This window comes from Arthrobacter sp. P1_H7 (assembly GCF_056405215.1).
In genome coordinates this window covers 170502-227697 of record NZ_JBFUCO010000016.1, presented here as the reverse complement: position 1 = coordinate 227697, position 57196 = coordinate 170502, and the positions used below count along the sequence as shown (strand labels likewise).

52 protein-coding genes and 1 pseudogene (1 of these 53 running past the window's edge) are annotated in these 57196 nt (G+C 67.0%); 22 read left to right on the top strand and 31 right to left on the bottom strand.

Annotated elements, in window-relative coordinates; all coding sequences use genetic code 11:
• Nucleotides 1-98 precede the first annotated feature (98 nt).
• Nucleotides 99-824 (bottom strand): 3-oxoacyl-ACP reductase FabG, encoded by a 726-nt coding sequence (fabG, locus tag AC1DXI_RS16375; protein WP_476939482.1) that lies wholly within the window; start codon nucleotides 822-824, stop codon nucleotides 99-101.
• 150 nt (nucleotides 825-974) lie between these two features.
• Between fabG and AC1DXI_RS16370 the strand changes: the two genes are divergently transcribed.
• Genes AC1DXI_RS16370 through AC1DXI_RS16355 form a run of 4 tightly spaced genes read left to right on the top strand, consistent with a single transcriptional unit; the run spans nucleotide 975 to nucleotide 3076 of the window.
• Nucleotides 975-1424, top strand: coding sequence for a DUF3099 domain-containing protein (locus AC1DXI_RS16370; RefSeq protein WP_476939481.1), 450 nt, complete (start codon nucleotides 975-977; stop codon nucleotides 1422-1424).
• Nucleotides 1421-1714, top strand: coding sequence for a hypothetical protein (locus AC1DXI_RS16365; RefSeq protein ID WP_476939480.1), 294 nt, complete (start codon nucleotides 1421-1423; stop codon nucleotides 1712-1714). Before AC1DXI_RS16370 ends, AC1DXI_RS16365 begins: the two co-directional genes overlap by 4 nt.
• Nucleotides 1715-2593 (top strand): SURF1 family cytochrome oxidase biogenesis protein, encoded by an 879-nt coding sequence (locus AC1DXI_RS16360; protein ID WP_476939479.1) that lies wholly within the window; start codon nucleotides 1715-1717, stop codon nucleotides 2591-2593. It begins immediately after the preceding gene.
• A gap of 3 nt (nucleotides 2594-2596) precedes the next feature.
• Entirely contained in the window at nucleotides 2597-3076 is a 480-nt protein-coding gene (locus AC1DXI_RS16355) for a YbaK/EbsC family protein (protein WP_476939478.1), read from the top strand.
• 70 nt (nucleotides 3077-3146) lie between these two features.
• Here AC1DXI_RS16355 and AC1DXI_RS16350 read toward each other — a convergent pair whose 3' ends face one another.
• Complete coding sequence (locus AC1DXI_RS16350) at nucleotides 3147-4745, bottom strand: ABC-F family ATP-binding cassette domain-containing protein (RefSeq protein ID WP_026538746.1); 1599 nt, start codon at nucleotides 4743-4745, stop codon at nucleotides 3147-3149.
• 314 nt (nucleotides 4746-5059) lie between these two features.
• Between AC1DXI_RS16350 and AC1DXI_RS16345 the strand changes: the two genes are divergently transcribed.
• The 3 genes from AC1DXI_RS16345 to AC1DXI_RS16335 are packed head-to-tail and all read left to right on the top strand — an operon-like array spanning nucleotide 5060 to nucleotide 7082.
• Nucleotides 5060-5707, top strand: a complete 648-nt coding sequence (locus tag AC1DXI_RS16345; RefSeq protein ID WP_476939477.1) for a biotin transporter BioY — start codon at nucleotides 5060-5062, stop codon at nucleotides 5705-5707.
• Nucleotides 5704-6453, top strand: coding sequence for an energy-coupling factor ABC transporter ATP-binding protein (locus AC1DXI_RS16340; protein WP_476939476.1), 750 nt, complete (start codon nucleotides 5704-5706; stop codon nucleotides 6451-6453). Before AC1DXI_RS16345 ends, AC1DXI_RS16340 begins: the two co-directional genes overlap by 4 nt.
• Entirely contained in the window at nucleotides 6450-7082 is a 633-nt protein-coding gene (locus AC1DXI_RS16335) for an energy-coupling factor transporter transmembrane component T family protein (protein WP_476939475.1), read from the top strand. The genes AC1DXI_RS16340 and AC1DXI_RS16335 overlap by 4 nt, the downstream gene beginning before the upstream one ends.
• Nucleotides 7083-7448: 366 nt before the next feature.
• Here AC1DXI_RS16335 and AC1DXI_RS16330 read toward each other — a convergent pair whose 3' ends face one another.
• A complete protein-coding gene (locus AC1DXI_RS16330) occupies nucleotides 7449-8636 on the bottom strand; it encodes a thiolase family protein (RefSeq protein ID WP_476939513.1) in 1188 nt (395 codons plus the stop codon).
• Nucleotides 8637-8685: 49 nt separating this feature from the next.
• Entirely contained in the window at nucleotides 8686-10086 is a 1401-nt protein-coding gene (locus tag AC1DXI_RS16325) for a class I adenylate-forming enzyme family protein (RefSeq protein ID WP_476939474.1), read from the bottom strand.
• A 58-nt stretch (nucleotides 10087-10144) separates the two neighbouring features.
• On the opposite strand from AC1DXI_RS16325, the gene ypfJ reads away from it, so the two are divergent.
• The gene (gene ypfJ / locus AC1DXI_RS16320; RefSeq protein WP_370121622.1) at nucleotides 10145-11032 is read left to right on the top strand and encodes a KPN_02809 family neutral zinc metallopeptidase; all 888 of its coding nucleotides are present in this window, start codon (nucleotides 10145-10147) and stop codon (nucleotides 11030-11032) included.
• Nucleotides 11033-11061: 29 nt separating this feature from the next.
• Here ypfJ and AC1DXI_RS16315 read toward each other — a convergent pair whose 3' ends face one another.
• The 7 genes from AC1DXI_RS16315 to AC1DXI_RS16285 form a co-directional block, all read right to left on the bottom strand.
• A complete protein-coding gene (locus AC1DXI_RS16315; RefSeq protein WP_476939473.1) occupies nucleotides 11062-11658 on the bottom strand; it encodes a hypothetical protein in 597 nt (198 codons plus the stop codon).
• A 92-nt stretch (nucleotides 11659-11750) separates the two neighbouring features.
• Complete coding sequence (locus AC1DXI_RS16310; protein WP_018772973.1) at nucleotides 11751-12083, bottom strand: metal-sulfur cluster assembly factor; 333 nt, start codon at nucleotides 12081-12083, stop codon at nucleotides 11751-11753.
• A 13-nt stretch (nucleotides 12084-12096) separates the two neighbouring features.
• Entirely contained in the window at nucleotides 12097-12894 is a 798-nt protein-coding gene (sufC, locus tag AC1DXI_RS16305; protein ID WP_026537381.1) for a Fe-S cluster assembly ATPase SufC, read from the bottom strand.
• An 88-nt stretch (nucleotides 12895-12982) separates the two neighbouring features.
• Nucleotides 12983-13342, bottom strand: a complete 360-nt coding sequence (locus tag AC1DXI_RS16300) for a non-heme iron oxygenase ferredoxin subunit (protein WP_026537380.1) — start codon at nucleotides 13340-13342, stop codon at nucleotides 12983-12985.
• 31 nt (nucleotides 13343-13373) lie between these two features.
• Nucleotides 13374-14660, bottom strand: a complete 1287-nt coding sequence (gene sufD / locus AC1DXI_RS16295; RefSeq protein ID WP_476939472.1) for a Fe-S cluster assembly protein SufD — start codon at nucleotides 14658-14660, stop codon at nucleotides 13374-13376.
• Nucleotides 14660-16123: a Fe-S cluster assembly protein SufB gene (sufB, locus tag AC1DXI_RS16290; RefSeq protein ID WP_018772977.1), complete on the bottom strand. Its 1464-nt coding sequence runs from the start codon at nucleotides 16121-16123 to the stop codon at nucleotides 14660-14662. The genes sufD and sufB overlap by 1 nt, the downstream gene beginning before the upstream one ends.
• Nucleotides 16123-17007, bottom strand: a complete 885-nt coding sequence (locus AC1DXI_RS16285) for a helix-turn-helix transcriptional regulator (RefSeq protein WP_476939471.1) — start codon at nucleotides 17005-17007, stop codon at nucleotides 16123-16125. The genes sufB and AC1DXI_RS16285 overlap by 1 nt, the downstream gene beginning before the upstream one ends.
• Nucleotides 17008-17113: 106 nt before the next feature.
• On the opposite strand from AC1DXI_RS16285, the gene AC1DXI_RS16280 reads away from it, so the two are divergent.
• From AC1DXI_RS16280 to AC1DXI_RS16260, 5 genes are all read left to right on the top strand, one after another.
• Nucleotides 17114-18082, top strand: a complete 969-nt coding sequence (locus AC1DXI_RS16280) for an ABC transporter ATP-binding protein (RefSeq protein ID WP_476939470.1) — start codon at nucleotides 17114-17116, stop codon at nucleotides 18080-18082.
• Nucleotides 18079-18891 (top strand): ABC transporter permease, encoded by an 813-nt coding sequence (locus AC1DXI_RS16275; protein ID WP_476939469.1) that lies wholly within the window; start codon nucleotides 18079-18081, stop codon nucleotides 18889-18891. Before AC1DXI_RS16280 ends, AC1DXI_RS16275 begins: the two co-directional genes overlap by 4 nt.
• Nucleotides 18892-18898: 7 nt before the next feature.
• Nucleotides 18899-19843 carry a COX15/CtaA family protein gene (locus AC1DXI_RS16270; protein ID WP_476939468.1) on the top strand — a complete coding sequence of 315 codons (945 nt, stop codon included), beginning with the start codon at nucleotides 18899-18901 and terminating at the stop codon, nucleotides 19841-19843.
• 298 nt (nucleotides 19844-20141) lie between these two features.
• Nucleotides 20142-20645, top strand: coding sequence for a hypothetical protein (locus AC1DXI_RS16265; RefSeq protein ID WP_476939467.1), 504 nt, complete (start codon nucleotides 20142-20144; stop codon nucleotides 20643-20645).
• 279 nt (nucleotides 20646-20924) lie between these two features.
• Nucleotides 20925-22058 carry an acyltransferase family protein gene (locus AC1DXI_RS16260; protein ID WP_476939466.1) on the top strand — a complete coding sequence of 378 codons (1134 nt, stop codon included), beginning with the start codon at nucleotides 20925-20927 and terminating at the stop codon, nucleotides 22056-22058.
• A gap of 14 nt (nucleotides 22059-22072) precedes the next feature.
• Here AC1DXI_RS16260 and AC1DXI_RS16255 read toward each other — a convergent pair.
• A pseudogene (locus tag AC1DXI_RS16255) lies at nucleotides 22073-22353 on the bottom strand (threonine/serine dehydratase); the annotation flags it as partial.
• Between the two features lie 415 nt (nucleotides 22354-22768).
• Between AC1DXI_RS16255 and AC1DXI_RS16250 the strand changes: the two are divergent.
• The gene (locus tag AC1DXI_RS16250) at nucleotides 22769-25543 is read left to right on the top strand and encodes an AfsR/SARP family transcriptional regulator (RefSeq protein WP_476939465.1); all 2775 of its coding nucleotides are present in this window, start codon (nucleotides 22769-22771) and stop codon (nucleotides 25541-25543) included.
• A gap of 181 nt (nucleotides 25544-25724) precedes the next feature.
• Here the strand turns inward: AC1DXI_RS16250 and AC1DXI_RS16245 are convergent, their stop codons facing one another.
• On the bottom strand, nucleotides 25725-25922 hold the full coding sequence (locus AC1DXI_RS16245) for a hypothetical protein (protein WP_476939464.1): 198 nt from the start codon (nucleotides 25920-25922) through the stop codon (nucleotides 25725-25727).
• On the opposite strand from AC1DXI_RS16245, the gene AC1DXI_RS16240 reads away from it, so the two are divergent.
• Nucleotides 25921-26502, top strand: a complete 582-nt coding sequence (locus AC1DXI_RS16240; protein ID WP_476939463.1) for a hypothetical protein — start codon at nucleotides 25921-25923, stop codon at nucleotides 26500-26502. The two genes, AC1DXI_RS16245 and AC1DXI_RS16240, sit on opposite strands and share 2 nt — an antisense overlap.
• A gap of 468 nt (nucleotides 26503-26970) precedes the next feature.
• On the opposite strand, the gene AC1DXI_RS16235 is transcribed toward AC1DXI_RS16240, so the two are convergent.
• Nucleotides 26971-27933, bottom strand: a complete 963-nt coding sequence (locus AC1DXI_RS16235) for a heme o synthase (RefSeq protein WP_026266346.1) — start codon at nucleotides 27931-27933, stop codon at nucleotides 26971-26973.
• A gap of 496 nt (nucleotides 27934-28429) precedes the next feature.
• On the opposite strand from AC1DXI_RS16235, the gene tkt reads away from it, so the two are divergent.
• The 6 genes from tkt (at nucleotide 28430) to pgl (ending at nucleotide 36685) form a co-directional block, all read left to right on the top strand.
• Nucleotides 28430-30547, top strand: a complete 2118-nt coding sequence (gene tkt / locus AC1DXI_RS16230) for a transketolase (protein ID WP_476939462.1) — start codon at nucleotides 28430-28432, stop codon at nucleotides 30545-30547.
• A gap of 63 nt (nucleotides 30548-30610) precedes the next feature.
• Nucleotides 30611-31726, top strand: coding sequence for a transaldolase (gene tal / locus AC1DXI_RS16225; protein ID WP_476939461.1), 1116 nt, complete (start codon nucleotides 30611-30613; stop codon nucleotides 31724-31726).
• 6 nt (nucleotides 31727-31732) lie between these two features.
• Nucleotides 31733-33367 carry a glucose-6-phosphate isomerase gene (locus tag AC1DXI_RS16220; RefSeq protein ID WP_476939460.1) on the top strand — a complete coding sequence of 545 codons (1635 nt, stop codon included), beginning with the start codon at nucleotides 31733-31735 and terminating at the stop codon, nucleotides 33365-33367.
• Between the two features lie 15 nt (nucleotides 33368-33382).
• The gene (gene zwf / locus AC1DXI_RS16215; RefSeq protein WP_476939459.1) at nucleotides 33383-34945 is read left to right on the top strand and encodes a glucose-6-phosphate dehydrogenase; all 1563 of its coding nucleotides are present in this window, start codon (nucleotides 33383-33385) and stop codon (nucleotides 34943-34945) included.
• On the top strand, nucleotides 34942-35883 hold the full coding sequence (locus AC1DXI_RS16210; protein ID WP_028275501.1) for a glucose-6-phosphate dehydrogenase assembly protein OpcA: 942 nt from the start codon (nucleotides 34942-34944) through the stop codon (nucleotides 35881-35883). The genes zwf and AC1DXI_RS16210 overlap by 4 nt, the downstream gene beginning before the upstream one ends.
• A complete protein-coding gene (gene pgl / locus AC1DXI_RS16205) occupies nucleotides 35873-36685 on the top strand; it encodes a 6-phosphogluconolactonase (RefSeq protein ID WP_476939458.1) in 813 nt (270 codons plus the stop codon). The genes AC1DXI_RS16210 and pgl overlap by 11 nt, the downstream gene beginning before the upstream one ends.
• Here pgl and AC1DXI_RS16200 read toward each other — a convergent pair.
• From AC1DXI_RS16200 to AC1DXI_RS16120, 17 genes are all read right to left on the bottom strand, one after another.
• Nucleotides 36644-37039: an RNA polymerase-binding protein RbpA gene (locus tag AC1DXI_RS16200; RefSeq protein WP_079549567.1), complete on the bottom strand. Its 396-nt coding sequence runs from the start codon at nucleotides 37037-37039 to the stop codon at nucleotides 36644-36646. The genes pgl and AC1DXI_RS16200 overlap by 42 nt on opposite strands.
• Before the next feature lie 119 nt (nucleotides 37040-37158).
• Nucleotides 37159-37416, bottom strand: coding sequence for a preprotein translocase subunit SecG (secG, locus tag AC1DXI_RS16195; protein WP_018772994.1), 258 nt, complete (start codon nucleotides 37414-37416; stop codon nucleotides 37159-37161).
• 48 nt (nucleotides 37417-37464) lie between these two features.
• Complete coding sequence (gene tpiA / locus AC1DXI_RS16190) at nucleotides 37465-38280, bottom strand: triose-phosphate isomerase (protein ID WP_018772995.1); 816 nt, start codon at nucleotides 38278-38280, stop codon at nucleotides 37465-37467.
• A gap of 107 nt (nucleotides 38281-38387) precedes the next feature.
• On the bottom strand, nucleotides 38388-39614 hold the full coding sequence (locus AC1DXI_RS16185) for a phosphoglycerate kinase (RefSeq protein WP_476939457.1): 1227 nt from the start codon (nucleotides 39612-39614) through the stop codon (nucleotides 38388-38390).
• Nucleotides 39615-39624: 10 nt separating this feature from the next.
• Nucleotides 39625-40635 carry a type I glyceraldehyde-3-phosphate dehydrogenase gene (gene gap / locus AC1DXI_RS16180; RefSeq protein ID WP_018772997.1) on the bottom strand — a complete coding sequence of 337 codons (1011 nt, stop codon included), beginning with the start codon at nucleotides 40633-40635 and terminating at the stop codon, nucleotides 39625-39627.
• A gap of 287 nt (nucleotides 40636-40922) precedes the next feature.
• A complete protein-coding gene (locus AC1DXI_RS16175) occupies nucleotides 40923-41546 on the bottom strand; it encodes a superoxide dismutase (RefSeq protein ID WP_018772998.1) in 624 nt (207 codons plus the stop codon).
• Between the two features lie 167 nt (nucleotides 41547-41713).
• A complete protein-coding gene (gene whiA, locus AC1DXI_RS16170; RefSeq protein WP_018772999.1) occupies nucleotides 41714-42694 on the bottom strand; it encodes a DNA-binding protein WhiA in 981 nt (326 codons plus the stop codon).
• Nucleotides 42695-42704: 10 nt separating this feature from the next.
• Nucleotides 42705-43724, bottom strand: coding sequence for a gluconeogenesis factor YvcK family protein (locus AC1DXI_RS16165; RefSeq protein WP_018773000.1), 1020 nt, complete (start codon nucleotides 43722-43724; stop codon nucleotides 42705-42707).
• Complete coding sequence (gene rapZ, locus AC1DXI_RS16160) at nucleotides 43724-44647, bottom strand: RNase adapter RapZ (protein ID WP_018773001.1); 924 nt, start codon at nucleotides 44645-44647, stop codon at nucleotides 43724-43726. The genes AC1DXI_RS16165 and rapZ overlap by 1 nt, the downstream gene beginning before the upstream one ends.
• A 121-nt stretch (nucleotides 44648-44768) precedes the next feature.
• Nucleotides 44769-46778: an excinuclease ABC subunit UvrC gene (gene uvrC, locus AC1DXI_RS16155; protein ID WP_476939456.1), complete on the bottom strand. Its 2010-nt coding sequence runs from the start codon at nucleotides 46776-46778 to the stop codon at nucleotides 44769-44771.
• Nucleotides 46779-46889: 111 nt separating this feature from the next.
• Complete coding sequence (locus tag AC1DXI_RS16150) at nucleotides 46890-47558, bottom strand: lysophospholipid acyltransferase family protein (RefSeq protein WP_476939455.1); 669 nt, start codon at nucleotides 47556-47558, stop codon at nucleotides 46890-46892.
• Entirely contained in the window at nucleotides 47545-48306 is a 762-nt protein-coding gene (locus AC1DXI_RS16145) for an HAD hydrolase-like protein (RefSeq protein ID WP_476939454.1), read from the bottom strand. The genes AC1DXI_RS16150 and AC1DXI_RS16145 overlap by 14 nt, the downstream gene beginning before the upstream one ends.
• 210 nt (nucleotides 48307-48516) lie before the next feature.
• Nucleotides 48517-51465 carry an excinuclease ABC subunit UvrA gene (gene uvrA / locus AC1DXI_RS16140; RefSeq protein WP_476939453.1) on the bottom strand — a complete coding sequence of 983 codons (2949 nt, stop codon included), beginning with the start codon at nucleotides 51463-51465 and terminating at the stop codon, nucleotides 48517-48519.
• A 67-nt stretch (nucleotides 51466-51532) separates the two neighbouring features.
• Entirely contained in the window at nucleotides 51533-51925 is a 393-nt protein-coding gene (locus AC1DXI_RS16135; RefSeq protein ID WP_018773006.1) for a GntR family transcriptional regulator, read from the bottom strand.
• Nucleotides 51922-53763, bottom strand: coding sequence for an ABC transporter ATP-binding protein (locus AC1DXI_RS16130; protein ID WP_476939512.1), 1842 nt, complete (start codon nucleotides 53761-53763; stop codon nucleotides 51922-51924). Before AC1DXI_RS16130 ends, AC1DXI_RS16135 begins: the two co-directional genes overlap by 4 nt.
• Nucleotides 53764-53876: 113 nt before the next feature.
• Complete coding sequence (locus AC1DXI_RS16125) at nucleotides 53877-55673, bottom strand: ABC transporter ATP-binding protein (RefSeq protein ID WP_476939511.1); 1797 nt, start codon at nucleotides 55671-55673, stop codon at nucleotides 53877-53879.
• A gap of 134 nt (nucleotides 55674-55807) precedes the next feature.
• Nucleotides 55808-56587, bottom strand: coding sequence for a trans-aconitate 2-methyltransferase (locus AC1DXI_RS16120; protein ID WP_476939452.1), 780 nt, complete (start codon nucleotides 56585-56587; stop codon nucleotides 55808-55810).
• A 156-nt stretch (nucleotides 56588-56743) separates the two neighbouring features.
• On the opposite strand from AC1DXI_RS16120, the gene AC1DXI_RS16115 reads away from it, so the two are divergent.
• Nucleotides 56744-57196: the start of a DEAD/DEAH box helicase gene (locus AC1DXI_RS16115; RefSeq protein ID WP_476939451.1), read on the top strand. Its footprint extends 2094 nt past the window's final position; 453 of the gene's 2547 nt are visible here — the first part of the coding sequence; its start codon is at nucleotides 56744-56746; the stop codon falls past the right edge of the window.

Here is a 57196-nt window from a genome sequence, read left to right as displayed (position 1 = left end):
GCGGCATGGTCAGGGGCTGTGAGCCCATTACACGCGCGGAATCCGCCGTCGTCCGCTGTTCTCCGCAGGAGTTCTGCGTCGTCCTGCTGCGTCAGGGGCTAGTGGCCCATTCCGAGGCCGCCGTCGACCGGGATGACCGCACCGGAAATGTAGGACGCTTCGTCGCTGGCGATCCAGCGCACGACGTTGGCGACCTCGGAGGCCTCGGCGAAGCGGCCGGCGGGAACCTTCGTCAGGTAGTCCTTCTGCGTGGCCTCGGGCAGCTCGGCCGTCATGTCGGTGTTGATGAAGCCGGGCGCGACCACATTCGCGGTGATCCCGCGTCCGCCGAGCTCGCGCGTGAGCGACCGGGCGATGCCCACCAGGCCTGCCTTCGAGGCAGAGTAGTTGATCTGGCCCGGCGCGCCGTACAGGCCTGAGACGGAGGAAATCAGCACCACACGGCCCTTGCGCGCCCGGATCATGCCCTTGGATGCGCGCTTGATGACCCGGAAGGCGCCCGTGAGGTTCGTGTCGATCACCGAGGTGAAGTCGTCTTCGCTCATCCGCATCAGGAGCGTGTCCTTGGTGATGCCGGCGTTGGCCACGAGTACTTCCACCGGGCCGTGCGCGGCTTCGACTTCCGCGAACGCAGCGTCAACGGAAGCTTCGTCCGTGACGTCCGCCTTGACGCCGAGGATGCCCTTGGGCAACGACGATTCGTTGCGGAAGGTCACGGCCACCTTGTCGCCGTTGGCCAGGAAGGACTCGGCGATGGCCAGGCCGATCCCGCGGTTTCCGCCGGTGATCAGAACGCTGCGGCCGGTGGTGGATGTGTCAGTCATATGGGGCTCCGGGATTCTGCGGCAGGGAGGGCCGCGCTGGGGGCTGGATTTTTCCTGCCTCCGATCTTAGCGCCCGGTTCGCTTCCGTTTGGGCGGCTCCGCCGATGGTGAGAGAATCGAGGTAAGCCTTGGGAGCGTGATCTGACAGCCGTGACACTCAAAAACCGACCCGGTGCGCATGTACCCGGGAGGCCGGACTCCGAGCCCGGCGGTACCGAGGTGCACAGCATCACCGACGCCGCTGCTGCCCACTCGGACGAGATGCACCAGCGGATGGTCAAGTACGCCATCGCCATGGGCATCCGCATGGTCTGCCTGATCCTGATTTTTGTCGTGGATGGCTGGTTCAAGCTCCTGCCGATTGCCGGCGCCGTCTTCCTGCCCTGGGTGGCCGTGGTGATCGCCAACGGCAGCGACAAGGCGGAAATCCACAGCGACTCGCTCCTGGACTACGCTCCGCTCGCAGAGCTCGACGCCCCGGAGACCGCAGACCCGGCCGGGGAGGATATCGATGACAGCGCAGGCGGCGCGGGGACGCTGCTGCAAGGTGAGCTGATCGAAGATGAGAACGACGACGACCACGGACGGGCCGCTTTATGAACCTCTTTGACCTGGCCGGGACCGGTGGCGACTCCGCCGCGGCCCCCGGCACCGTCTGCTCGCGGAAAGCCTGCCGCGCGGCGGCCGAATGGCAGCTGCTGTGGAACAATCCCAAGATCCACACCCCGGAGCGGCGCAAGATCTGGCTGGCGTGCGGTGAGCACCGCGCCTGGCTTGAGGACTACCTCCAGACGCGCGGACTGTGGAAAGAGACTGTGGTCCTCGGCGCAGAGACCGTCCCCCTCCCCGAAGCGACCGCCCCTCTCGACCCGTCAGGCAGGATCGGCTGAATGTACCGCTTTCTCTTCTCCAGTAAATGGCTGGGGTACTTGTTGCTGGCCGCGGTCTTCGCTGCCGGCTGCGTTGGGCTGGGCCGGTGGCAGATGGACCGCCGCGCCGAGACCCTGGCCGAAATCAACCGGGTGGTCTCGAACTACTCGGCCACCCCTGTGCCGTTCGCCGGGGTCCGGGACCAGTTCAGCCGGCTGGACCCGGAGCGCGAGTGGACCCAGGTGGAACTGAAGGGCAGCTACGACGCTGCCGGCCAGCGGATCGTCCGGAACCGGCCGCTGAACGGCCAGCCCGGCTACGAGGTGGTGGTTCCCTTTAAGCTCCAGACCGGCGAAACCGTGGTGATCGACCGTGGGTGGCTGCCTATCGGCAACAACACGCCGGGACGGCCCGACTCAGTGCCGGCCCCGCCGCAGGGTTCGGTGACGGTCGTTGCCCGCCTCAAGCCGGCAGAGCCCGAGCTGCAGCGCGGCGCCCCTGATGGCCAGCTGGCCTCGATCGACCTCGCCGCCTATTCCGCGCAGCTGGGCTATCCGCTGCTGACGGGAGCCTACGGACAGCTGGCGTCAGAGTCGCCGTCGGTGCAGGACATGCCTTTCCCGTTCCCCAAGCCGACCACCGATGAAGGCACCCACCTGTCTTACTCCCTGCAGTGGTTCGCGTTCGGCGTGCTGATGTTCGTCGGGTTCGGCTACGCGGCGAGGCAGCAGGCCCGCAACGCCGCGATCGACGCGGAGGACGCCGAAGCCGAGGCTGCGGCCGGCGGATTCCTGCACTCCAGCGGCCCGGCCGTGCGGCGCCGCCCCGCTCCGCGCAAGCGTAAGAACGCGACAGCGGAAGAAGAGGAAGACGCCATCCTCGACGCCCAGGGGTTCTGAACGATGAGTCCTGAGGCATATCCCCGACCGGTGGCAAACGTCAAGCGTGCCCTCACCGCCCTGGGCGCCCAAGACACCGTCACAGTGTTCGATTCAAAAGTCCCGACGGCGGCAGCGGCGGCCGCCGCGCTGGGCTGCGACGTCGCGGCGATCACCAACAGCCTGGTGTTCGACCTCGAGGGCACCCCGCTGCTCATCCTGGCCAGCGGCGCGGCCAAGGTGGACGTCCGCAAGGTCGCAGACCGGCTGGGCGCGGGCAAGATCCGCCGGGCCTCCCCCGAGTTCGTCCTGGCGCACACCGGCCAGGAGGTAGGCGGGGTCGCCCCGGTAGGCCACCCGAAGAAGATCCGGACCCTGCTGGACGAGTCGCTGTCGGCCCACCGGGTGCTCTGGGCAGGGGCAGGGGACCACAACTCGATGTTCTCCATCAGCTACGAGGACCTGCACCGGATCACGGCCGCGAAAGAGATGCCGGTCCGCTGACCCGGCTGACTCGCAGCAAAGGCCGCCGTGAGCGCTCACGACGGCCTTTGCTGCGAGTCAGCTCGGTGGCTTACGCCAGCGTGATGAGGTCCAGGTAGTCTTCGTTCCAGTGGTCCTCGATGCCGTCGGGAAGCAGCACGACGCGCTCCGGGTTGAGCGCCTCGACGGCGCCCTCATCGTGGCTCACGAGGACGACGGCGCCGGTGTAGTTGCTCAGGGCCCCGAGGATTTCCGCGCGGCTGGCGGGGTCGAGGTTGTTGGTGGGCTCATCGAGGAGCAGCACGTTCGCGCTCGAGGCCACGATGGTGGCCAGCGCCAGCCGGGTCTTCTCGCCGCCGGAGAGCACACCGGCGGGCTTGTCGACGTCGTCGCCTGAGAACAGGAACGAGCCCAGGATGTTGCGGACTTCCGCGTCGTTCATGTCCGGGGCGGAGGAGCGCATGTTCTGCAGGACGGTGCGGTCCACGTCGAGCGTCTCGTGCTCCTGCGCGTAGTAGCCCACCTTCAGGCCGTGGCCCGCAACGACCTCGCCGGTGTCCGGCTTGTCGACGCCGGCCAGCATCCGCAGCAGCGTGGTCTTGCCGGCGCCGTTGAGGCCCAGGATGACCACCTTGGAACCGCGGTCGATGGCAAGGTCGACGTCGGTGAAGATCTCCAGCGAGCCGTAAGACTTGCTGAGGCCGTCCGCGGTGAGCGGGGTCTTGCCGCAGGGTGACGGATCCGGGAAGCGCAGTGCCGCCACGCGGTCGGTCGCGCGCACGGCTTCGAGGCCGCCGAGCAGGCGTTCGGCACGCTTGGCCATGTTCTGGGCGGCAACGGCCTTGGTGGCCTTGGCGCGCATTTTGTTGGCCTGGTCGATGAGGACCTGGGCCTTCTTCTCCGCGTTGGCCCGCTCACGCTTGCGGGCGCGCTCGTCGGTTTCGCGCTGCGTGAGGTAGCGCTTCCAGTCCATGTTGTAGAAGTCGATCTGGGCGCGGTTGGGATCGAGGAGGAAGACCTTGTTGACGGTCGCTTCAAGCAGCTCGGTGTCGTGGCTGATGACGATCAGCCCGCCCTGGTGGTTCTTGAGGAACTCGCGGAGCCAGGAGATGGAATCGGCGTCGAGGTGGTTGGTGGGCTCATCGAGGAGCATGGTTTCGGCATCCGAGTAGAGGATGCGCGCCAGCTCCACACGGCGCCGCTGTCCACCGGACAGGGTCTTGAGCGGCTGGTTCAGCAGCCGGTCCGGCAGGGCGAGGTTCGAGCAGATCGCTGCCGCCTCGGCTTCCGCGGCATAACCGCCGGCGGCCAGAAACTCGGATTCCAGCCGGTCATAGCGGTTCATCGCCTTGCGCTGGACCGCGGGGTCCTCGCTGGCCATCTCTTCGTGCGCCACACGGAGCTTGCCCACGGCAATGTCCAGGCCGCGGACGGACAGGATCCGGTCCCGCGCGAGCTGCTCCATGTCCGGGGTGCGCGGATCCTGCGGCAGGTAGCCGATTTCGCCGCTGCGGGTTACCTTGCCGGCGGCGGGCAGGCCCTCGCCCGCGAGCACCCGGGTCAGCGTTGTCTTGCCTGCACCGTTACGGCCGACCAGACCGATCTTGTCTCCCTTGTCGATCCGGAAGCTCACCTGGTCCATGAGGAGGCGGGCGCCGGCGCGCAGTTCGAGATCCTGGACGGTAATCAATGCAGCTAAGGCCTTTCACAACAGGGAATGCCGCGGCACAACGGGTGGAGTCTGGGCGGGGCCGGGGCAGGGCGGTGCGAGAGCACGGCCTCCCCAAGTCTACCGGCACTGCCCCGGCTCCCTGACATGGGCACCTTTGGCAGTGGCCAGCCGCCGTCGCGATGCTGGCCGGCCTGTTGGCGGTGTTCATTGGCGGCGCCCTCCAGCTTCCGGGCCGACGGTTAGTGGGGCGCCTACAAAAAACCGTCTCCGCCGCGACCGTACAGTCGATATCACAGTCCATATTTCCGCCGCAGCACCCCGACAGGAACATCATGACGCAAACCGACCGTCCCGCCACCGCCAGGACCCCGCGCCGCCGGGGCCGCTGGAATGCCACCGACCTTGGCCTCATCGCCGTCTTCGCCGCCCTTGTGGCCGCTTCTGCCCTGATCGCCGCCATCCCCGTCGGCGGGCTCGGCGTCCCCATCACGCTGCAGACCCTCGCCGTCATGCTCACGGGCCTGGCCCTCGGCCCGGGCCGGGCCTTCGCCGCCGTCGGCCTCTACCTGCTGCTGGGCTTCGCGGGCCTGCCGATCTTCAGCGGCGGCCGCAGCGGGCTCGGCGTGCTCGCCGGCCCCTCCGCAGGCTACATCATCGGGTTCCTGCTGGCCGCCACGGCCGTCGGCTGGCTGACCGTCGTCGTCCTCAAACGCACCGCCAACCGCACCGGCAGGCTGCGCGCCATCCTCCTGTTCGCCGCCGCGATGGTGGGCAGCATCATCTTCATCCACGGCCTGGGCATCCTGGGCATGATGGTCAACGCCAAGCTGGACTTCTCCAAAGCCTTCCTGGCCGATCTCGTGTTCTACCCCGGCGACATCATCAAGAACGTCCTGGCCGTCAGCATCGCTTTGGCCCTGCACAAGGCCTTCCCGGACCTGCTGCTGCGCCGCGTCCGGACGGTTGACCCCCGCCCGTGAGCATCATCGTCCTGGACCGTGTTTCGGTGCGGGTGCCGGTGGACGGCCGCCCCGCCCCCAAGACGCTGCTCCAGGAGCTCTCGCTCGACCTCACGGAACGGCGGATCGGGGTTATCGGGGCCAACGGCTCGGGCAAGTCCACCCTCCTGCGGCTCCTGAACGGGCTCGTGGCACCCAGCGGCGGCACCGTGAGAATCGACGGCGCCGATACCGTCCGGGCCGTCCGGGAGGTCCGCCGCCGGGTGGGCTTTGTCTTCACCGATCCGCTCTCCCAGCTCGTCATGCCCACCGGACGCGAGGATGTGGAACTGTCCCTGCGCCGCTCCATCCGTAACGCCACTGCGCGCCGGGTCCACGCGGAGTCGGTGCTGGAACGGTTCGGCCTCCTGCCGCTGGCGGACCAGAGCATCTATGAGCTCTCCGGTGGCGAACGCCAGCTCCTGGCGCTGGCCGCGGTCCTTGCCGTCGAGCCGGAGGTGCTGGTCCTGGACGAGCCGTCCACGCTGCTGGACCTGCGCAACCGCGAACTCCTGCGGCGCACTCTCGCCGGGCTCCGCCAGCAGGTGATTCTGTCCACCCACGACCTTGACCTGGCCCGGGACATGGACCGCGTCCTGGTGGTGGACGCCGGGAAGGTGGTGTTCGACGGCGAACCGGCGGCCGCCGTCGCGCATTACCGCGCCCTGAGCGCGGCGGGCCTGCCCTCGGCCGGCGGACCTGCGGGCGGCCGGCTGGAGCAGGCGTGAGCGGCCACGGCTTCCTGCTGGCGGCGTATGTGCCGGGCTCGTCCATGGTCCACCGGGCGCCGCTGTGGCTGAAGTTCCTGCTGGTCGTTGGGTGCGGAATGACGTCGTTCCTGATCGCAGACTGGGCCGTGTCGGCCGCCATGCTGGTGCTGCTCTGCGGACTGTTCCTGCTCAGCGGGGCCGGCCCTGCCCGGCTGTTTCGCGCGGTGCGTCCGGTCCTTCCGGTACTCGTGGCGATCGGGCTCTTCCAGTGGTGGCAGCTGGGCGCACCGACCGCCGCCCGGATCGTGCTGAACGTCCTGGTCTGCGTGGTCGCGGCCTCAATCCTGACCGCCACCACCCCTGTGCAGGCACTCCTCGACGGTGTGGCATCGCTGGCCCGGCCATTCCGGCGCTTCGGTGCGGACCCGGAACGCTTCGCCCTGACCATCGCCATCATGCTCCGCAGCATCCCGTTCGTTGCCCAGGCCTACACGGACGTGCGCGACTCGGCCCGGGCCCGCGGACTCGAACGCAACCCGCGTGCTCTTGTGTTGCCCGTCTTCATCAGCACGGTGGCCTTCGCCCGGCAGACCGGCGAAGCCCTCGCCGCCCGTGGACTGGGCGAGCCGGAGGACCCGGAGGACTAGGCACCTCGGACACCCGCACCCCGGCTCCGCGGCCTCCCCCAGTGGACATGCCCTCCGTTGACCGCAGCCAGTGGACATGTGGCCCATATGTCCACTCCCCGCGCCCAGTGCTGGACATGTCCCCCTCCGGCGCCGGGCACGGGCATGTCCTTCCCCTGCGCCCGGCCTGGACATGTCCCTTCGCCGGGACCAGGGCAGGGGATGTCCGCACCGGGCAGATGGACATGCCCTCCCCTGCCCGCAGCCAGTGGACATGTGGCCCATATGTCCATTCCTCGCGCCAGGGACTGGGCATGTCCCCTTCCGGTGGCTTGCCTGGCCATGTACCTTTGACGGTGCCAGGGCGGGGCATGTCCCCCGGCGGGGTTACGTGAGGTGCGCGTACCCCAGCAGTGCGGCCGTGCCCATGCCGCCTGCGATGCTGATCATCGCCAGGGCAAGCTGCCCCTGCTCCGGGAACCTGCGGGCCTGGGCCAGCAGCCGGGTGACCAGCACGGCGCCTGAAGCTCCATAGGCGTGACCGAGAGCCAGGGCGCCGCCGTCGAGGTTGGCCCGCTCCGGGTCGATGCCCAACTGGTCAAAGCACGCGAGCGTCTGGGCGGCGAAGGCCTCGTTGAATTCCACCAAGCCCACGTCCGCGGCCGTCAAACCGTGTGCCGCCAGGAGGCGTCCGGCCGCCGCGGCCGCGCCGATGCCCAGCAGCTGCGGCGCCACCCCGGCGGTGTCGGTTCCCAGGACCAGCAACCCGTCCGCGGCGCCCAGCTGCCGGGCCCGTTCCAGGGACGTGATGACGACGGCGGCGGCACCGTCGGCGTCGAAGCAGGAGTTCCCGGCCGTGACCGTGCCGCCGCTGGCAAAAGCGGGCGGGAAACGGGCCATCAGGGCCGCGCCAAGGCTCGGCCGCGGCCCGTCGTCGGCTGCCGCGGACGCCCCGGGGCCGGCGGCGAGGGGCACGATTTCGCCGTCGAACTTCCCGGCGGCCGCTGCGGCCAGGGCACGGTGGTGGCTGCGGAGCGCGAAGGCGTCCTGGCGTTCCCGGCTGATGCCGTAACGGCCGGCGACGTTCTCGGCCGCCACCCCCATGTCGGGATCGCCGAAGCTCAGCGGCGCGAACTGGGCCCGGCTGTAAAAGTCCGGGCTGCCGTCGTCGTTGCGGTGGGCCCGGAGCGGAGCCGTGCTGATGCTCTCCACGCCGCCTGCGAGGTACAGGCAGCCGCCGCCCGCCGCGACCAGCCGGGAGGCCAGGACGATCGCGTCCAAACCGGAGCCACATTGCCGGTCCACGGTGACGCCGGGGACGGTGACGGGCAGGCCGGCCTCCAGCGCGGCGAGCCGGGCCACGTTTCCGCCGCCGCCCACGGCGTTGCCGATCACGACGTCGGTCACGGAGTCCAGCGCGGCGCCGGCATCGGCGAGCAGGCTGCGGAGCACCGGAGCCAGGAGTTCGTGGGCGCGGAGCTTCTTCAGGGCCCCGTTGGCCCGGCACAGCGGTGTCCGGCGCGCGGCGATGATCACCGGCTGCCTGTCCTCCGGCAGCAGCCCGGGGAAGGACAGTCCGGGGAATGGCTGCCCGGGGGAAGAAGGCCCTGTGCCCGCGCGCGGCTCAGCCAAGACGCCGGATCCTGGGATCGTTTCGGGCTACCCAGTCCAGCAGCAGCTGCCGGCTGATTTTGCCGCGGTCCGTCAGGGGCAGCTCCGTCAGCACGAAGTACTCAAGGGGGCGCTTGTTCCGTGCCAGCACATCGTCGATCCCGGACCGCAGCTGGGTGGCGGTGACCGCCCCGTGCGAGGGCACGACGCCCGCCACGACGCGCTGGCCGCGGAGATCGTCAACCATGCCGGCCGCCACGGCCGCCGCGACGCCCGGGACGGAGGCCAGCGCCATCTCCACCTCATGCGGGTAGACGTTGGTGCCGGCGGTGATGATCATGTCGGAGCGGCGGCCGAGCATGTGAAGGGTCCCGCCGGAGAGGTAGCCTTGGTCCCCCACGGTGTACCAGCCGTCGAAGCAGCGCAGCGCCTGGCCGTCGTCACCCCACAGGTAGCCGTTGCTGACCATGCCGCTGCGGACGCAGATGTTGCCGTCGCTGCCGTCCGGGAGTTCGGCGCCGCCGTCGTCGAGGATGCGGATGTCGACGCCGGGAAATGGCTTCCCGATGCCGGTCCCGCCCGGCTCAACGGGTTCGCCCGGACGCAACCCGGCGCCCGAGACGAAGCTGAGCTCGGAGGCGCCGTAGTACTCGAAAATGGTCGCGTTGGGGGCCCAGCGCCGGGCCGCCTCCAGCGTCCGGGCGTCCAGCTTGGAACCGGCGCAGATGATGCTGCGGATGCCGGAGGCATCGACCCCGCCGGCCAGGCCACGCTCGCTGAGCAGCCGGAGCATGGTGGGCACCAGGACCAGACGGGTGATGCCGTCGTGGCTGACGGCCGCGTGGGCGGCGCCGACGTCGAAGTGGTACAGGCTGTGGAACTCCGCGCCGGCATACAGGCATTCGGCGAGGGCGTAGAGGTTCAGGCTTGCCGCGAGCGGTCCGGGAGCCAAAGACTTGTCGTCCTGCGTCAGTCCGAAGAACTCGATGGAGGCCTCGAACGATTCCTGCCAGGACCGCCGCGAGCGGGTGAACGCCTTGGGTACCGAGGTGGTGCCGGAGGTCAGGCCGATCAGGAACGAGGTGTCAGGCGGCCCGTCAACCAGCCCGGGAAGTGCATGCGCCGGCCCCGTTTCCGTCCCGGCGATGCGGGCGGTGATGCCGTCCTGGAGTTGCTGCGGCCAGGCCGGGTCCAGCACGGCGCACTGCCGCTCACCAGCGACGGCCGCGGCGAACGCTACGGCGAAGCGGGTCGAATTTTGTTCGGACAGCACGGTGATGGCGGGCGCCACGGGCACCAGGGCTGCCGCTGCGTCCCGCAGGCCGGACCAGCTGAGGTGCGCTCCGGCAACGACGACGGCTGTGTCGTCGGGACGGTCATCGGCCCAGCGCTGGAGTCTGTCGAGAAAAGGCATCGAACCAACTTTACCGTTGCTGGCCGCGGCCGCGGCCTGTGCGGGATATTGTGACTCCATGAGCTTTAACGACAACGCCCCACTGGATCCGTCGCAGGTCCAGGACCGCCGCGGGATGGGCCGCGGCCCGATGATCGGCGGCGGGATCGGCGGCGGCATCATCCTGCTGCTGGCAGCCCTCTTTGGCATCAATCCCCAGCTTCTCGAGGGTCTGGCCGGCACCGTCCAGGACCCCCAGACGCAGAGCCAGGGCTCTGCCCCCGCCTGCCAGACCGGCGCCGACGCCGACGCCCGCCTCGACTGCAGGATCACCGGCACGGTCAACAGCCTGAACGCCTTCTGGCCGGCCTATCTGGCCCAGTACAACACCAAGTACCCGCGGCCGAAGGCGGTGATCTTCACCGGCGGAACCAACACCGGCTGCGGCGCCGCCACCTCGGACGTGGGGCCGTTCTACTGCCCCGTCGACACCACGGCATACTTCGATCCCGGCTTCTTCCAGGAACTCGTGGACCGGTTTGGCTCCTCCGGCGGCCCCCTGGCGCAGGAGTATGTGGTTGCCCACGAATTCGGCCACCACGTCCAGAACCTGCTTGGCGACCTCGACCGGGCACAACAGGACCCCCAGGGCCCCGGTTCCGGTGGTGTCCGGGTTGAGCTCCAGGCCGACTGCTACGCAGGGCTGTGGGCCCACTATGCGACGACGCAGGCAGATCCCAAGACCGGCCAGCCCTACCTCGAACCCTTCACTGACCAGGATGTGAAGGACGCCCTGTCGGCGGCCTCGGCCGTCGGCGATGACCGCATCCAGAAGGCCGCCACGGGCCGCGTCTCACCGGAGGCATGGACCCACGGGTCAAGTGCTCAGCGGCAGAAGTGGTTCTATCAGGGGTACACCACCGGGGACATCAACAAGTGCGACACGTTCGCGGTGGCAACGCCCTAGCCCCACTGCTCTAGCCCCAATCCCGGGCCTCACCCGCGGGGCCGGCGCCGGGCCGGGACCTCGACATAGCTGAAGAATCCGGCATGGCCCAGGTGCCGGTGCTTGGGGTGCCACACCGGGCGGTACTGGTGCCCGAACGGGTCGGTCACCAGGACCGTGTCCAGCCGGTTGTTTCCGGCCAGGAGGCGGTCGACGTCGGCCAGCGCATTGCGCCGCGTCGCCAGACCGTCGATGTCCAGGCTCCAAAGCCCCAGCTCGACATCGGTTCCGCGCTCCAGCTGCAGGGTTTCGAACAGGCCGGCCACGAGCCCGGCGAGCCCGACGGGATCAACACGTTGCAGCCGGTGAGACTCGGGATGCACGTCGCGTGCCTCGGCGAGGGCCTGGCGCAGCCAGTGGAACTCCACGGATCCCAAGGGCGGTCCCATGCGCAGGTGGCGGTTCTTGTCCAGCTCGAGCCGGTACGTGGTGGCGCCGCGGTCAATGATGCACGGAGCTTCGCCGACATATTCGAAGTCGGCCAGGAGGGCGTCCCGGGAGCGGTAGTAGGAGAACTCGCCGCTGTCCTCGACAACCACGAAGTCCCCGCTGGCACCGGAGGGCCGTGGCGGTGGAGTGGCATCCATATCCGTGKGCCCCACCTCAWTGAGGTGGGGCCGCCGTCGTACGCGGTCCGGGCCATGCCGGCCCGCCGTGCGGTCATGCTATGTGTGCGGATCTAGATGTTGAAGCCCAGGGCGCGCATCTGGTCGCGGCCGTCCTCGGTGATCCGTTCCGGACCCCATGGCGGCATCCACACCCAGTTGAGCCGCCAGTCGTCGACGATCCCGTCCAGGGCCTTGCCGACCTGCTCCTCGATCACGTCGGTGAGCGGGCAGGCGGCGGTGGTGAGCGTCATGTCGATGAGCAGGGCGCCGTCGTCGTCCGAGTACTTCAGACCGTACAGCAGGCCCAGGTCAACGATGTTGACCCCGAGTTCCGGGTCGATCACATCCTTGAGCGCCTCTTCGACATCCTCGAGGCCCGTGCGGGCCACATTGAGTTCGGTCATTGCGGAGTCCTAACTACGCCTGGGCTGCAGCCGAGGCGGCAGCGATGGTGGCCGCCCCTGCGCCGGTGGCGTAGCGGTCGTAGCCTTCGTCTTCGAGGCGGTCGGCGAGCTCCGGGCCGCCCTCTTCCACAACCTGGCCATCGACGAACACGTGCACGAAGTCCGGCTTGATGTAGCGCAGGATCCGGGTGTAGTGCGTGATGAGCAGGGTGCCCATGTTGCCTTCGCCGTGCGCGCGGTTGACGCCCTCGGAGACAACCTTGAGCGCGTCGACGTCCAGGCCGGAGTCGGTCTCGTCGAGGATGGCGAACTTCGGCTTGAAGAGCTCGAGCTGGAGGATCTCGACGCGCTTCTTCTCGCCGCCGGAGAAGCCTTCGTTGACGTTGCGCTGGGTGAAGTCGGCGTCGATGCGCAGCTGCGCCATGGCAGCCTTGACGTCCTTGGTCCACGTGCGCAGCTTGGGGGCTTCGCCGTCGATCGCGGTCTTGGCAGTGCGCAGGAAGTTGGTCATGCTCACGCCCGGGACCTCGACGGGGTACTGCATGGCAAGGAACAGGCCGGCGCGGGCACGCTCGTCGACGCTCATGGCGAGGACGTCTTCACCGTCGAGGGTGATCGTGCCGGAGGTGACGTTATAGCGCGGGTGCCCGGCGATGGTGGACGCCAGCGTGGACTTGCCGGAACCGTTGGGGCCCATGATGGCGTGCGTCTCGCCGGTCCTGATGGTCAGGCTGACGCCCTTCAGGATTTCCTTGGTGCCCTGCTCGGTGTCAATGCTGACGTGCAGGTCCTTGATCTCAAGAGTCGACATGTGTCTTGTTCTCCTCTGCACCGTGCCCTCGGCACTGTGCGTTTTCTTGGCGATAAGTTTTCTTGTGCGGGTTGCCGGCTGCAGGCAGCTAGCTGAAGTTTGGAGCCTCGGCGCCGTTCAGGACGTTGGTGAAGTCCACGTAGACCTCGTCATCCACGACGGTCACGGCAAACACGGGAACAGGATCATAGGCTGGCAGCTGGAGCGGCTCGCCGCTGCGCAGGTCGAACTGGGATCCGTGGCCCCAGCACTCGATCTTGCAGCCTTCGACCTCCCCTTCGGAGAGGGAGATGTCCGCGTGCGAGCAGGTGTCGCCGATGGCGTGGATCTCCCCCATCGAGTCCTTCACGATCGCTACCGGGTAGTCGTCGATCAGGATCCGCAGCGCCTGCTTGAGTTGGATCTCGCTGGCGTTGCAGACCAGCTCGCCCTTTGGCTGTTCAGTCATTGATGTAGTCCGTGTTCTCTAGTGCTGGGCACTAGTGGTTGGTCGCCGCGAGTTCGCGCTCGACGGCTTCCGTGAGGCGCTCTTCGATGGCCGGAACGTTGATCTTCTGGATGATCTCGTTCAGGAACCCGCGGACCACCAGGCGGCGGGCCACCTCTTCCGGGATGCCACGGGCCATCAGGTAGAACAGGTGCTGGTCATCGAATCGTCCGGTGGCGCTGGCGTGGCCGGCGCCGGCGATCAGGCCGGTCTCGATCTCAAGGTTCGGCACGGAATCGGCGCGGGCACCGTCGGTCAGGACCAGGTTGCGGTTGGCCTCGTAGGTGTCGGTTCCTTCTGCTTCCTTGCGGATCAGAACGTCGCCGACCCACACGGTGTGCGCGTTGCGGCCCTGCAGGGCGCCCTTGTACAGGACGTTGGACTTGCAGTTGGCCACGGCGTGGTCCACGAACAGGCGCTGCTCGAGGTGCTGGCCGGCGTCGGCGAAGTACAGGCCGAACAATTCCACTTCGGCGCCCGGGGCGGTGAAGCGTGCCGAGGGCGTGACGCGCACGAGGTCGCCGCCGAGGCTGACCACGATGTGCTTGAACTTCGCGTCGCGGCCGAGCTTCGCCTGCTGGGAGGAGGCGTGCACGGCGTCGTCGTTCCATTCCTGGAGCGAGATGACGGTCAGCTGCGCGCCGTCCTCAACGAGGATTTCAATGTTTTCCGAGACGACGGCGGTGCCCTGGTGGTCCAGGACGACGACGGATTTGGAGAACTTTTCCGCGACGATCACGACGTGCTGCGCCGAAGCGTCGGTGCCCTGGCCGGTCAGCAGCACGCTGACCTCGCCGTCCACCTGGACCTCGGACGGGACCGTGATGACGGTGGCCTCGGTGAAGTTCTCCCAGGCGTTCGCGGAGACGCGGTCCTCAGGGATGGCGGCGGAGCCGATCCGGCGGTCGTCGCGGCCGACGGTCTCGACCTTGACGCTGTCCGGAGCGGTGACGCCCACGGCCGGTGCCGCACCGGTGAGGACTTCGGTGTGCAGGCCGCGGAGGCGCTTGAGCGGGGTGAAGCGCCAGTCCTCCTCCATGCCGGTCAGCGGTTTGAAGTCCGCCAGCTTGTAGGAGGTCAGGCGGCCGGCGCGTGAGCTGTCCGGTACGCCGACGCCGCCGCCGTGCGAGTGGCGCTTGACGGCTTCGCCGGCCAGGGGCGCCTTGGACTCAGCGGCGTTCAGCGGTGAGAGGCTTTCGCCTTCCTCGGTGAAGCCGTTGATGAACGGCTGGGCTGAGGGCGCGCCGATGCGGGCCTTTTCAGTAGTGATGTCAGTCATTAACCGACCGATCCTTCCATCTGCAGTTCAATCAGTCGGTTCAGCTCGAGGGCGTATTCCATCGGCAGTTCGCGGGCAATCGGCTCGATGAAGCCGCGGACGATCATCGCCATGGCCTCGTCTTCGCGCATGCCGCGGGACATCAGGTAGAACAACTGCTCTTCGCTGACCCGCGAGACCGTAGCCTCGTGGCCCATCGTGACGTCGTCCTCGCGGATGTCGATGTACGGGTAGGTGTCCGACCGGCTGATGGTGTCCACCAGGAGCGCGTCGCAGCGGACCGTGTTGGCCGAGTGCTTGGCGCCTTCGCGGACCTGGACCAGGCCGCGGTAGGCGGCACGGCCGCCGCCGCGGGCCACGGACTTGGAGATGATCGAGCTCTTGGTGTTGGGCGCGATGTGGACCATCTTGGAGCCGGTGTCCTGGTGCTGGCCTTCGCCGGCGAACGCGATGGACAGGGTCTCGCCCTTGGCGCCTTCGCCCACGAGGTAGACGGCCGGGTACTTCATGGTGACCTTGGAGCCGATGTTGCCATCGATCCACTCCATGGTGGCGCCCTCTTCGCAGATGGCGCGCTTGGTGACCAGGTTGTACACGTTGGTGGACCAGTTCTGGATGGTCGTGTAGCGGACGCGGGCGCCCTTCTTCACGATGATTTCCACGACGGCGGAGTGCAGCGAGTCCGAGGTGTAGATCGGCGCGGTGCAGCCTTCGATGTAGTGGACGTAGGAGTCCTCGTCCGCGATGATCAGCGTGCGCTCGAACTGGCCCATATTTTCCGTGTTGATACGGAAGTAGGCCTGCAGCGGGATGTCCACGTGGACGCCCTTGGGCACGTACACGAAGGAACCGCCGGACCAGACGGCCGTGTTCAGCGACGCGAACTTGTTGTCGCCCACCGGGATGATGGTGCCGAAGTACTCCTGGAAGATCTCCGGGTGCTCGCGCAGCGCGGTGTCCGTGTCCAGGAAGATGACGCCCTGCTGTTCCAGGTCCTCGCGGATCTGGTGGTAGACCACTTCAGACTCGTACTGGGCGGCGACGCCGGAGACGAGGCGGCTGCGCTCGGCTTCCGGGATGCCCAGCTTCTCGTAGGTGTTCCGGATGTCCTCGGGCAGGTCTTCCCAGGTTGCGGCCTGCTTCTCGGTGGAGCGCACGAAGTACTTGATGTTGTCGAAGTCGATGCCGGACAGGTCCGCGCCCCAGGTGGGCATGGGCTTGCGGTCGAAGTACTTCAGGCCCTTGAGCCGGAGGTCGAGCATCCATTCCGGTTCGTTCTTCTTGGCCGAAATGTCGCGGACAACGTCTTCATCGATGCCGCGGCGGGCGTTGGCCCCGACGTCGTTCTTGTCGGCCCAGCCGTACTCATAGGTGCCGATTCCGTGGAGCTCGGGATTCTTTTCCAGAATCTCCGAAATCACAGTAGAGTCAGCAACCTTCTTCTCTGATAGTTGGTCCGTCATCACGGCCTTTCTTGGAGATGGTTGGATACTTCGTCCGGGTTGACCGGTGCTGCGGGACTGGGAGTCCCGACGGCGGCCGGACGGCCCGTAGGTATGTGGGTGGTGCAGACGTGCCCGCCGCGCGCCAGGGTGGACAGCCGGCGCACGTCGACGCCGACCAGCCGGGAGAACACTTCGGTCTCCACGTCGCAGAACACGGGGAACTGGGCAGCCAGGTGCTGGATGGGGCAGTGCCCCTGGCAGAGCTGGACGCTGGAGAGCGCGGCCGGGAGCGGAGCCTTGGCTTCGATCGACTGCGCCGACGCCACGAACCCGTCGCGGCTCAGGGCCGCGGAGAGAGCCTGGGCGCGGGCGGTGATGTCCGGTCCGGCCTGCTCGATCTCCGGTGCGTAGCGGCGCTCCATGTCGGCGAACCGCTCGACGGCGAATTGGCGCACGGCCTCGGGGCCGGCCGCCTCGCCCAGGCGGCGCAGCGCCACGGAGGCGATGTCGAGGTAGTCGTTGCCCAGGTTCGACTGGCCCTGGGAGCTCAGGACGTAGCGGCGGGCGGGCCGTCCGGCGCCGGCACCGGCGCGGGCAACCCGCTTGACCTCAATCACTCCGCTGCGCGCGAGGTGGTCCAGGTGGCGGCGCACGGCTGCCGGGGTGAAGCCCAGGAGGTCGCCGAGTTCGGCTGCGCTGATGGGTCCATGCTCCAGCACCGCGTTCAGGACGCGGTCACGGGTGCGCTCTTCGGCGTCGTGCGTGTGGGTGCCGGCCGCCGCGGGAACGACGTCCGGAACGGCCGCCACGTGTGCCCGGGCGGACCCGACGCGCGCGGCGCCGCGGCCGGACGGGACTGCGGACGCAGCGGCTCCGGACACAGAGGGGCTCATGGAATACACAACACAATCATGTCGTAATTTAGTCCGGCATTCCAGTAAGGCATGGCTTGCCTGCGGGACCAGCCCCTCCGGGGAGCCGGCGTACTACATCGCGTAGAATGCTGTGGTGCGATCTTCCGAATCCCCCGTTCTGACCATCAACGGGCTTGTCAAGGATGTTGGTCCACTGCCCACCCTCGACGGCAAGATGCTGCGCGTGGTCAGCGGCCTCTCCCTCATCGCCGAACGCGGCCAGGTCACGGCCCTGCTCGGCGCCAATGGCGCGGGCAAGACCACCACCATCGAATGCGCCCAGGGGCTGCAAAAGCGCACCGCCGGCGCCATCAGCCTACTCGGCCACGATCCGGATTCGGCCGGCGCGGGCCTCCGCGCCCGGGTGGGGGTGATGCTGCAGGACGGCGGCCTGCCGCCGTCGGCCCGGCCCATCCCCCTGCTGCGGCACATCGCCGGCATGTACCAGGACCCCTGGCCGGTGGATGAACTCATCGGACGCCTGGGGATCGACTCTTTCAGCCGCACCAACGTGCGGCGCCTGTCCGGCGGGCAGAAACAGCGCCTCGCCCTGGCCGCGGCGCTGGTCGGCAATCCGGAGGTCCTGTTCCTCGACGAGCCCAGCGCGGGCCTGGACCCGCAGTCCCGCCAGATGGTCTTCGATCTCATCTCCGAACTGCGGAACAGCGGTATGGGCATCATCCTGACGACGCACCTCATGGACGACGCCCAACGCCTCGCGGACTACGTCTACATCATCGACGCCGGCCGCAACGTCGCCGAAGGCACCGTCGCCCAGCTCCTGCGGCACCAGCTCCCCGCCGGCGACGCGTCGCAGCACATCCGCACCTTGCTCTTCGAAACCGAACCCGGCCTTGACTTCGCCGGCGTGCTGCCCGACGGCGTCGACGTCACCGAGGCGCGGGCCGGCAGTTATGCCGTGACCGGAGCCCTGACCCCCGCCGACCTTGCCGCGATCACCGCGTGGTGGGCCCAGCGCGGGATCATGCCCAGCTCCCTGAGCCTTGAAGCGCGCAGCCTCGAGGACGTCTTTTTGGACATCTCCGGAAGGGAGATCCGATGACACGCGTAACAGGTGGCGCCCCGCTGGAGAGCGCACGCCGCGCCGGCGCGCCCCCTGCCTCTCATGGCAGCGCCCCCGCTTCCCTGCTGCGCCGCATCCTGCTGCAGGGGCAGTACGAAACCGTCACCATGCTCAGGAACGGCGAGCAGCTGATCCTCGCGATCGTGCTGCCGCTGCTGGCCATGGTCGGGCTGACCGTGACGCCGCTGCTGGACGGACTTGGTGCGAGCCGCATCAACGTCGCCGTTCCCGGCATCCTGGCCCTGTGCGCCATGTCCACGGCCTTCACGGGGCAGGGCATCTCCACCGGCTTCGACCGCCGCTACGGCGTGCTGCGCTTTCTGTCCACGACGCCCCTGGGCCGCACCGGCCTGATCGCGGGGAAGGTCCTGGCCGTCCTGGCGGTGCTGTTCCTGCAGGTGCTCATCGTGACCGCGGTGGCCATGGTGCTGGGATGGCAGCCCAACCCCGCGGGCTGGCTGCCCGGGCTGGCCATCCTGGTCCTCGGCGCCGCCGCCTTCACGGCACTCGGGCTGCTGGTCGCCGGGACGGTCCGGCCGGAGGCGACCCTGGCCATCACCAACCTGCTCTGGATCCTGCTTGGCGCCCTGGGCGGAATCGTGATCCCGGCCGAACGGCTCCCGGCGCTGGCCCAGGCCGTGGTGCATTTCCTCCCCTCCGGCGCGCTGGGCCAGGCGCTGAGGGATGCTTTCCTGTACGGCAGCGTCAATGGTGCCGCCGTGCTTGTCCTGCTGCTCTGGACGGCGATCGCCGGCGGCGCAGCAACCCGTTGGTTCAAGTGGAATTGAGAAAACTGTGAGCACGGCGTCACGAACTCCCAGGATTGTCTCCGGAATCACCTCCCGGCTGCCAGTCCGCGTCGACAAGACGATCAGGCGGCTCGCCGTGCTGTCCCTCATCGGCCAGATCGTCCTGGTGGTGACCGGCGGCGCCGTCCGCCTGACGGCCTCGGGCCTTGGCTGCCCCACCTGGCCGCGCTGCACGGAAGGGTCCCTGGCCACCACCCCGGAAATGGGGATCCACGGCATCATTGAATTCGGCAACCGGCTCCTGACGTTTGCGCTGGCGGCCGTCGCAGTGATGATGCTGGTCTACCTGTGGAACCTCCGCAAGGAGCGCCGCGACCTCTTCCTGCTCGCCCTCGGCCTGCTCGCCAGCATCCCGGCCCAGGCCGTCATCGGCGGCATCACGGTGCTGACCGGGCTGAACCCGTGGGTCGTGGGCCTGCACTTCCTCGTGTCCATGGCCCTCGTGGTCCTCGCGACCCTCCTGGTGAACCGGGCCTACGGCCGCACGGGCAAGGCCCGGACCGTGCAGCTTCCCGCCCTGCCGGGGGCTGCACGCCCGGTGATGACCGCCGTCGCGGTCCTTTCCGCCGTCGCCGTCTGCCTCGGCGTGGTGGTGACCGGCGCCGGCCCGCATGCCGGCGACGCGAACGCCCCCCGCAACGACCTCGACTGGGACCTGTTCGCGCACATCCACGCTGTGCCCGCCTACCTGGTGACCGCCGGCGCGCTGTTCGCGTTGGTCCTTGTGGTCCGCGGCCGGATCCAGGGGCCGTTCCGCTCCGCGGTGCTCATGCTCCTGGGCGTCACGGTGCTGCAGGCCGTCATCGGCTTCACGCAGTACTACAACGGCATCCCGGCGCTGCTCGTCGGCGCGCACATGCTGGCGGCGGCTTTGCTGATGAGCGCAGCGACGAACGCCGCGGACCTCGCCCGCTACAGCCCGGTGGACTAACCCGGTGGACTAATCAGCCGCAGCACCCCTGAACAAAGCATCGCGGGGTCACTTACCGCCCATCCGGCACGTCCGGACGGGCGGTAAGTGACCCCGCGTTTGCTGTCTGTGCACCCGTACGGGCGCTGCGGCGACGATATTCAGTACCGCATTCACCTCCCGGGGGCTGGCCTTGACGGGATTTCCGGGTGGACTATGGGATGGCATGGACATGGATCGTCGCGGCCGTGGGCTTTCCTCGTTCGTTCCCGTGACGCTGACCGGAAGGCCTTATCTGATGCAAGCTACAGAACCGACCGTGCCTCCATCACCCTCAGCCCGCCAGCGTGCGGCGAGCCTCAAAGAACGCGTCTACATCATCTTCACGAGCCTGGCCGTGGTGTTGGCGCTTCGGAGTCACGCGGACGAGACCACGCCGCTAGCAGCGGCGGCGACGCTCAGCATCGTGGTGATCGGTTCCCTGCTGGGGATTTTCGTCGCCGACCTCCTGAGCCACCTGACTGTTCATTCGAAGCTTCCCACCGGTGACGAGCTGCACCACATGATCGCGGTCAGCGCGGGCGGCCTCGGCGTCCTGGTCACCCCGTTGCTCCTCCTCACGGCAGCCGGCCTCGGTCTGTGGTCGACGGCCGTTGCCCTCGGGTGGGCAGTCGCTGTTCTCGTCGTCTCGCTCGGCATCGTCGGGTTCCTCGCGATCCGGCGCCTCGAGATCCCGCTCCGTCACAAGGCCGCCATCATGTTCGCCGAAGTCGTGTTGAGCCTGCTGGTAATCGGGCTGGAGCTGGTGGCCCACAATCTCTAAAGAGGCCTAAAGACTTCCCCCATTCGACCTCGGGTTACTGGCCGGTCACTTGTCCAAAAGGGAAAGCTTTCGGAATACTGGATGGTGCGGCCCCTTATTGGGCCTGCCCATTGGCCGGGCAGCCGCAGAGCCGGCGTCAGGTTTCGTCCAGCCAAGGCGGGAATACTGGATAGGGCGCAGGACTGGCGCCGTAATCGCATCCATGGATAGAAGGACGGCTCGGTTTTGCCTTGATGCAGCTGGAATTGGAACCGGCCAGATAGAGGCACCGGAGGATATGTGGCGTTACTAGTCGGCGAAAGGCCCGCACAGGCGGTCCAACATACTGCAAAGCGCCCACGGCTGGACGGCCTGGACGTTCTTCGCGGTGCCGCTGTGGGCGCCGTCCTGCTCGGACATTCCTGGCCCGGCATATTCCAAGGCGCCGGCATCGTGGGTGTCATTGCCTTCTTCGTGCTGAGCGGTTACTTGATCACCAACGTGCTGGTCGGCGACATCGAACGGCACCGAAAAATTCGTTACGGACGCTTCTATGCGCACAGGGCCTTCCGGCTGGTGCCGGCCCTGGTCTCTCTCCTGGGCGTATACGCGATCGTTGAATTGGCCACCGACGTCCTCGGTGACCGGTCCAAGGGAATCGTGGGGTACACCGTCCTCGCCGGTCTTGGCTACCTCAAAGACCTCCCCCTGCCCTTCGACGTCAGCATGGCGATCGGACCGCTCTGGACGTTGGCGGTGGAAGAACAGTTCTACCTGATCTGGCCCGCGCTGCTGGTGCTCGCCCTGCGGCGCAACCGCCAGGGACGGCTGATTGGCTGGTCCGCCGCCGTCGCCCTGTTCCTCATGTCCGCCAGTGTGCTGGCAATGGTGACCCTGGCCCCGCAACTTCACTCGCTGGTTTACGCGCTGCCGACAACCTGGGGCCTGGGCCTGATCATCGGTTCGGCCCTGCGGCTCTACAGGGTCCATGTGTTCAACTGGTTCACCGGCCGCTGGCTCAGGCGTGCGGCCCTGCTCGGTTCCGTGGCCGTCCTGGCCGCGCTGATCTTCTTCCCGAAGGCCAACGAAACGCCGGCCTTCATGTTCATTGGCGGCCCGCTGGCCATGGCCGCCTCAGCCGTCCTGGTCGCACTGGCCGCCTCCCGCACCGCAGTGATGCCGAAGTGGACGCGCCCGGTGCAGCTGCTGGGCACCGTCTCGTACGCCGCGTACCTCTGGAACTACGCCGTCATTCTCTGGCTCAACGGCGGCTCCACGGCCGATCTGCCGCCGCTCATCGCGGTGTCGGCCATCGTGGTGACCCTGCTCATTGCGGTCATCAGCTGGCACACTGTCGAACGGCTCGGGCGGATCGCGCGGTCCCGCTTCGACCAGCACTATTCGGCCCGGTACCATCCGGACCGGGCCGGGTGACTTCCGCGGACTAGGCGGGCGGCGACGACGGCGTCGTCCACCGGCACGGACGTCGGAGGGACGCGCGAGGCGATGTTGACGGCGATCCCGCCCACTCGCCGGGCACCCAGGGAATCCGAGGCGACTCCCGAAACGGCCACATCGACCGGGCGGCCGGCGGCCAGGGCGGCGTGCAGCGTGGGGTGTTGAGGGGTTCAACCGCGACGACGCAGGACCGGCCCTCGGCCGCTGCCGCCACGCCCGCACACAGTCCGCCGCCGCCGCCGACGGCGACGACGATCGTGTCGATGCCGGGCTCGTCCTGCTCGTTGGTCGAACGCGGGCGTACCCGATGATGTGCGCCGTCGTGATTCCCTGCAGCGGTCAGGGTGCCTATGCGGGACAGTTTACCGGCGGGAACTACGCGAAGCCCGGGACCGTCTTGCGAGACCTTGGCGCTCAGGCATTTCGGGCGGCAGGTCTACGCAGGGTCCAACGATTAGAACGGGTCCAGAGCCTAACCTCCTGTGCAATGAGAGTAGGAGACGGTAGATTTCTGCTGTCGGAGCCTGAAGCACTGCTCAGGTCTCTTTCATCGAATATCTGCTGGGGTGCGGGCGGCGCCGGAAAGGTTCATTATGTTGGTCCGTTTGCTGGGCGAAATCTCAGTTATCCCGGATGCGTCGCCGTCTGTCATTCCTAGGGGCGCCTCGGCCCCAATCCTAGCTTTTTTGGCGCTTGCTGAAGGCCGGCTTGTTGCTACGGAGGCATTGATCGACGCCGTGTGGGATATTCCCCCTGAGACAGCGCGCAATGCCATTCAGGTAGCAGTGTCCCGTCTGCGGCGCGGGCTGGGAAATGGGCTGATCCTAGGTAACCGGCATGGTTATAGGCTGAGCGCCGCGGTTCTCAGAATCGACATCGTGGAGGCTGAGCAGCTGCTTAAGCAGGCGCTCGTTCATCTCGGCGAAGGCAGGTTCGGGTCTGCCTTTGACCTCTCTGAGAAGTCTGCGCAATTGTTCGTCGGGGAGCCTTTGGCGGGGCTTAAATCATCCGCTGCTGTTGCGGCAAGGCAGCGCGCCAGGGAAGTCAGAAGCGCGGTTGCTATCGTTCGGGCGCGGTCCTTACTCAAGCTTGGACAGCCGATGCAGGCCTCTGCCGTACTGAGGGAGGAGATTTCTCGCGAGCCACTGAACGAAGCAGCCTATGCCTTGATTATGGAGGCCCTGGTCTTATCTGGGCGTGGACCGGACGCACTGCGCTCGTATGATGCCTTGCGTCAGGTTCTCGCCGACGAACTTGGAGTCAGCCCCTCCCAAGAGGTGGAGGAAACCTTCCTCCAAATCCTCAACGGGACATACTCGCCCGTCGCCCACCCCATAAGTCCGGCCCCGGCGCCTGTTCCTTCCCCTAAGGTGGCCCTTCCGTTCTCCGCAAGACCCATGGTCGGCCGTCACGCCGAACTGCGTTCGACGGTGCAAGTTGTCGCGAACGGAAACCGGGTCGTCACGCTGTTAGGCCCGGGAGGAATAGGGAAAACCAGGCTGGCTATGGCTGTGGCCAGGGAGCTAGCACAGGCGGCACTCCGTCCGGTCGTGTTTATCGATCTCGTGCCGGCCACAAACGCTGACGAGATCGCTAGGGCGGTCGCGGCAGCTTTCGGATTCGGGACGGCTGATTGGTTGACCGAACTGGAAGGTTCAGACGCCCTACTGGTGCTGGACAATGCTGAGCATGTTCTGGCTGGTGTCAGAACAATGGTCTCATCGCTCCTCGAATACACTTCGGTAAGCGTCCTGGTAACGTCCCGGTCTCCGATAGGTGTTCCGGGCGAACGAATCGTTGAGATAGGCCCTCTTGACGTGGGAAGCTTCAACAGCCCGGGAGTCCAGCTACTCCTATCCCTGGTGGGATCCGACGTCGAGCAGAACGTGGCGCCGGGCGATGTTATGTTACTGGCCCAGGCGATCGACGGCGTCCCTCTTTTTCTCGAACTCATAGCAGGGGCACTTCGATGGAATTCAATTGCGGAGGTGCTGGGGCAACTCCCTGATTATCTCCAATTGCTGGATCAGGGCTCCCCCAGGCAGCAGACTCAACGGCACTTCAGTGCAGCCAATGTCATCAAGTGGAGCATCGATCAGGGTAGTTCGGGCTCCGGGGCCGCACTGGCCGCACTGGCAACAATCCACGGCGAATTTTCTGAGGCGGCAGCTCAAGCGGTCATAGATGCAGCCGCGCTCGATCGTCCCTGCCGATCCGTCCTCAGCGAATTACTGGATCTTTCCTTGCTAATAAGGGTGAACCACCCCGGGAAAATTAGGTTCCGCCTTTTGGAACCGGTGAGACTGTATGCCACAAAATCGACGCGTTTACCCGCGCCCAAATGGGAAGTGTATCGCGCACGCTCGGAATACTATTTGTCGACCCTTGCACGGGTTCATGAGGACCTGGGTCCAGGGTCGGATGTGTACACGGAGATGATGGAGGCTGAGGATTCAAATCTTTCTTCGGCGCTGGAATGGAGCTTTGAGAACGACGCGTCCCTGGTGATGGAAAACGGTGCATCATTACTGTACGGATGGAGTTGCATGGGCAGGCATGCCGACGTAGAGACAGCAGTACGTGGTGCTCTCGGGCTTGGGGGCGGAACGCAGCCGCAAAGGACTCTGCTCAAGCTATCGTGGCTGTCTTCTCTTCTCATGCAAGAGGGTTCCGACAGCCAGCTTCTCCGGCAACTTTCGGAAGCTATAGAGCCACGTGTAGGTGACTTCAGCGACCACTGGTTTAACGCCTGGGTGGACACGCAGGAGACGCGAATGCGGTTGGAAGGCAATCACGACGCAGCACTTGCATGGACCGAATCCTACAGAACCACTGAAGGGCCGGACGTCGGTGCGGCATCCCGCGCTGCGATTTTTTCGAGCCTGGGCCAATGGAAGAATGCCGCGCGAGAATTGCAGAGGAGTGTGGACGAAGGCACGTTTCCTGGCTATTCCTGGAACGACTTTTACAAGAAATCAGCGCTGGGGTACCTCTATCTGGTTCAGGGTGCTCTGGAATTGGCAGGCCCCCTGTTAGATGACGCGTTGATCTTGGCAGAACGCAAGAGCTTGGTCGTTCCACGGATAGAAGTGTCGATCAACAAGGCGTGGCTCTCGTTAGCCTCGGGTGCCCCCTGGGAAACCTTGTGCTCTGTGCACTCGATCCTCGCGGAGCCGATGGGCCTTAAACGCCCGGGATTCTTTATCGAGCTTCTGACACTGAGCGGGCTGGCCTTCATGGAGTTCGGAAAGCCTGAGGAAGCCGGACTGATCGCCCGTGAAGTACGGGAGCGCGCCCCTGGGATCCGGGGAATGCTTGATGCATACGTGAACAAAGCGGTGGACCGACTCTTGGACGCGACCAGCGCCAACGCCGCCGCGGATTCAGTGGAAACAACCATCAGCTTCCCTAGGCTGCGTCAAATCATTCAGAACTTTGTTCCGCCACAAGTGCCGAACTGACTATCCTGCACAAGGCAGTTTGACGGATGCCGATGACTGTAGCGCTTCGCGACGCTACGAACCTGGGTTCTGGTCCACGTCGAATTTCTAAGTCGCTAGTTCTTTCAGGAACCCACCTGAGCCGGCACTGCCCACCGAACGCAGTTTCTAAGCCGGAGCTCAGATCTGGATGGATACGGAATCACAGCTGCACACATCGTTCGGCGTCCGTGATCTGCAGCGTCGCCAGCTCGAGCACCAGATCTAAGAACGGGTATTTGGTTCCGGGCGACTCCGTCGAGTCTTCGATAAGCGATCGATAAGCGGTCAATAAGGGGTCCAGAGGAGATTGGTATTCATCGAACAAACGCTCCTCCGGATGAAAGAAGTTGATTTCCATGAACACCACCAAGTGCATCGGATTCCGTTCATTCCTGGCATCACTCGCGCTGATCGGGACCACCCTCGCCGTCAGTCTTCCGGCAGCACCAGCCTCCGCATATACCCAGTCGACCGCCGGAAGCCGTCCCGGTTCGGTATACGTTTACAAGGCGCAAGGCCTGCACTACAACGCCTGCGCCGGGATGCTGTTCACCTGCTATAACCCCGAAGTCTTCGTCCCGTCACCGTATGTCTACAGGTCCTCAGCAACCACAGGCCAGCAGCTCCTGACCTCCGTCACAGTGCTGTACCGCTGGAACGGATCCGTCTGGGCCCAAGCGGCCACAAGGACGTCCACACGGATGCTCCCCGCCGGGCAGGGGGGCGGATACCTCGACGGCTCAGACTTCCGCCTCGGGTCAGCCGGCAGCTATATGGCGGTCACGGCCATAGCCTGGTCCGACCCCAGCGGAACCGTGCAGTACGGAACACGGACACTGAACTACAACACACCCGGCGACTACGACTGCGTAGGACGGTTCACCTCATCCTGCAACGCCACCGGAGGCTACGTGTACCTAAAGTCACCCGGACTATAGGCACCGCCAACTCAATTCGGACGCCAACTCCTCCGCCCCTACGGGACGGAGGAGTTCCGGTTGTGGGATCACTCTTCAAGGACCGAAGGCCGATGGCTGCGCATATGTGAGCTAGAGAAGATGCACACTGCCCAGTCCCTCCCCGTAGCCTGGCGGCCAGGCTGACGGAATGATTGGGTCCCTGTCACCGGACTTCTACACGGGGACCAACCACCCACAGGAACTCACATTTGAACCAGAGCGGGGTGGCAGCGGTACCCCCGCGGAGCAACGGCGTGCGGCGCACGTAGCCTTTGATGCGGTTCTGTGCCTGAAGTACATCGCTGCGGTTGATCACGGGCTCCCCTTGAGGTTGTGTCGCCTGGCCGGTTCGTAAGGATACCCCGGGACCGAAAAGGACCTTACCCCTGATACAGCTGACGCTCCCCCACCACTGGTGAGGGAGCGTCAGGGACACGAACGGGGGAATCAGCCGCCCATGATGGCCGAGCCGACGAAGGGATCGACGGCCAGGGCGATGAAGAGCAGGGTCAGGTAGCTGATGGAGCCGTGGAAGACCTTCATGGCTCCCTTGTTGGACACGTCGCCCGCCTGGGCGCGGTTGTACAGGGCGTGCGACTCGTACAGGAACCAGGCACCGGCACCGACGGCGGTCACCGTGTAGACCCAGCCAGCACCGCCGGCCGGGATCATCAGCAGCGAACACGCCACCATGGCCCAGGCGTAGAGGACCACCTGCACCGAAACCACTTTCGCGCCGGCGATGGCGCCCAGCATCGGTACGTTGGCGTTGCGGTAGTCCTCGCCGTATCGCATCGACAGCGGCCAGTAGTGCGGCGGGGTCCAGAGGAAAATCACCATGAACAGTACGACGGCGGGCCACTCGACAGTGTTGGTGACGGCGGCCCAGGCAATCAGGACCGGGAAGCACCCGGCGGCGCCGCCCCAGACAATGTTCTGGGCTGTGCGTCGCTTCAGGATCATGGTGTAGATGACCACGTAGAAGACGATGGCGCCGAGTCCGAGCCACGCAGCGAGCGGGTTGGCCCCGAACCAGAGGATGGCGATCGCCGCCGCGCCCAGCAGCCAGGAGAAGATGAGGGCTTCGCGCGGCGTGACCTCACCGGTGACCAGCGGCCGGTTCTCGGTGCGGTGCATGAGCTTGTCGATGTCGCGGTCGATGTAACAGTTGAAGGCGCCGGCTGAACCTGCCGCGAACGCGCCGCCCACAAGCGTCGCCAGGATCAGGCCGATCGACGGGAAACCACGTTCGGCATAGATCATGGTGGGCAGCGTGCTGACGAGCAGGAGCTCGATGACGCGGGGTTTCGTGAGCGCCAGGTAGGCCTTGGCTTTGCGGCCGAAGCCCATTCTTCCCGAGGCCGGGGAGGCGTTCAGCGGCGTATTAGTTGTGCTCACGGTGGCAGTCACTCTGTTCTGTCTGGCTGTGCAGTTCTGTCTGGCTGGGCAGCCCCGGGTGGATTTCGCAACGCACTGTGCTGCAGGCCGGGCTCCGCGCTCGGCGCACGCCCGTGTCCTTGCCCGAGTCGAAGGCCACCACCCATCATACCGTGGAGCTCCGGGCCGGACGGCCGCCGAACGGCGCCCCATGATTCCGGCGCGTTAACGCCGGCTCACCGGCCCCGCGGCGGACGGTGATTCATATAAGCGAAATCAGGTCCAATTGGTGAGATATACGCTGACCACAAAGTGGAATGGGACTAGGCTGTCCTTAGATCAGCGCACACGGGCACGCATACAGGCACTTGCCGGACACGCGGCTCTGCATCTGCGTCTGAATGATAGATCAACGTTTCGATGGTGAACGGCTGGTACGAACCGCAGCGGGCACCGAACTGTGCCCGGGCGGAAAAAGAGCGTACCGCCGGCCGTCAGCACAGAGAGGGGCCCGGTTTTCGTGCCACATTTGGAAGAGCAAGAACTGTCATGGACTGACTTGGACCAGCGCGCGGTGGACACCGTCCGTGTGCTGGCCGCGGATGCGGTGGAGAAGGTCGGAAACGGCCACCCGGGAACGGCGATGAGCCTGGCTCCGGCCGCGTATTTGTTGTTCCAGAAGCTGATGCGTCACGATCCGGCGAACCCGGACTGGCTGGGCCGCGACCGGTTCATCCTGTCCCCCGGACACACGTCCCTGACCCTGTACATCCAGCTGTTCCTCTCCGGCTACGGCCTGGAGCTGAAGGACCTGGAGGCGCTGCGGACCTGGGGCTCGCTGACCCCGGGCCACCCGGAGTACAAGCACACCAAGGGTGTGGAGATCACCACCGGCCCGCTGGGCCAGGGCCTGGCCTCGGCGGTCGGCTTCGCCTATTCCCAGCGCCGGATGCGCGGCCTGTTCGACGCCGACGCTCCTGCCGGCACGAGCCCGTTCGATCACACCATCTGGGTGATCGCCTCCGACGGCGACCTGCAGGAAGGCGTCACCTCCGAGGCGTCCTCACTCGCCGGGCACCAGGAACTGGGCAACCTCGTGGTGATCTACGACGAGAACCACATCTCGATCGAGGACGACACAGATGTGGCGTTCACCGAAGACGTCCTGGCCCGCTACGAGGCCTACGGCTGGCACACCCAGCGGGTCGACTGGACCCGGACCGGCGAATACGTCGAAGACGTGCAGGAGCTGCACGCCGCACTGGTCGCCGCGAAGGCCGAAACCGGCAAGCCCTCCATCATCTCCCTGCGGACCATCATCGGGTACCCGGCGCCGAAGAAGCAGAACACCGGCAAGATCCACGGCTCCGCCCTGGGCGCTGAGGAAGTCGCGGCCCTGAAGAAGGTCCTGGGCTTCGACCCGGAACGCGCCTTCCAGGTCGACGAGGACGTCCTGGCCCACGCCCGGGCCGTCCAGGACCGCGGCGCGGCCGCCCGCACCGACTGGCAGGCCTCGTTCGAGGCGTGGCAGGCCGGCAACCCCGAGGCCGCCGCACTGCTGGAACGCGTCGAGGCAAAGAAGCTCCCGGGCGACTTCGAGGCCGCCCTGCCGGTCTTCGAAGCCGGCAAGGACGTCTCCACCCGGGCCGCCTCCGGGAAGGTCCTGAACGCGATCGGCCCGGTCATGCCCGAACTCTGGGGCGGCTCCGCCGACCTCGCGGAGTCGAACAACACCACGATCGAAGGCTCGCCCTCGTTCATCCCCACGTCCCGGTCCACCGCGGCGTGGAAGGGCAACCCCTACGGCCGGGTCCTGCACTTCGGCATCCGCGAGCACGCTGCAGCATCGATCGTGAACGGCATCTCCCTGCACGGGCGCACCCGGGCGTTCTCCGGAACGTTCCTGATCTTCTCCGACTACCAGCGCCCCGCGATCCGGCTCGGCGCCCTCATGGGCGTCCCGTCGCTGTACGTCTGGACGCACGACTCGATCGGCCTGGGCGAGGACGGCCCCACGCACCAGCCCGTCGAGCAGCTCGCCTCCCTGCGTGCCATCCCGGGCCTGGACGTCGTCCGCCCGGGCGACGCGAACGAGGTTGCCGCGGCCTGGAAGGCCATGCTGGAAAACCACGAAAACCCCGCCGGGATCGTCCTGACCCGGCAGAACATCCCCACGTACGCCCGCGGCACCGGCGTGGCCGACGGCGACACCTTCGGCTCCACTGCCGGCGTCGAGAAGGGCGGCTACGTCCTGGCTGAGGCGTCGAAGGACGGCAACACCGTCGAAGCCCAGGTCATCCTGATCGGCACCGGCTCCGAGGTCCAGCTCGCCGTCAACGCCCGCGAAGCGCTGCAGGCCGAGGGCATCCCCACCCGTGTGGTGTCCATGCCCTGCGTGGAATGGTTCAACAAGCAGGACGCCGCCTACCGCGACGCCGTGCTGCCCCCGGCCGTGAAGGCACGCGTCTCGGTCGAGGCCGGACTGGCCCTGGGCTGGAAGGAATTCGTCGGCGACGCCGGCCGTTCCATCTCCCTGGAGCACTTCGGCGCGTCCGCGGACTACAAGCGCCTCTTCCAGGAATTCGGCATCACGGCAGAAGCAGTCGCCGCCGCCGCGAAGGAATCCCTCGCCGGCCTCACCAACTGATCCACCACCACGGTTCCGGGGGACGCTGTGCCCCCGGAACCCATGATTTCCAGGAGTTATGAAATGACTACCCCCACCCAGCAGCTCTCCGACGCCGGCGTCTCGATCTGGCTCGATGACCTCTCCCGCGGCCGCCTGCAGACCGGCACCCTGCGCAAGCTGATCGAAGAGAAGAACGTCGTTGGCGTCACCACCAACCCGTCGATCTTCCACGCCGCCATCACCGCCGGCCACGACTACGACGCCGTGATCGCCGCCCAGGCCGCGGCCGGCGCCACCGTCGAGGAGACCGTCTTCGAAATCACCACCACCGACGTGGCCGACGCCTGCGACCTGTTCGCCCCCGTCGCCGCGGCCACCAAGGGCGTCGACGGCCGCGTCTCCATCGAGGTCGACCCCCGACTGGCCTGGGACACCGCCGGCACCATCGCCGAGGCGAAGCACCTGTACAAGAAGGTCAACAAGGACAACGTCCTGATCAAGATCCCGGCAACCCTCGAAGGCCTCGGGGCCATCACGGCCACCCTGGCCGAGGGCATCAGCGTCAACGTGACCCTGATCTTCTCGCTGGAACGCTACCGCGCCGTGATCAACGCCTTCCAGTCCGGGCTCGAGCAGGCCAAGGACAACGGCCACGACCTGTCCACGATCCACTCGGTCGCATCCTTCTTCGTCTCCCGCGTCGATGCCGAAATCGACAAGCGCCTCAACGCCATCGGCACCGAGGAAGCCAAGGCACTTAAGGGCAAGGCCGGCCTGGCCAACGCCCGCCTGGCCTACCAGGTCTACGAGGAGCTGTTCTCCACCGAACGCTGGGCTCTGCTGGCCGAGGCCGGCGCCCTGCCGCAGCGCCCGCTCTGGGCCTCCACCGGCGTGAAGGACCCGGCTTACCCGGATACCCTTTACGTCACCGAACTCGTCGCCCCCGGCGTCGTCAACACCATGCCGGAGAAGACGCTCGACGCGACGTTCGACCACGGCACCGTCACGGGCGACACCGTCACCCGCGGCTACGACGACGCCAACGCCACGCTGAACTCCCTCGACGCACTGGGGATTTCCTACAACGAGGTCGTCGCTCTGCTCGAATCCGAAGGCCTGGACAAGTTCGTGGCCAGCTGGAAGGAACTGCTGGGCGACGTCGAAGGCGCCCTGGCCTCTGCACGGAAGGCTTCCTAACCCACCATGAGCACACTCAGCTACGACGCCACCGGCGCAGCCCGCCAGGCACATGAGCAGCACCTCCCGGCACTGCTGGAAGACCGCATTGCCACCCGGATCTTCGCGAAGGACCACACCCTGTGGGGTCCGGACGCAGAGCAGGAATCCGCTGTCCGGCTGGGCTGGGTCGAGGCGGCTACCGTCTCCCAGCCGCTGGTCGGCGACATTCTCGAACTCCGCGACGCGCTGAAGGCCGAGGGCGTAACGCGGATCGTCCTCTGCGGCATGGGCGGCTCCTCCCTGGCGCCTGAAGTCATCGCGGGCACCGCTGGCGTCGAGCTGACTGTGCTGGACAGCACCGACCCCGAACAGGTCAGTGCCGCGGTGGCGGACCGGCTGGCCGAAACCGCGATCGTGGTTTCGTCCAAGTCCGGCTCCACCGTGGAAACGGATTCCCAGCGCCGGATCTTCGAGCAGGCGTTCACCGATGCCGGGATCGACGCGAAGAGCCGCATCATCATCGTCACCGACCCGGGGTCGCCGCTGGACAAGGCCTCACGGGAGGCCGGCTACCGCGCCGTCTTCAATGCAGACCCCAACGTCGGCGGCCGCTTCTCGGCCCTGACCGCGTTCGGGCTGGTCCCGTGCGGGCTGGCCGGAGTGGACATCCAGGCTTTCCTGGATGAGGCCGAAGAAGCCGCCGAGATCCTCAATGAGGACTCGGAGGACAACATCGGTCTCGCCCTCGGCACCGCACTGGGCGGCACCACCCCGCTGCGCAACAAGATCGTCATCGCGGAGGACGGGTCCGGGATCGTGGGCTTCGCCGACTGGGCCGAACAGCTCATCGCCGAATCCACGGGCAAGCTCGGCACCGGCGTGCTGCCGGTCGTGGCCGGTCTTGCCTCCCCGGAGGCCACCCTGGGCGCTCCCGATGTCCTGGTCATCCGGCTCGTCGCGGCGGATGCCGACGTGCAGCTCGGCGAGAATGAGGTCGCCATTGCCGGCGGCCTGGCCACGCAGATGATGGTGTGGGAATTCGCCACCGCCGTGGCCGGCCGCCTGCTGGGCATCAACCCGTTCGACCAGCCCGATGTCGAGGCAGCGAAAATCGCCGCCCGCGGCCTGCTGGACGCACAGCCCGAACCGACGCCGGCGAATTTCACCGACGGCGCCATCGAGGTCCGCGGCGGGGCATGGCTCGGCGACGCCGCCACCGCGGCAGAGGCCGTCGGCGCACTGCTCGCCGAACTCGGCCCGGACAACTACCTCAGCGTGCAGGCCTACTTCGACCGGCTCGCCTACGCCAGCTTCGAAGGCGTCCGGGACGAACTGGCCGCTGTCAGCGGACGCCCGGTCACCTTCGGCTGGGGCCCGCGGTTCCTGCACTCCACCGGCCAGTTCCACAAGGGCGGACCCGCGATCGGCGTCTTCCTGCAGGTCACGGCCGCGTCCGCGGCTGACCTGGCCATCCCGGACCGGCCGTTCACGTTCGGCGAGCTGATCTCGGCGCAGGCCGCGGGCGATGCCCAGGTCCTCTCCGAGCACGGCCGTCCGGTCCTCCGGCTGCACCTCACCGACCGCGCCGCGGGCGTGAAGCAGCTCCAGGAGCTCGTCACGTCCCTTGCCGGCCAGGCCGCATCCTCCACTGAAAGCTAAGGCACCCACGCAACCATGCCAGAAACCTACAACGGCGGCAGGAACACGGCCGGCCGGGGGCGCAATCCGCTCCGGGACCCCCGTGACCGCCGTCTGAACCGTATTGCCGGGCCGGCGTCGCTGGTCCTGTTCGGGGTGACCGGGGACCTCGCCCGCAAGAAGCTCATGCCAGCCGTGTATGATCTCGCCAACCGCGGGCTGCTGCCGCCGAGCTTCGCGCTGGTGGGCTTTGCCCGCCGCGAGTGGGAGAACGAGGACTTCGCCGCGGAGGTCAAGGAGTCCGTCAAGGCCTACGCCCGCACCCCGTTCGATGAAACGGTCTGGAAACAGCTCTCCGAGGGCATCCGCTTCGTACAGGGCGAGTTCGACGACGACGAGGCGTTCAAGCGGCTCTCCGACACGATCGATGAACTCGACGAACAGCGCGGGACGCGGGGAAACCACGCGTTCTACCTCTCGATCCCGCCGAAGGCCTTCGAACAGGTCTGCCGCCAGCTCTCCAAGCACGGCCTGGCCCAGGCCGCGGGTGACAACTGGCGCCGCGTGGTGATCGAAAAGCCGTTCGGACACGACCTCGAATCGGCCCGCCAGCTCAACGACATCGTCGAGTCGGTGTTCCCGCCGGACGCTGTATTCCGGATCGACCACTACCTGGGCAAGGAGACGGTGCAGAACATCCTGGCACTGCGCTTCGCCAACCAGCTCTTCGAGCCGCTCTGGAACGCCAACTATGTGGACCACGTCCAGATCACCATGGCCGAGGACATCGGTACCGGCGGCCGGGCAGGCTACTACGACGGCGTGGGCGCGGCCCGCGACGTCATCCAGAACCACCTGCTGCAGCTGCTGGCCCTGACAGCCATGGAGGAGCCGATCTCCTTCAACGCCGATGACCTGCGGGCCGAGAAGGAAAAGGTCCTCGCCGCCGTCAGGCTCCCCCACGACCTCTCCACCCACTCCGCCCGCGGTCAGTTCACCGGCGGCTGGCAGGGCGGCGAGGAAGTCCTCGGGTACCTCGAGGAAGAGGGCATCCCCGCCGATTCCAAGACCGAGACGTTCGCCGCGATCCGAGTGGACATCAACACCCGGCGCTGGTCCGGCGTGCCGTTCTACCTGCGTGCCGGCAAGCGGCTGGGGCGCCGGGTGACGGAGATCGCCGTCGTGTTCAAGCGCGCACCGAACCTGCTCTTCACCGACCACGGCGAGGACGACTTCGGCCAGAACGCCGTGGTGATCCGGGTCCAGCCTGACGAGGGCGCCACGATCCGGTTCGGCTCCAAGGTCCCGGGCACCCAGATGGAGGTCCGCGACGTCACCATGGACTTCGGCTACGGCCACTCCTTCACCGAGTCCAGCCCCGAAGCCTACGAACGCCTCATCCTGGACGTGCTCCTCGGCGAACCGCCGCTGTTCCCCCGGCACCAGGAAGTCGAGCTGTCCTGGAAGATCCTGGATCCCTTCGAGAACTACTGGGCCGGCCTCGACGAACAGCCCCAGCCCTACGCTCCCGGCAGCTGGGGCCCTGCCTCGGCCGACGAGCTCCTTGCCCGCGACGGACGAACCTGGAGAAGGCCATGATCGTAGATCTTCCCGACACCACCACCTCCAAGATTTCCAAGAAGATCATGGCCCTGCGGGAGCAGGGCGGCGTGATCGCCCTGGGCCGGGTCCTGACCCTTGTGGTCGTCACCCGCTCCGGGCTCGAAGAGGAAGCCATCGAGGCAGCCAACGAGGCCAGCCGCGAACACCCGTGCCGGATCATCGTCCTCGCCGACGCCGGGGCCTCGGCACCGACCCGGCTGGACGCCCAGATCCGCGTCGGCGGCGACGCCGGGGCCTCCGAGGTGATCCTGCTGCGCGGCTACGGCGAACTCGCCGAGGAAAGCGAATCCCTCGTCGCGGCCCTGCTGCTCCCGGACGCCCCAATCGTGGCGTGGTGGCCGCATGGCGCACCCAGGAATGCGTGCCAGACCTCGGTCGGGGGCATCGCGCACCGCCGGATCACCGACTCGGCCAACGAAGCGGACCCGGTCGCGGCGCTGGAAAACATCCGCCGCACCTACAAGGCCGGCGACACGGACCTGGCCTGGACCCGGCTGACCAACTGGCGCATCCAGCTGGCTGCCGTCCTGGACCAGGTGGACGACTCGCCGGTGACAGCCGTGGCCGTCGAGGGCGCCTCGGACTCCCCCAGCACCGTGCTCCTCGCCGCCTGGCTCACCCTGGCCCTGGACGTTCCCGTGACGATCGTGGCGGATCCGGCCGGAACCGGCATCCGGCGCGTCCGGCTGACCCGGCCCGGCGGCGACATCCAGCTCTTCCGGCCAGGGCTCACCATTGCGGAACTCACCCAGCCCGGCCAGCCCGCGCAGCGGATCTCACTGCCCCGCCGCAGCCTCAAGGACTGCCTGGCCGAGGAACTCCGCCGCCTGGATCCGGACGAAGTCTTCGGTGAAGTGATTACTATGGGACTGCCGCGTACCAATCTAAGGAGTGTCCGTCCCAGTGAGCGCTGACCCGAGAGTAAGCATCCATCCTGATTCGACCGTTCTGATGGCTGCGATCGCAGCCCGCCTGATTACCAAGCTCGTGGATATCCAGGACCGGCACGGCGAGGCCACGGTGGTGCTTACCGGCGGATCGATGGGCATCGGCTCGCTCAAGGCCGTGGCCGAGTCGCCGGCGGCGCGGGCCGTCGACTGGTCCAAGGTCAATTTCTGGTGGGGTGACGAGCGCTTTGTGGCGGCAGACGACGCCGAGCGCAACGCACGCCAGGCCCAGGACGCCCTCCTGTCCCATATCGGTGTTGATCCGGCGCGCGTCCATGTGCCCGGTTCCACCGATGACTTCGACAGCCCGGACGACGCCGCGGCCGACTACGCCCGCCGCCTCGCCGAGGCAGCGGCCGCCGAGCACGCCGCGGACATGTCTGACGACAGGCCGGAAATGCCGGCGCGGCTCCCCCGCCTGGACATCGTCCTCCTCGGCGTCGGGCCGGATGCGCACGTCGCCTCGCTCTTCCCGGAGCAAGCCGGCATCCGGGAGAAGGAACGGACTGTCGTGGGCGTCCACAACTCCCCCAAGCCGCCGCCGGCGCGGGTGTCGCTGACGTTGCCGGCGATCAATACGGCTTCCGAGGTGTGGATGGTGGTGGCCGGTGACGACAAGGCCGGCGCCGTAGGGCTCGCCCTGGCCGGCGCTAATCCGGTGCAGGTTCCCGCGGCGGGGCCGCGCGGCCGCCGGGAAACCCTGTGGCTAATTGACGAGAACGCGGCCTCACGGGTCCCGGAGCAGCTCGTCCGGAAGGGTGCGTCCTGAGCGTAGCCGTTCCAGCGCTCCGGCCAGCACGTCTTCGGCGTCCTGGCTGGAGCGCCGCTCTTTAACGTATTCCAGATGCGTCTTGAAGCCCTCGGTTGGCGTTTCCTCCAGCGCAAACTTTGATTCGTCGCGGGTTGCGGTCCCGCCGCAGCGCCGGCAGTCCCAGACTCCGGGGATCTGTTCCTCCGGCAGCTGGGCGAACACGAGCGAGGTTTCATGGCCCTTGGCGCACCGGAAGGAGACACGAATACGGGGCTGGCGTACGCCGGCCCCGTTCAGTGGTTCATGGCGGGGAGTTGCCCCCTCGGTGGCGCCCACACGGATTCCTTTGAATCCGGAAGCAGAATGCAGCATCGGGAACTCCTGGCTACGTAGCTGGTGGAAGTGCAAGACGACAGCCACAGTGTAGTTCGTGAGTTCCCGATGCCGGGAGGGCCATAAGGACCCCATATGAAGTTTTCGAAACGGGCGTCCTAGGAATCGGCGCCTGTGCTGAACCGCATGAGCAGGCCGAGAGCGATGATCACCACGCCCCAGGTGATTCCCAGGATGACAGTGAACCGGTTGAGGTTCCGTTCCGCGACGCCGGAGGAGCTCAGGCCCGAGCTCATGCCGCCGCCGAACATGTCGGACAGGCCGCCTCCGCGTCCCTTATGGAGCAGGATGAGCAACGTCAGCAGGAGGCTGGTGATGCCCAGGAGGACCTGCAGAATGACATGAAGAACGTCCACGACGGCCTTTCAGAAGGATTGGATTGCGGGGGTCAGGCTGTGTCCGGACTAATCCGTCAACAGGTGACTCTCGAACCTGACAATATTAGCAAACTCGGCAGCGTCCAGGCTGGCACCGCCGACCAGCAAGCCGTCGACGTCGCGCTCCTTGAGGATCGACGCCGCGTTGTTGGCCTTGACCGAGCCGCCGTAGAGCAGGCGGGTCTTGGCGGCCACGTCGGCTCCGAAGAGGGTGGACAGTTCGGCACGGATGGCTGCACACATTTCCTGCGCATCTTCCGGGCCCGCGACCTCGCCGGTGCCGATGGCCCACACGGGCTCGTAGGCAACCACGAGCTCGGCGGCCTGCTCCGGGGTGAGGCCTTCGACGCCGGCGCGCAGCTGGGCGAGGGTGTGATCCACGTGGGTGCCGGCCTGCCGGATCTCCAGGCCTTCACCGACGCAGAGGACCGGGGTGATGCCGTGCCGGAAGGCGGCCTTGGTCTTGGCGTTGAGCACGGCGTCGGACTCGTTGTGGATGGTGCGGCGTTCGCTGTGGCCAACCAGGACGTAGCTGCAGGCAAGCTTGGCGAGGAACTGGCCGGAAATGTCGCCCGTGTAGGCGCCGGAGTCGAACTGGGAGAGGTCCTGGCCGCCATAGACGACGGCGAGCTCGTCGCCCTGGACCAGCGTCTGAACGCCGCGGAGATCCGTGAACGGCGGGAAGACGGCGACCTCCACCCGGCTGTAGTCGTGCTTGGCGTCGGACAGGGTCCACGCCAGCTTCTGCAGGAGGGTGATGCCCTGGACGTGGTCCATGTTCATCTTCCAGTTGCCGGCGATGAAAGGCTTGCGGTCGAATTTACCGTTGGTTGACGTGGTCACGTGATCTCCAGGAGTTCTTGGTGTGTGGGAGCAGCCGGCAGGGTGCCCGGTCCCTGCGGAGGGCACCCTGCCGGCTCAAATGCCGGTGCTTTTAGCGATCTCTGCTTCTAACGGTCGAGAACGCTCAGGCCGGGGAGTTCCTTGCCTTCAAGGTACTCCAGGCTTGCGCCGCCGCCGGTGGAAATGTGGCCGAACGCCTCATCGGCGAAGCCGAGGGTCCGGACCGCTGCCGCCGAGTCGCCGCCGCCAACGACGGTGAACGCGTCCGCCTCGGTCAGGGCCTGCGCGATGGCCCGGGTACCGCCGGCGAAGGCCGCGAATTCGAACACGCCCATGGGCCCGTTCCAGAACACGGTCTTGGCGCCCTTGATCCGTTCCGCGAACTCCGCTGCCGATACCGGCCCGATGTCCAGCCCGATGCCCTGCGCTCCGAAGCTGCCCGACTCGATGGCGTCGGCGGAGACGGTCTCGTGCTCGGCGTCGGCGGCGAACTTGCTCGCCACCACAACATCGGTGGGCACAACGAACTCGGTGCCGGCGTCGGCGGCCCGCTTCAGGTAGTCCTGGACGACCGGGATCTGGTCCTCTTCGAGCAGGCTGCCCGCGACCTTGTGACCCGCGGCGGCGAGGAAGGTGAACAGCATGCCGCCGCCCACCAGGATCGTGTCCGCCTTGCCCAGGAGGTTGTCGATGACAGCGAGCTTGTCGGAGACCTTGGAGCCGCCGAGGACAACGACGTAGGGCCGCTGGGTGTCGGTGGTGAGCTTGCGCAGCACCTCAACCTCCGTGCGGACGAGGTCGCCCTGGTAGGACGGCAGCCGGGTGGCGACGTCGTACACGCTGGCGTGCTTGCGGTGCACGGCACCGAAGGCATCGTCGACGAAGGCGCCGTTATCACCGGTGAGCGCGACGAGCTCGTCCGCGAAGGCGCCGCGTTCGGCGTCGTCCTTGGAGGTCTCCCGCGCGTCGAAGCGCACGTTTTCCAGGACCAGCACTTCGCCGTCCTTCAGCGCGGCGGAGAGCTCCTTGGCCGACTCGCCGACGGTGTCGGTGGCAAGTGAGACCTTGAACCCGGCAAGCTCGGCCAGCCGTGCGGCTGCGGGCTTGAGTGAGTACTTCTCCTCCGGGGCGCCCTTGGGGCGGCCGAGGTGTGCTGTGACCAGCACGCGGGCACCGGCGTCCGTGAGCTTCGCCAGCACTGGCAGGGAGGCCTTGATGCGGCCATCGTCAGTCACTGTAGAGCCGTCGAGCGGCACGTTCAGGTCACTTCTGACCAGAACGTACCGCCCGCGGACACCATCAGCGATCAGTTCGTTGAGGGTGTGAAATGTCATGAGTCTTACCCTAGCCCAGCTTGGACGCGACAAGCTCCGTGAGGTCCACGAGGCGGTTGGAGTAACCCCACTCGTTGTCATACCAGGACACAACCTTGACCTGGTCGCCGATCACCTTGGTCAGGCCGGAATCGAAGATGGACGATGCCGGGTCGCCGACGATGTCCGAGGAGACGATCGGCTCGTCGGTGTAGGTCAGCAGGCCCTTGAGCTCCTCGGTCTCCGACGCTGCCTTGAGGGCGGCGTTGACTTCAGCGACCGTGGTCTCGCGGGAGACCGTGACGGTCAGGTCCGTGGCGGAACCGGTGGGGACGGGCACGCGGATGGCGTAGCCGTCGAGCTTGCCCTTGAGCTCCGGCAGGACCAGGCCGATTGCCTTGGCGGCACCGGTGGAGGTGGGCACCATGTTGATGGCGGCGGCGCGGGCGCGGCGGAGGTCCTTGTGCGGGCCGTCCTGCAGGTTCTGGTCGGCGGTGTAGGCGTGGATGGTGGTCATCAGGCCACGCTCGATGCCGAAGGCGTCATTGATGACCTTGGCCAGCGGGCCGAGGCAGTTGGTGGTGCAGGAGGCGTTGGAGATGATGTGGTGCGTGGCGCTGTCGTACAGGCCGTCGTTGACGCCCATCACGATCGTGATGTCCTCATCCGACGCGGGGGCGGAGATCAGGACCTTCTTGGCGCCGGCGTCGATGTGCTTCTGCGCATCGGCGGCCTTGGTGAAGAAGCCGGTGGACTCGATGACGATGTCGACGCCGAGCTCGCCCCAGGGCAGCTTCGCGGGATCGCGTTCGGCGAGGACCTTGATGATGTTGCCGTCGACGACGATGTTGCCGTCCTTGACCTCGATGGTTTCGGCCAGGCGGCCGCCCACGGAGTCGTACTTGAAGAGGTGAGCGAGGGCTTCCGGGCTGGTGAGGTCGTTGACCGCAACGATCTCAAGGTCTGCGCCCTGTGCGAGGGCGGCGCGGAAGTAGTTGCGGCCGATACGGCCAAAGCCGTTGATGCCAATACGGGTCGTCACGTTTTCAGTCTCCTTGGTGCTCTTGCGAGCACGACTAGTTGAGAAGGCGTTCAAGCCAACTAACAGATCCCGCACGCCATTGGGCAGAGATAATTACCAGATCGGAGGGCGACCAGCCACATTGCTGAAGGCTAACCGCCTTCCGTGATCCATCTTACGTTTAACCGGGACTGCCCCCGCAAGTGCAGGGGCAGTCCGTCCACATTTCGGGCCGACGGGCCCGTAATGTGAGGTTTGTTACAAACGGAAGTCGATTCCGTCACCCTTTGCAGGGTAAAGGGACCTGCCTAGAGGGTGATGAGACCCGTCGCGTTCTTGCGGGCGGCGTCGAAGCGCTTGGCGACGTCGGCCCAGTTCACGATGTTCCAGAAGGCCTTGACGTAGTCAGCCTTGACGTTGACGTAGTCCAGGTAGAAAGCGTGCTCCCACATGTCCAGCATCAGCAGCGGGGTGGTGCCGAGTGCGACGTTGCCCTGCTGATCGTAGAGCTGCTCGATGACCAGGTTGCCGCCGATGGGTTCGTAGGCCAGGAAGCCCCAGCCGGAGCCCTGCAGGCCCAGCGCCGCGGCGCTGAACTGGGCACGGAATGCGTCGAACGAGCCGAAGGCGTCGTCAATGGCCGCGGCGAGCTCGCCCTCGGGCTTGTCGCCACCGTCCGGGGAGAGGTTCTTCCAGAAGACTGAGTGGTTGATGTGGCCGCCGGTGTGGAACGCGAGGTCCTTGGAGAGGCGGTTGATGTTGGCGAAGTCGCCCTTTTCGCGCGCCTCGGCCAGTTGGGCCAGTGCGTTGTTGGCGCCGGCCACATAGGCGGCGTGGTGCTTGCTGTGGTGCAGCTCCATGATCTTCGCGGAGATGTGCGGTTCCAGCGCTGCGTAGTCATAGTCGAGCTGGGGCAGTACGTACTCGGTCACAAAATCCTCCAATGTCGTGGACGGGTTGTCCGGTTCGGTAACTCTCGGATTGTGCATCCGGATGCGGGCATCCGGAAAATTGCGGTGGGATCCAACGGCGACAACCCGCCGTGGCTCCCGGGTATTTCCATTCCCGGTATATTCCTGCTGTTGATTCTAGGGGCGGCCTAGTCGTCGAGCATTTCCGGCGTCACATTGGCTTCCGTACCCGGGATGCCGAGGTCCTGGGCCCGTTTGTCCGCCATGGCCAGGAGCCGGCGGATCCGGCCGGCGATGGCGTCCTTGGTCATGACGGGGTCGGCGAGCCGGCCCAGCTCGTCCAGGCTGGCCTGCTTGTGCGCGACCCGGAGCTCACCGGCATACTTCAGATGGTCCGGGACGTCGTCGCCCAGGATTTCCAAGGCCCGGTCCACCCGGGCGCCGGCGGCCACGGCGGCCTGCGCGGAACGGCGCAGGTTCGCGTCATCGAAGTTGGCGAGCCGGTTGGCCGTGGCCCGGACTTCCTTGCGCATGCGGCGTTCCTCCCAGACCATCAGGGCGTCATGTGCGCCCATGCGCGTGAGCAGCGCGGCGATCGTGTCGCCGTCGCGGATCACCACGCGGTCCACTCCCCTGACCTCGCGGGCCTTGGCCTGGATGCCCAGGCGGCGGGCGGCGCCGACGAGGGCCAGGGCCGATTCGGGGCCGGGGCAGGTGACTTCCATGGCCGAGGACCGGCCAGGCTCGGTGAGCGAGCCGTGGACCAGGAACGCGCCGCGCCAGACAGCTTCGGCGTCCGCGGCGGAGCCGTTGACCACTACCGACGGAAGGCCGCGCACGGGGCGGCCCCGCGCGTCCAGGAGTCCGGTCTGGCGGGCGAGGGCCTCACCGTCGCGCACCACCCGCACCACATAGCGGCTGCCGCGGCGCAGGCCGCCGCCGGAGACGACGATGATCTCGCTCTGGTGGCCGTACACCTCCGCGATGGCGGCGCGCAGCCGCCGGGCGGTCGATGCGAGGTCGACTTCGGCCTCGATCACAATCCGGCCCGAAATAATGTGCAGCCCGCCGGCGAAGCGGAGCATGGCCGAGACCTCGGCCTTGCGGACTGAAGACTTCTTGATATCCAGACGGGAAAGTTCTTCCTTGACTGATGCTGTCAGTGCCATGGCACCTTTCCTAACTATTCCCGAAAATATCGTGATACGCCGTCGCCAGCCGCAACGGATCGTGGACCGGACGGCGACCAGACGCCCCCACTTTACCCAAGACCACCTCGGCGCCGAGCATTCCTGCCGCCGCCTCGAAGTCGGGCAGGTTCTGCACCGACGCCGGGTCGGCCAGGATGACGTCGATCGTGAACTCCGGCGCGTACTCGCGCAGCACCCGGAGGTGGTCGGCGGCGGTCATGCCGGCCGTCTCCTTGGTATCCGTAGCCAGGTTCATGGTCAGGCACCGGCGGGCAGCCGTGTTGGCGAGGGCCTCGCGCATTTCGGGCAGCAACAGGTGCGGCAGGACGGACGTGTACCAGGATCCCGGCCCGAGGATCACCCAGTCTGCCAGCTCGATCGCCGTCAGTGCCTCCGTGCAGGCCGGAGCGTTCTCAGGCAAGAGCCGCACGTGCTCCAGGGACCCTGCCACCGCGCACTTGGCCTGGCCGGTGAGGGTCTGCAGTGCCGTCGCGCCGTCCGGGGCGGTGACCCGGACCTGGCCCTCGATGGTCAGAGGGACGCTGGACATCGGCAGGACTTCGCCGCGGGCGCCGAGCAGGGCGCCGGCCCACTTCAGGCCGGCGACGGTGTCGCCCAGGAGCTCCCAGAGCGTGACGATCAGGAGGTTGCCCATCGCGTGTTCATCGAGGGAGCCGCCGCGTCCTTTGCCGGGGGCGAAGCGGTGCTGCATGACGTCGCGCCACGTGCGGCCCCAGTCAGTGTCGTCGCACAACGCGGACAGGGCCATCCGGAGATCGCCGGGCGGCAGGACGCCGTACTCCTCGCGGAGCCGGCCGGAGGAGCCGCCGTCGTCCGCGACCGTGACGATCGCGGTGAGCTCGGAGGTCAGCAGGCGCAGGGCCGACAGCGAGGCGGAGAGACCGTGGCCGCCGCCAAGCGCGACGACGGAGGGGCCCTTGTCCTGCTGGCTGGCGAAGGCCGCGCTGGCGGGCGGGACAAGGGGCAGCGGGCCGGTCAGCAGCGCCATTACTCGCGGCCCAGGTCCCGGTGCGTCGTGGTCACGGTGACGCGCGGATATTGCGCCAGCCTCCGTGAGAGTTCGACGGCGACCGCCACGGACCGGTGCTTGCCGCCGGTGCAGCCTACGGCGATGGTGGCGTAGTGCTTGTTCTCCCGCCGGTACCCGTCCAGGACCGGTTCGAGGGCCAGCACGTAGCGTTCCACGAAGTCGCTGACGCCCTGGGCCTCCAGCACGTAGTCGCTGACGTCCTTGTCCAGCCCGGTGTGCGGGCGCAACTGCGGCACCCAGTGCGGGTTGGGGATGAAACGGGCATCGGCCACGAAGTTGGCATCGACCGGGAGCCCGTACTTGAAGCCGAAGCTCATGACGTTCAGCCGCAGCGCCACCGGCCCGGTCTCGCTGAAGAGTTCGGTGATCGCGGTGGCGAGGCCATGGACGTTGAGGGAGGACGTGTCCAGGACGATGTCGGCGGTGTCCTTCAATTCACGGACCAGCTCGCGTTCGGCGGCGATGCCGTCGAGGATCCGGCCGCCGCCCTGGAGCGGGTGGGGCCTGCGGCCCTGCTCGAAGCGGCGCACCAGGACGTCGTCGTTGGCGTCGAGGAACAGCACGCGGAAGCTCACGCCCGTGGCTTCCAGGGCTCGGAGCGCCGCGCGCATGTCGACGAACAGTTCCTTGCTCCGGACGTCCATCACGACGGCGAGCTTGGACATCGAGTGCGGTGTCCGGGACACCAGTTCGGCGAGCGTGCCGAGCATCTGCGGCGGCAGGTTTTCCACGACATACCAGCCATGGTCCTCAAGGGCGTCCGAGGCGGTGCTGCGGCCGGCTCCCGACATTCCGGTCACCACGAGCAGTTCAGCCTCGACGGGTTTGACGGGTGTCATGCCGTCCGCATCCGTCTCGGATCCTGCCGTCGACTCTGCCATCAGTGAAGCCCCATCTCTGCCTGTGCGATTTGCTGTTCCGTCAGGTTTGCGCGCCGGCCGCGGTGATGCCGCGGCCGTGCCGTACCCAAGTCTTTACCCTAGCTAAGTTTGGCGGCGCTAGCTAAGTGTCGAGGATTTCGCCGGTGGTCATGTTGACGGCAGGAACCGTAGCGGCTTCCTCGAGGCCGCCGGCAGTGAAGTGCCGGACGATCGAGGCGGCCAGGGAGGGGCCGATCCCCTTGGCACCGGTGAGTTCCTCCTGCGTCGCGGCCTTGATCGCCTTGACGGAGCCGAACTCGGCCAGGAGGGCCTTGCGTTTGGACTCGCCCAGCCCGGGCACGCTGTCCAGCGCGGACACCGTCATGGCCTTGCCGCGCTTTTGCCGGTGGAAGGTGATGGCGAAGCGGTGGGCCTCGTCGCGGATCCGCTGCAGCAGATACAGGCCGGCGGAGGCGCGCGGCAGGATCACCGGGAAGTCGCTGTCCGGCAGCCACACTTCCTCGAGCCGTTTGGCCAGGCCGACCACATAGACGTCCTCGATGCCCAGCTCTTCCAGCGCCCGCGCGGCGGCATTGACCTGTGGTTTGCCGCCGTCGACGACGACAAGGTTGGGCGGGTAGGCGAATTTGCTCCGCGGCGTCGGCGTCGTGGAGTCCGCGACCGCCGCGGCGGTTGCCGCGTCCAGAGCCGCTTGGTGCGCCGGTTTGGCCGCGGCCGCCGCGTGCTCGTTTTTCTCCTGGAGATAGTGCCGGAACCGGCGGGTCAGCACATCGTGCATGGCCGCCGTGTCGTCGGTGGCGGCGGCTCCGGTCACGGCGAACTTCCGGTAGTCGGATTTTTTCGGCAGTCCGTCCTCGACCACCACCATGGAGCCGACCACGTTGGTGCCCTGGACGTGCGAGATGTCGAAGCACTCGATCCGCAGCAGCGCCACGGGAAGCTCCAGCGCCTCCTGGATTTCCTGCAGGGCCTGGGAGCGCATGGTGAGGTCGCCGGCGCGCCGGGATTTATGGAGTTTGAGGGCGTGCTCGGCGTTTTCACGGACCGTGGACAGGAGTGCGGCCTTGTCACCGCGCTGGGGGACGCGGATGTCCACCCGGGCCCCGCGCAGGCCGCTGAGCCATTGTGCGAGCTCCGGGGCGTTGCTGGGTTCGGTGGGCACCAGCACTTCCCGGGGCAACCTGCCCTGCAGCCCGGCTTCCTCGCCGTACACCTGCTGGAGCAGGTGTTCGACCAGTTCCGGGGTGGTGGAGTCCTCGACTTTTTCCACCACCCAGCCGCGCTGGCCGCGGATCCGTCCGCCGCGGACGTGGAAGACCTGGACGGCGGCCTCGAGTTCGTCTTCGTACAGGGCGAAAACGTCGGCGTCCGTGCCCTCGGCCAGGACGACGGCGTTCCGTTCGAAGACCTTCTTCAGCGCCACGATGTCGTCCCGGAGCCGGGCCGCGCGTTCGTAGTCGAGCTCGGCGACTGCCGCGGCCATCTCCCGTTCCAGCCGGTTGACGAAGGGCTTGGCTTCGCCGCCCATGAACGTGCAGAAATCCTCGGCCAGGGCGCGGTGGTCCGCAGCGGAGATCCGGCCGACGCACGGCGCGGAGCACTTGTCGATGTAGCCGAGCAGGCAGGGCCTGCCGCTGGCTTCGGCGCGTTTCAGCACCCCGGGACTGCAGCTGCGGACCGGGAACACGCGCAACAGGGTGTCCATGGTGTCCCGGATCGCGCCTGCGGTGTACGGGCCGAAGTACCGGGTCCCCTTGCGCCGGTCGCCGCGCAGCACCTGGACGCGAGGGTACTTCTCCCCCATCGTCACGGCGAGGTACGGGTAGCTTTTGTCGTCCCTGAACATCACGTTGAAGCGGGGCGTGAATTCCTTGATCCAGGTGTATTCCAGCTGCAGCGACTCGAGCTCGCTGCCCACCACGGTCCATTCGACGCTGCTGGCCGTGTGCACCATCGCGTAGGTTTTGGGCATGAGCCCGGCGGGGTTGGCGAAGTAGGTGTTCAGCCGGGCACGGAGGTTCTTGGCCTTGCCGACGTAGATGACCCGGCCGTGCGGATCGCGGAAGCGGTACACGCCCGGATTGGTCGGAATTTCACCCGTCTGGGGTCGGTAACTCGCTGGATCTGCCACAGATCAAGTCTACTGAGCCGCCGGCGGTGCCGTTGCACGTGCACCGCCGCAGGCCCGGCGGAGGCCGGAGCAGGAAACCGGGAGCAGGAGGCCGGAGCAGGAAACCGCGGGCTATTCGGCCGACTTGCTCTGGTTGTAGCTGGTGGAGCGTTCCTGGCCGCTGAGGTCCGCGATGGCGTCCATGATGCGGTCCGTGACCTGGCGGCGGGCCGGCAGGGAATGGTCCGGTCCGGTCTTCTCGAAATACAGCGGCTCGCCCACCTTCATGGTGAAGTGCTGCGGTTTGACGGACTTGCTGTCCGCGGGCTGCAGGTGTTCGGTGCCGATCAGGCCCACCGGGATCACGGGGGCGCCCGTGGTGAGGGCCAGCCAGCCGACGCCGGTGCGGCCGCGGTACAGGATGCCGTCGCGGGAGCGGGTGCCTTCGGGATAGATGCCCACGCCCTTGCCGGAGTCGAGTATGTCCAGCAGCGTCTTCAGTGCCTGGACGCTCGCCGCCTGCTCGCCGCGTTCCACCGGGATGGAGCCCACGGCCTCGAAGAAGGACTTCATGGCTTTGCCCTTGACGCCGCCGGTGGTGAAATATTCGGCCTTCGCGAAGAATGCCACGGGCCGCGGCATGAGGGCCTGGACGATCACGCTGTCCAGGAAGGAGAGATGGTTCGGGGCCACGATGAACGGCCCGTCCTTGGGCACGTTTTCCAGGCCAATGACCGTGGGACGGCACGTGGTGGTTACCAGCCCCCGCGTGGTCCAGCGGATTGCGTCAAACATTGCCATCGGTGTGCACCTCGTTCAGGGCTGTGGTCCCCGGGCGTTCGGAGAGCCGGTTGATCGTCGCGTGAAGCGCCGTGGTGGTGTGCACGATCTCGACGGCACCGGCCGCGTGCAGTTCGCCGTCGGGCGCAAACCCCCAGCCTACGCCGATGCAGTGCAGTCCGTTCGCAGCGGCCCCGGCGACGTCCTGCGCCCGGTCCCCCACCATCACGGCCCGGCCGGCGGCCGAAGGGGCAGCGTCAGCCAGGTCCGAGAGCGCGGCAGCGACGAGGCCGGCCTTGCCTTCGGGAACGGAGACTTCCGGAAGGGAGCCCGCTCCCGGGCCGGCGGCCTCGTCGGCGGCGGAGCCCCGGATGCTGTGAAAGAGTCCTGCGATGCCGTGGTGCGCCAGGACGGTGCGGGCAAGCCCTTCCGGTTTCTGGGTCGCGACGGCGATGGGCCGTCCGGCGGTGACAAAGTCTTCGAGGAGGCCGCGGATTCCCGGGTACAGCCGGCTCTGCGCGATTCCCGTGGCAACGTAGTGCGCGCGGTAGATGCGGATGGCGTCTTCCAGCTGTGCGGCCGGAACGCCGGCGATTTCCGTCAGGGAACGGCTGAGCTTGGGCCCAATCATGGCGTCCATCCGGGACTTGTCCGGAACCGGCAGGCCAAGTTCGGTGAGGGCCGCGGCGATTCCGTCGGTAATTCCCCCGGCGGGATCGACAAGAGTGCCGTCAAGGTCGAAGATTACGGGCACTGTTGTATGCGTCACCGGCTTAGTTTCTCACGAGTGTGCGGTTGCCAGAAATTCGCATGCTCCGTCAGGAATACATCGGGAATACATCACGTGATACATCGGGGTTACATCACGCGATACATCACGGAATACATCAGCGGATAGATCAGGCGATGAGTTCCCTGCGGGGGGACGCGTGCGGCGGAAGCATGCCTTGCCCGCCGCACGGTCCCCGGCGGCCGGTGTTCAGGCGAGGAGCTCGGCGAGGAACGCGGCCGTGTGGCTTTCGCTGGACTTGGCCACCTGCTCAGGGGTGCCGGACGCGACCACACGGCCGCCACCGGACCCGCCGTCGGGGCCAAGGTCCACGATCCAGTCGGCGCTCTTGATGACGTCGAGGTTGTGTTCGATGGTGATTACCGTGTTGCCCTTCTCCACGAGGCCCTGCAGCACCATGAGGAGCTTGCGGATGTCCTCGAAGTGCAGGCCGGTGGTGGGCTCGTCCAGGACGTAGACGCTGCGGCCGTTGGAGCGTTTCTGGAGCTCGGCTGCGAGCTTCACGCGCTGGGCCTCACCGCCGGAGAGCGTGGTGGCGGGCTGGCCCAGCCGGACGTAGCCAAGGCCTACGTCGACGAGCGTGTTGAGGTGCCGCGCGATCGGCGAGAAGGCCGCGAAGAACTCGGCCCCTTCCTCGATGGGCATGTTCAGCACATCAGCGATGGTCTTGCCCTTGTAGTGGACCTCCAGGGTTTCGCGGTTGTACCGGGCGCCGTGGCAGACCTCGCAGGGGACGTAGACGTCCGGCAGGAAGTTCATCTCGATCTTCAGGGTGCCGTCGCCGGAGCAGGCCTCGCAGCGGCCGCCCTTGACGTTGAAGGAGAACCGGCCCGGCAGGTAGCCGCGGACCTTGGCTTCGGTGGTCTCGGCGAAAAGCTTCCGGATGTGGTCGAACACGCCGGTGTAGGTGGCCGGGTTCGAGCGCGGCGTGCGGCCGATGGGGCTCTGGTCGACGTGCACCACCTTGTCCAGGTGGTCGAGGCCCTGGACGGACTTATGCCGTCCGGCCACCTGCTTGGCGCCGTTGAGCTTGTTGGCGAGCACTTTGTAGAGGATCTCGTTGACCAGGGTGGACTTGCCCGAGCCGCTGACGCCGGTGACGGCGGTGAAGAGGCCCAGCGGGAAACTGGCGTCGATGTTCAGGAGGTTGTTCTCCTTCGCCCCGACCACCTTGAGCTCGCGCTTCTTGTCGTATTTGCGCCGCTTCTTCGGGATCTCGATTTTCCGCCGGCCCGAGAGGTAGTCGCCGGTGAGTGAGTCCGTGTTTTCCAGCAGCGCCTGGTAGGAACCGGAATGGACCACCATGCCGCCGTGCTCGCCGGCGCCCGGTCCGATGTCCACCACCCAGTCAGCCTCGTGGATGGTGTCCTCGTCATGCTCCACGACGATCAGGGTGTTGCCGAGGTCCCGGAGCCGGGTGAGTGTCTCGATCAGGCGGCGGTTGTCCCGCTGGTGCAGTCCGATCGAGGGCTCGTCCAGGACGTACAGCACGCCCACGAGGCCGGAGCCGATCTGGGTGGCCAGCCGGATGCGCTGGGCTTCGCCGCCGGACAGGGTGCCGGAGGGCCGCTCCAGGTTCAGGTACTCGAGTCCGACGTCGAGGAGGAAGGTCAGCCGGGCCTGGATTTCCTTGAGGACCTGGTTGGCGATCTGGGCCTCGCGGCCGGTCAGGACGAGGTTGTCGAGGAAGCCTGCGCATTCCCGCATGGGCAGCGCAGCGACCTCGGCGATTGATTTGCCGTTGATCAGCACCGAGAGCGACGCGGGGTTCAGTCGCGCCCCGTTGCAGGCCGGGCACGGGACCTGGCGCATGTATTCCTCGTAGCGGTCGCGCGCGTAGTCGGAATCGGTCTCGCCGTGCTTGCGGTGGACGTACTGCACGACGCCCTCAAAGCCGGTGCTGTACTTGCGTTCCCGGCCGAAGCGGTTGCGGTATTGCACCACCACCTTGTGGTCCTTGCCGTGCAGGACCGTCTGCCGGACGTCGGTGTCGAGCTTCTCCCACGCCGTCGTCATGGAGAAGCCGAGTTCCTCGGCGAGGCCGGCCAGCAGCCGGTTCCAGTACTCCGTGGTGGCGGTGCCCAGGGACCACGGCGCAATGGCCCCCTCGGAGAGCGAGAGCTCCGGGTTGGGGATGAGGAGTTCCTCATCGACCTCCAGCTTGGTGCCGATGCCGCTGCACGCGCTGCAGGCGCCGAACGGGTTGTTGAACGAGAAGGAGCGGGGCTCGATCTCGTCGATCGCCAGGGGGTGCTCGTTGGGGCAGGCGAGGTGTTCGGAGAACGCCCTGATCCGCTCGGGATCGTCCGCTTCGAGGTCGACGAATTCGGCCAGGATGCGGCCCTCCGCCAGTCCGAGGGCGGTTTCGACCGAGTCGGTCAGGCGCTGGCTGATGCCTTCCTTGACCACAAGGCGGTCCACCACCACTTCGATGGTGTGCTTGAACTGCTTGCCCAGCTTCGGCGGATCACTCAGGTGGACGAGCTCGCCGTCCACCCGGGCCCGCGAATAGCCCTTGGCGGTGAGTTCCTTGAAAAGATCCACGAATTCGCCCTTGCGGCCGCGGACCACGGGTGCCAGCACCTGGAAGCGCGTGCCGTCCGGGAGTTCGAGCAGCTGGTCGACGATCTGCTGCGGGGTCTGCTTGGTCACAGGCTCCCCGCAGACGGGGCAGTGCGGCCGGCCCACACGGGCCCAGAGCAGACGCATGTAGTCGTAAATCTCGGTGATGGTGCCCACGGTCGAGCGCGGGTTCTTGGACGTGGACTTCTGGTCGATGGACACCGCCGGCGAGAGGCCCTCGATGAAATCGACGTCGGGCTTGTCCACCTGGCCCAGGAACTGCCGGGCGTAGGCGGAGAGCGATTCGACGTAGCGGCGCTGGCCCTCGGCGAAAATTGTGTCGAAGGCGAGGGAGGACTTCCCGGAACCGGACAGGCCGGTGAACACGATCATGGCATCGCGCGGCAGGTCCAGGTCCACGTTGCGCAGGTTGTGCTCGCGGGCGCCCTTGACGACGAGGCGCGTCATGTCCGGACGTTTCAGGACGGGGCGGGACGGGACCGCATCCCGGACTGCCAGCGGCTCGACGGCGGAATGGACTTCAACGGCTGGATCTTCAGCTACAGCTTTAGGCACGAATCTAATGCTAATCGAAAACTTCTTCGAAAAACTATTCCGCGAGCCTAGGGCGGCACCGGATGTGCTACTGGCGGTCGTAGGCGGCGGCCAGCAATTGCACGGCCTCGGCAAAACTCGCGCCCTGGGCCTTGGCGGCCGCGGCGAACTCCTCGGCGGCGGCGGACAGCGAGCTCCAGGCCGCATCGCGGGCACACACAACGGTGCCGTTGCGGCCCTTGGTCACCACAACGCCGGCGGCCTCGAGTTCCTTGTAGGCCCGCGCCACGGTGTGCGGAGCCACGCCCAGCTCGCCGGCGAGGCTGCGCACGGCCGGAAGCCTGGTGCCCGGCGCGAGCGTGCCGTTGTCGGCGCGTTCGATGACGTAGAGCCGCAGCTGTTCGAAGAGCGGGACGGAGCTGGCCGGATTGGTCCGCCAGGATCCTGGGAAGCGCTCCCCCGCGGCGTCCGCGGGGCTCACTGTTCGGCCTTCCGGACGGCCGGGACCTGTTCGCGGCCGGCGAACTGGGCCTCGTACAAATCCTTGTAGAGGCCCCGCCGCGCCACCAGCTGCTGATGGGTGCCGTGTTCAACGATTCGTCCGTGGTCCATGACGAGAATTAGATCAGCGTCCCGGACCGTGGACAAACGGTGCGCGATCACGAAGCTCGTATGACCTTGCCGCAGCTGCTCCATGGCATGCCGGATCTGCACCTCCGTGCGGCTGTCGACGGAACTCGTCGCCTCATCCAGCACCATGATATTGCGCCCTGCAATCTGCGCCCGTGCGATCGAGACGAGCTGGCGCTGGCCCCGGCTCAGGGAGTCGCCGTCGTTGCCGAGCATCGTGGCGTAGCCGGCCGGCAGGGACCGCACAAACTGGTCCACGTGGCTGGCGCGGGCCGCCGCGACGATGTCGGCGTCGGTGGCGCCGGGCCGGCCGTATTCGATGTTCTCCCGGATGCTGCCGGTAAACAGCCAGGCATCCTGCAACACGATTCCGAAGGCGCGCCGCAGCTCGTCCCGCGGGATGGTGGCGATGTCCGTCGAGTCCACCAGGATCCGGCCGGAGTCGAGTTCGTAGAAGCGCATCAGGAGGTTGACGACGGTGGTCTTGCCGGCCCCGGTGTGTCCCACGATCGCCACCGTCTGTCCCGGGTCCACCGTGAAGGAGAGGTCCTTCACGGTGGGGGTGCCGGGGCTGTAGCTGAAGCTGACGTGTTCGAACGTGACCCGGCCTGCCACCGCGCCCGGATCCAGCAGGTCGCCGGGCATGCGCGGGGCAGGGGGTTTGCGTCCGTTGGAGGATTTGCGCGGGACATGGAACTTCCGTGCGGCCGTGGCGCCGCGCAGCTTGCCGGCGCCGTTTGCCGAGACGGCGGGCACGGCGCTGTCCCGGGGGATCTCCGGGGCGTCCAGCAGCTCGAACACGCGCTCCGCCGAGGCCAGGCAGGACTGCACGAGGGTCAGCATGCCGCCGATCTGGCTCACCGGCTGGCTGAAGAGGCGGGAGAACTGGACGAAAGCCTGGATGCCGCCGATCGTCAAGACCCCCGCGGTGACCTGCAGCGCCCCCACAACAGCAATCGCGATGTAGTTCAGGTTGGCGACAAACACCAGCAGCGGCTGCACGATGCCGGACAAGTACTGGGCGCGGGTGCTGGATCGCGTGAGCTTCTCGTTGCGCTCCCGGAAGCTCGCCGCCGACTCTTCCTGCCGGCCGAATGCCTTGACCACTTCATGCCCGGTGAAGAATTCCTCGAGCTGGGCGTGCAGTGCCCCCGTGCTGCTCCACTGCTCCTTGAAGTGCGCCTGGGAGTGCCGGGCCACGAGGACCGTGATGACCGTGGACACCGGCACCGAGAGGACCGCGATCAGCGCCAGCAGCGGCGAGAGCCACAGCATCATGGCGAGTGCGGCCGAGAGCATCAGGACGGACATGATCAGCTGGTTGAGGAGCTGGTTGAGCGCCTGGGAGATATTGTCGACGTCGTTCGTGGCCCGGCTGAGCACGTCGCCGCGGCGCTGCTCCTCGAAATGGCTGGACGGCAGCACATGGAGTTTTTGTTCCACGGAGCCGCGGAGGCCGTAGCTGAGGCGCTGCACCGCGGTGGCGGTCAGGCTGCCCTGGATCCAGCTGAACAGGGACGCCCCGACGTACATGGCGGAAACCGCCAGCAGCCGCTCGGCCAGCTGTTGCTCGTCGAGGGAGCCGCCCAGGAAGCCATCGACGACGACGTCGGTGGCGTCGCCCAGGACCTTGGGGGCCGCCACGTTCAGTGTCACGAACGCACAGGTGGCGGCGATGACACCGGCCATCCGCCATTTCAGCGGCAGCAGCAGGCCAAGCAGCCGGGCGGCGGTGTGCCATTTGATGCGCTCCGGCGCGCCGGGTCCCTCAACGGTCCCGGCGCGGTGTGCCCGCGCGCGGCTCACGGGGCTTCCTCCAGCACCAGCTGGGACGCGGCAATTTCCTGGTAGCTGGGCGAGGACTCCATGAGTTCGCTGTGCGTACCCTGCGCCACGACCCGGCCGCCCTCCAGTACCAGGATCAGCCCGGCGTCCACGATTGTTGACACCCGCTCGGCCACGATCAGCACGGTCGCCGAACGCAGGAGCGGCTCGATCGCCGCCCGGAGCCTGACGTCGGTGCCGTAGTCCAGAGCCGAGAAACTGTCATCGAACAGGTAGGCGGGTGCCCGCTTGAGCAGTGCCCGCGCGATGCACAGGCGCTGCCGTTCGCCGCCGGAGAAGTTGGTGCCGCCCTGGCTTACGGGGGTTTCGAGTCCGAGCGGCAGGGCGCGGACAAATTCGGCCGCCTGGGCAGCTTCGAGCGCCTGCCACAATTCGGGCTCGCTCGCGGCGGGCGCCCCGAGCCGGAGGTTCTCCGCGACCGTGTCCGCGAAAAGGTAGGACTGCTGCGGGACTATTGCCATCAGGCCGCGCAGGACGTCCAGGGGCATCGCCCGCACGTTGTCCCCGCCGATGCTGATCTCTCCGGCCGTCGCGTCGAGGAAGCGGGGCAGCAGGTTCAGGAGTGTCGTCTTGCCGCTGCCGGTCGCGCCGATGATCGCCGTCGTGGTCCCGGCCCTGGCGGTGAACGAGACGCCGTCCAGCACGGGCGCTTCGGCTCCGGGGTACGCGAAGGACACGTTCCGGAACTCGACAGCGCCCGAGCGGCCCGTGGCGCCCGCATCGGCTGCCGCACCGGCTGGAGTGGCTGCCGCACCGGCTGGAGTGGCGGCAGTGCCGGCCGCACCGGCAGTGGCGGCAGAGCCGGCGGGATCCGCGATGGCCGGTTCCGTGTCCAGCACTGCGCGGATCCGTTCCGCGCACGCCGCTGCCCGGGGGGCGGTCATGAAGACGTACATCGCCATCATGATGGCGATCAGGATCTGCAGGATGTAGGCGATGAACGCCGTCAGCGCCCCCAGCCGCATTTCGCCGGCGTCGATCCGATGCCCGCCGAACCACACCACGAACACGGAGGAGATGTTGACCACGAACATGATCATCGGCATCATCGCCGCCACCAGGAGGGCGGATTGCAGATTGTTCCGGGTGAGGTCCTTGTTGGCTTCATCGAAGCGGCGGACCTCGTGGTCCTGCCGGACAAAGCCGCGGATAACATTCGCGCCGATGATCTGCTCCCGCAGCACCCGGCCGATCCGGTCCAGGAGGCCCTGGCCCTGGCGGTACAGGGGAATCAGGCGGCGCACGATCACCGTCATGATCACCGTCAGGACCGGGATCACCACGACCACGATCCAGGACAGCACCACGTCCTGGTGCACGGCCAGCACGATGCCGCCGACGAAGATCGCCGGCGCGGCAATGAGCATGATGAACACCAGGACGGCGAGGTTTTGGATCTGGGCGACGTCGTTGGTGGCCCGGGTCACGAGGCTGGGCGCGCCGAAAGCGCTGACCTCCTGGGAGGAGAAGGACTGCACCTTCGCGAAAAGCTCCCCGCGCAGCTGGCCGCCAATCTCCATGGCGACCACAGCGCCCAGATATCCGGCCGCGACGGCCGTCATCACCTGGACGGCAGCGATTCCGGCCATCCATGCACCGAGGTGGAGGATCTCCCCGGTGTCCCCGCCGATGATGCCGTCGTCGATGATCGCGGCATTCAGTGTGGGCAGGAGCAGGTTGGCAGTGGCTTGCACGAGCTGCAGCACAACGATGGCCAGGACGGTCCCCTTATGCGCGGACAACAGCCGCGACATCAGGCCTATAAGCACTGAACCTCCATTACTAGCCCAGGGCCCGGAATGGTGATCAGCCTAACGGCCGCCCCACACCGCCACGTCATTGTAAGCCCCATTCCGGAGTGCTTCGTGTCATCCGGCAGACGCGCCGCCTACCCGGTTTTCTGCGCCACCGCGAACGTGCGGCGGAAAGGGAAGACCGTTCCGTGCCGGCCTGCCGGATATGCGTCGTCCAGCCGTGCCGAGTACTCGGCTTCGAACTCCCTGGCCTCGTCCTCGGGGAGGGCCGCTAGGACCGGCCTGAGTCCGGTGCCGCGGACCCACTCCAACACCGGGTGGGCGCCCGGGAGCAGCTGCTGGTAGGTGGTCTCCCAGGCGTCTGCGGCACAACCGGCGTCGAGCATGATTTCCAGATACTCCGCCGCTTCCCCCACCACGTCGTCGTGGCGCAGCACCCCGGCGAGCCGCCCCGCCCAGGCCGGAGAGTCGGCCAGCTCCCGCATCAGGGTGTGCGACGGGGCATTGAAGTTGCCCGGGACTTGCAGCGCGAACCAGGCGCCCGGCTTGAGGGCATCGAGCCATGCAGGCAGCAGCTTTCGGTGGCCGGGCACCCACTGAAGGGCCGCGTTGGTGACCACCACGTCCGTGTCGCCGGACGGCAGCCAGTGCTCAATGTCGGCCAGGTCGTAGGAAAGATTGGCCGCCGCGGCTGCGTGGTCCTTGGAGATGGCCAGCATTTCCTGCGATGAATCCAGACCGACCACCTGCGCGCCCGGCCAGCGGTCCGCGAGCGTCGCGGTCAGGTTTCCGGGACCGCAGCCGAGGTCCACCACGTGCCGCGGGGCTTCGGCATGGATCCGCCCCGTCAGATCAAAGAATGGCCTGTCCCGGTAGTCCCCGAACTGCACATATTTCTCCGGATCCCACTTCATGGCTGCCTCCAGTTCCCGGCACGTTGTCCTAACCGAAGCCTAGTCCCGGCCCGTGGGACAGCCAAGGAAGAGCGCCTGCGCTGCGTGCGGCGCACGGCCCGCGCCTGCACTGCGTGCGGTGCCGCGGTTACCACGCGGGCACTAAGCTGGACAGCAATGAAACTCGTTGATCAGCTCCCCGCCCCGGCCGCCCGTATCCCCGGCAGGACGGGCCTGGACCCGGACGAGCTCTACACCCGGTTTGTCGAGTGGACCGAGACCCGCGGCCTGGCCCTGTACACCGCCCAGGACGAGGCCATCATGGAGCTGGCCGCCGGCTCCAACGTCATCCTGGCCACCCCGACCGGGTCCGGGAAATCCCTCGTCGCCATCGCCGCGCACTTCCAGGCCATGGCCCGCGGGCAGCGGAGCTACTACACCGCCCCGATCAAGGCCCTCGTCTCGGAAAAGTTCTTCGCCCTCTGCGAGATCTTCGGCGCCGACAACGTCGGCATGATCACCGGCGACTCCGGCGTGAACCAGGATGCCCCGATCATCTGCTGCACGGCCGAAATCCTGGCCAACATCGCCCTGCGTGAAGGTTCGGCGGCGCAGCTCGGCGCCGTGATC

Bases quoted from the DNA above. Each gene is read 5' to 3' on its own strand.
- fabG (WP_476939482.1), bottom strand. From the start codon at position 824: ATGACTGACACATCCACCACCGGCCGCAGCGTTCTGATCACCGGCGGA.
- AC1DXI_RS16365 (WP_476939480.1), top strand. From the start codon at position 1,421: ATGAACCTCTTTGACCTGGCCGGGACCGGTGGCGACTCCGCCGCGGCC.
- AC1DXI_RS16360 (WP_476939479.1), top strand. From the start codon at position 1,715: ATGTACCGCTTTCTCTTCTCCAGTAAATGGCTGGGGTACTTGTTGCTG.
- AC1DXI_RS16355 (WP_476939478.1), top strand. From the start codon at position 2,597: ATGAGTCCTGAGGCATATCCCCGACCGGTGGCAAACGTCAAGCGTGCC.
- AC1DXI_RS16345 (WP_476939477.1), top strand. From the start codon at position 5,060: ATGACGCAAACCGACCGTCCCGCCACCGCCAGGACCCCGCGCCGCCGG.
- AC1DXI_RS16325 (WP_476939474.1), bottom strand. From the start codon at position 10,086: ATGCCTTTTCTCGACAGACTCCAGCGCTGGGCCGATGACCGTCCCGAC.
- ypfJ (WP_370121622.1), top strand. From the start codon at position 10,145: ATGAGCTTTAACGACAACGCCCCACTGGATCCGTCGCAGGTCCAGGAC.
- AC1DXI_RS16315 (WP_476939473.1), bottom strand. From the start codon at position 11,658: ATGGATGCCACTCCACCGCCACGGCCCTCCGGTGCCAGCGGGGACTTC.
- AC1DXI_RS16310 (WP_018772973.1), bottom strand. From the start codon at position 12,083: ATGACCGAACTCAATGTGGCCCGCACGGGCCTCGAGGATGTCGAAGAG.
- sufC (WP_026537381.1), bottom strand. From the start codon at position 12,894: ATGTCGACTCTTGAGATCAAGGACCTGCACGTCAGCATTGACACCGAG.
- AC1DXI_RS16300 (WP_026537380.1), bottom strand. From the start codon at position 13,342: ATGACTGAACAGCCAAAGGGCGAGCTGGTCTGCAACGCCAGCGAGATC.
- sufD (WP_476939472.1), bottom strand. From the start codon at position 14,660: ATGACTGACATCACTACTGAAAAGGCCCGCATCGGCGCGCCCTCAGCC.
- sufB (WP_018772977.1), bottom strand. From the start codon at position 16,123: ATGACGGACCAACTATCAGAGAAGAAGGTTGCTGACTCTACTGTGATT.
- AC1DXI_RS16275 (WP_476939469.1), top strand. From the start codon at position 18,079: ATGACACGCGTAACAGGTGGCGCCCCGCTGGAGAGCGCACGCCGCGCC.
- AC1DXI_RS16240 (WP_476939463.1), top strand. From the start codon at position 25,921: ATGAACACCACCAAGTGCATCGGATTCCGTTCATTCCTGGCATCACTC.
- AC1DXI_RS16245 (WP_476939464.1), bottom strand. From the start codon at position 25,922: ATGGAAATCAACTTCTTTCATCCGGAGGAGCGTTTGTTCGATGAATAC.
- tal (WP_476939461.1), top strand. From the start codon at position 30,611: ATGACTACCCCCACCCAGCAGCTCTCCGACGCCGGCGTCTCGATCTGG.
- AC1DXI_RS16220 (WP_476939460.1), top strand. From the start codon at position 31,733: ATGAGCACACTCAGCTACGACGCCACCGGCGCAGCCCGCCAGGCACAT.
- zwf (WP_476939459.1), top strand. From the start codon at position 33,383: ATGCCAGAAACCTACAACGGCGGCAGGAACACGGCCGGCCGGGGGCGC.
- AC1DXI_RS16210 (WP_028275501.1), top strand. From the start codon at position 34,942: ATGATCGTAGATCTTCCCGACACCACCACCTCCAAGATTTCCAAGAAG.
- AC1DXI_RS16200 (WP_079549567.1), bottom strand. From the start codon at position 37,039: ATGCTGCATTCTGCTTCCGGATTCAAAGGAATCCGTGTGGGCGCCACC.
- AC1DXI_RS16185 (WP_476939457.1), bottom strand. From the start codon at position 39,614: ATGACATTTCACACCCTCAACGAACTGATCGCTGATGGTGTCCGCGGG.
- whiA (WP_018772999.1), bottom strand. From the start codon at position 42,694: ATGGCACTGACAGCATCAGTCAAGGAAGAACTTTCCCGTCTGGATATC.
- AC1DXI_RS16165 (WP_018773000.1), bottom strand. From the start codon at position 43,724: ATGGCGCTGCTGACCGGCCCGCTGCCCCTTGTCCCGCCCGCCAGCGCG.
- rapZ (WP_018773001.1), bottom strand. From the start codon at position 44,647: ATGGCAGAGTCGACGGCAGGATCCGAGACGGATGCGGACGGCATGACA.
- AC1DXI_RS16150 (WP_476939455.1), bottom strand. From the start codon at position 47,558: ATGGCAATGTTTGACGCAATCCGCTGGACCACGCGGGGGCTGGTAACC.
- AC1DXI_RS16130 (WP_476939512.1), bottom strand. From the start codon at position 53,763: ATGGCCGGTGTCATCGCCGCCACCTGTGCGTTCGTGACACTGAACGTG.
- AC1DXI_RS16125 (WP_476939511.1), bottom strand. From the start codon at position 55,673: ATGTCGCGGCTGTTGTCCGCGCATAAGGGGACCGTCCTGGCCATCGTT.
- AC1DXI_RS16120 (WP_476939452.1), bottom strand. From the start codon at position 56,587: ATGAAGTGGGATCCGGAGAAATATGTGCAGTTCGGGGACTACCGGGAC.